This window comes from Pseudoselenomonas ruminantium (assembly GCF_900113715.1).
Taxonomy (GTDB): Bacteria; Bacillota; Negativicutes; order Selenomonadales; family Selenomonadaceae; genus Selenomonas_A; species Selenomonas_A caprae.
Genome location: NZ_FOQK01000005.1, coordinates 1 through 57,671 on the forward strand (window position 1 = coordinate 1; position 57,671 = coordinate 57,671).

Below are 57,671 nucleotides of genomic sequence, written 5' to 3' on the forward strand. Positions count from 1 at the left end.
GGACTACCTTACATTTAAATTCTGCACTATATTTTGCCATAAAAAGACCCCCATAAGTTAGATTCCTTGGTCTAACTTATGGGGGTCTCTACAGTCAGTACGGACTTTATTTCCGATGCGTGTCAGTCTTATCTTTTCGATTTTTCGTCGTTGGTCATCAGTTATCGCAAGGGAATGTTGCTCTTGCTTACCAGCCGCGCGGCGTTGTTGATGCCGATTTCTTCGAGCAGCTTGACGTAGGCTGTGCGGATCACTTCGGCATATTGGCTGGGCCCGATGATGATCTCTTCCAGTGCTTCCTGCAGCGGCAGGCCCGGATAGTCATCGCCTGGGCCACATATCGGCAGCTTATAGATGATCTGTGGGATTCCGTCGATGACTTCGATGTCATAGGCCAGCCGTCCCTGTGAAGATTCCTTGTAGATGAACCGCCACTCGCGTTCCTCGACAAAGCCCGGGTTCTTGATGGAAAACAACGAGGTCATCAGCATGTCGACGAAATAGTTCAAGACTTGTGTGGATGGATGCTCCTGGAGTGTTGCCAGACTGCGTTCGATATTTTCGAGCATCCAGTCAAAGCCAGCCGAGAATTGCTCCTGGGTCAGGTATTCCACCGGTGACAGCAGGAGCGGCAGTGGTTCGAGGGGGCGGAATATGGCGTTGGGATTGAGAACGAAGGCTACACCTGTCTTACGTCCGTAGGCCCGCCACATTGACAGCCGCCCCCTGCCCTTCTCTGCTGGTGCATGTTCAGAGACGCAGGCCAGATAGGTATGGGTGATGTATTGCTGTTCGTTGCGGTTCAGGTCACTGAGCAGGGATTCCAGCATATTGCTGCCCCAGTGCAGCTGCTGGCTGATGGCCTGGATCCGCTGGCGCCGTGCTGCGGAGCTGTAAATGGTATGGTTGAGCAGCTGGATGCCGTAGTCGATTTCACGGTAGTCGTTCATGCAGGCCGCCGCCCGCATCCAGAGATGACGCCCTTTGAGGATGTTGATGCCCGTGGTCGCACTGGTATAGTAGGCAAAATGCATGTTTTCCAGCTTGGTCTCCTCCAGCCGCCGTGCATAGATGGGCTGGAAGATCTTCAGATATTCGCCACGGTCATAGGCTTCGGCTGTGCGGATGCGGCTGTCAGCAGTGTTTGCCTCGGTGGCGATGCCGTTTTCCTCGCAGGCAGCCAGCGCTTTCTCCAGCGGCATGGGACGGCCGAAATAGAAGCCCTGCATCTTCTCGCAGCCGATCTTGGTCAAGAAATCGGCTTGCTCTTTTGTCTCCACGCCCTCTGCGATGGTGTGGATGCCGACTTTCTTCGCCATGCAGACCGCGGATTCGATGATTGTCTTGGCGCGTGGCGAAAACGGTGCTAGGAACCGCATATCGATCTTCAAGGCTTCGAACTGATGGTTCTTCAGCACATTCAGGGAGGAACTGCCCTCGCCGAAGTCATCGAGCCATACCAAGTAACCAGCTGCTTGAAAGCGCTTCAAAGAGGATTCGATGCGCTTGTCCTGGGCAAAGATGTTTTCTGTGACTTCGATGCGCAGCAGTTCACGGGGCAGCTGATACTGGTCCATCGCCGCTTCTACCAGGGCAAAGAAATCCCCGGCCAAAAAGTCAAGCCGCGACAGGTTCAGGGAAATTGGCAATTGCGGCTGGTTCTGCTGCTGCCTGCTGGCAAGCGTTTGGCAGACCTCTTTGACTACGGCCAGATCAAGTTTGTGCGTCTGGTTGGTGGCTTCCAGCACACCGAGAAAAACGCTGGGCGTGATCGTGCCGTAGATGGGATCTGTCCAGCGGGCCAGAGCTTCAAAGGCACAGATTTTTCCCGTCAGGCTGCGGATGATTGGCTGGTAATGGACGGTGATCTCATGCCTTTCGATCGCCTCGTCGATATGCTCCGCCAGATAGCATTCCAGCGAGGTCTTGCCTGCAAGCTTTGCGTTTGCTGTATCCATAATCCATCGACTTCTTTCTCTTGCAGATTATCAGCGAGAATGGTATCGTTTCTCATGGCCGCGGATAGCGTGGAGTCATAGGAATTCGTCCTGCTCGATGTTGGCACTGCCGCATACGGGACAGCTGATGGCGTAGTCATCGGCCAGCCAGCGATAGCCGCAGTCTTCACAGACATAATTGTTGTAGACGTAGTTGTTTTCGTCATCGTAGTAACGCTCATCATCATCGTCGTCATCAAACATGATGTCCCCTCCTCCTTTGCACAATACCCCCATGGAATCGGCAGGGTGCGAGTTCATGGGGGTACTTTTGTTTCCAGAAAAGATTATGCTTGTAGCTTGCCAGCCGTGGCACCGTAGATGGCAAATTCGTTTTTGCCGTCGAGTCCCAGGACTTCGTTGAGCTTGTCGTCCTCGTAGGCGCCCAGTGCGCAGACGCCTATCTTGACCGTCTGGGCCGCAAGATATAGGTTCTGGCAGACGTGGCCAGCATCGAGGAACAGATAGCGGTAGGCGCGGCTGCCAAAGAGATAGGTCATGCGTTCAGGCACGGCGCTCCAGACAAAGGTAACCGCATTGTTCTTGGCCATATTCTGGGCCCGGAAGCAGGCGCAGAAGGCTTCGCCCATTTCCTCTGCCGTCCGTAGCGGCAACAGGGCGTGCTCAAAGGCCAGATAGCGATAAAGCCCTGGCTTTATGCCCTTGACGTTCTGGATGAAAAGATACGTCTCGAAGGCATGGCGGGCACCGGCTGACGGCACATTGCGCTTGCTGGCGCCCTTGGGCAGCCCCATCTTGACGCCCTGGGTGCACCAGAGCAGATAGGAAAGCTCCTTTATCGTCAGCGGCACCTGGCTGTACTGGCGCACCGAAGCCCGCAGCTCGATGACCTCCAGGAAGTTGACGGGCATATCGGGGAGCAATTCCGGCTCCGGCAGCGGAATGATCTTCGTGCCAGGGGACACGGCTTTTTCCGGTGCTGGCGGTTCGGCACCTTCCATTTTGGGGACGCTGGGATTCTTGGCCATGGTGGTTGCGGCCAGGAACTCCTGCGCGATTGGATATTCTTTCATAGGGTAATCCTCGCTTACATATCCGGACGGACGCCGGTCTTGCCTGTGAACTGGTGATAGTTTCCACCCTTGCGGCGGCTCATAAGCTCATCTAAGAGCTGATCTGGCGTGAGCTTGTGATAGGCCAGCAGCACCAGGCAGTGATACCAGAGGTCGCCCATCTCGTAGAGGACTTCCTTCGGCGCCTGATTCTTCGAGGCAATGACTGTCTCCACGGCTTCCTCGCCGACTTTCTTGAGGATCTTATCCTGTCCTTTATCGAAGAGATAATTTGTATAGGAGCCTTCCACGGGATTGAGCTTGCGGTCCTGGATGACGTTGTAGAGGTCATTCAAGACCGTAGCCAGCGATACCTGCGGCTCCGGCGGCACGACAGCCACGCCCTTTTCCTCCTCGCCCACGAGCTTGCGCCCGCTGAAGCAGGTATAGGTGCCCGTATGGCAGGCCACACCCGTTTGATGGACCCGCACCAGCAGCGTGTCGCCATCACAGTCGTAGGAGATTTCTCGCACCTTCTGCTTGTTGCCAGACTCTTCGCCCTTGTTCCAGAGTTTCTGGCGGCTGCGGCTGAAGAACCAGGTATACCCTGTTTCAATCGTTTTCTTGAGGGATTCCTCATTCATATAGGCCATCATGAGAACCTGACCGTTCTCCTCCTGGATGATGGCCGGTACCAGACCTTTTTCGTCAAATTTTACCATGGAAATATCAATGTTTTTGTCCATCAGAATCTTACCTCCACGCCACGAGATTTCAGATAATCCTTGACCTGCCGCACCGTGAACTGGCCATAGTGGAACACCGAAGCTGCCAGAACCGCATCCGCCTTGCCCAGCGTCAGCACATCGTAGAAGTGCTCGAGCTTGCCAGCACCGCCCGAAGCGATGACGGGCACATCGACGGCCTCCGAGACTGCCCGCGTCAGCGGGATATCATACCCATCCTTCGTGCCATCGGCATCCATGCTCGTGAGCAGGATTTCGCCAGCACCGAGGGCCACGGCCTTCTTGACCCATTCGATGCAGTCAAGACCCGTCGGCGTGCGGCCGCCATTGATGAAGACTTCCCATTTGTCCTCGCCTGTGCGGCGGGCATCCACCGCCAGCACGACACACTGGCTGCCGAACTTTTCGGCACCTTCGCGGATGAGCTCAGGATCCTTGATGGCAGCTGTGTTAAGAGAGGTCTTGTCCGCTCCAGCCTTCAGCATGCGGCGCATATCGGCAGCCGAACGGATGCCGCCGCCCACCGTGAAAGGGATGAAGACCTGGGAGGCGCAGTCCTTAGCTACCTGCACCATGGTATTGCGTTCTTCGTTGGAGGCCGTGATGTCGAGGAAGACCAGCTCATCGGCACGCTCTTCGTCATAGCGTGCCGCCAGCTCCACCGGATCGCCTGCATCCCGCAGGCCTACAAAATTGGTTCCCTTGACCACCCGGCCATTCTTGACGTCAAGACAAGGAATTATCCGTTTCGTATACATTTTAATCCTCCTTGGCGGCAATTTCAATAGCCTGCTGTAAATCCAGGGTACCCATATAGATCGATTTGCCGACAATCACGCCCTCGATGCCGTCCTTTTCATAGGGCTTGAGGGCTTCGATATCCGCCGTTGACTTGACGCCCCCCGAGGCGACGATATTCACGCCGCTTTCCCGGGCCAGCTTGGCCGTAGCCTCCACGTTGACACCTTCCAGCGTACCATCGCGGGAAATATCCGTATAGATGATGGTCTTGACTCCAGCTTTCTTCATTTCCTTGGCCAGCGTCGTGACATCCACATCCCCGGAAACGCCCCAGCCATCGACGGCCACAATGCCATCTTTGGCATCGATGCCGACCACGATGCGGTCGCCATATTTGGCGCAGGCCTCCTTGACGAGGGCAGGATTCTTGACCGCCACCGATCCGAGGATGACGCGGCGCACGCCCAGTGCCAGCACTTCGTCGATATTCTCCATCGTGCGGATGCCGCCACCGAGTTCCACCGGGATGTCCACCGCGGCGAGGATCTCTTTCACGGTCTCAAGATTGCGGGATGCACCAGCCAGCGCGCCGTCAAGATCGACAAGATGCAGGAACTGCGCCCCCTGACTTTCCCACTTCTGGGCCATTTCAGCAGGTTTATCGGAAAAGACAGTCTCCTGCGCAAAATCGCCCTTGAACAGGCGCACGCATTTACCGTCGCGGATATCGATTGCAGGGAAAATCAGCATGGTTACAACTCCTTTTAGCCTTCTACGAAATTCTTGAGGATCTGCAGGCCAACGTCGCCTGACTTCTCGGGATGGAACTGGGTGGCCTGGATGCCGCCGCTGGCGACGGCCGCGGTAAGCTTCCCGCCATACTCGGTCCAGGCCGTGACGACCGACGGATTGTCAGGCACCGCATGGTAGCTGTGGACGAAATAGACATAGGGATTAGCCGCAAGTCCCGCAAAGAGGTCAAGGGGCCGGCGCGGTCTCACGACAGACAGGCTGTTCCAGCCCATATGCGGCACCTTCAGCTCCGGTGCCTGGATCTTCCTGACCATTCCCTGCAGGAAGCCCAGGCCGCGGACACCTGGCGACTCCTCGCTGCCCTCGAAGAGGATCTGTAAGCCGACGCAGATGCCAAGCAGCGGCTTGCCGCTGTCGACGCACTGGCGGATGGCAGGGATGAGCCCCGAGTCCGTGAGTTTCTTCATGCACTCGCCAAAGGCACCTACGCCTGGCAAGACGAGCTTATCGGCCTGAAGGATGTCCTCTGCCCTGCTGGTTACCTTGACGTCAGCCCCCAGGGCGGCAAAGGCCTTCTCAACACTATATAAATTACCTGCTCCATAGTCGATTATCGCAATCATCGCTGGCCCTCCTCTTTACAGCATGCCCTTCGTGGATGGGATGCCCTCGACACGTGGGTCGTCTTCTACCGCCTGGCGGATGGCATGGCCTAGGGCCTTGAAGACAGCCTCGACCTTGTGATGGGAATTCGTGCCATAAAGGACCTTGACATGCAGCGTGATGCCTGCATTAAAGGCAAAGGCCCGCAGGAATTCTTCGGTAAGTTCCGAATCGTAGCCACCGATCATCGGTGCCATCGGCCCGCCGTCATAGACAAGGAATGGCCGCCCGCTGATATCGAGGGAGACGAAAGCCAGGGATTCATCCATCGGCAGATAGAAGGTGCCGTAGCGGCGGATGCCCTTCTTATCGCCAATGGCCTGCTTGAAGGCCTGTCCGAGTGCGATGCCGATATCTTCTACCGAGTGGTGCCCGTCGACCTCAAGGTCACCGTCACAGGCCAGCGTCAGGTCGAGCAGGCCGTGGGAAGCCATGAGGTTCAGCATGTGATCGAAGAAACCGATGCCCGAATCGATGACGCCATTGCCACGGCCGTCAAGATTCAGCACGAGCTTGATGGCTGTTTCCGCCGTTTTGCGTTCTACAGATGCTGTACGCATACTCATGCCCTGCCCTCCACAAACTGCCGGATGGCATCAAGCCACTGGTCATTCTCTTCGCGCAGGCCCATCGAGATGCGCAGGCAGTTCTTGAGCCCCGGCGCATCGCCGAAGCAGCGCACACCGATGCCCTTGCTCTCCAGATATTCGTTGAGCTTTGCTGCCTTGGCATACCGGATCAGCACGAAATTCGTCTCTGACGGATAGACGGTGACGCCAGGCAGCTTGTCGAGCTCGGCGCTCATGCGCTTGCGCTCGGCGATCATCATCTGGATGCGCGGCACATATTCATGGCGCATCTGGTAGACGATGTCAGCCGTGGCCAGCGACAGGACGTTCATATGGTACGGCATGTACGCTTTCTCGATCATCGTGACGATGGCCGTGCTGGCGAGCATGTAGCCGACACGGGCCGAGGCCAGGCCGTAGGCCTTCGAGAAGGTGCGGGCCACGATGAGGTTGGGATGGCTGCTGAGCAGGCCGACTGCTGTGCGGCCATAAAACTCGATATAAGCCTCATCGATGAGCAGTGCGCAGTTGCCATGGATGTTGTCGGCGATGTATTCGATATCGCTGACCGAATAGCCCGTTCCCGTGGGATTGTTCGGGTTGCAGATAACGGCCAGGGCGGCTTTTTCCTCATTGACCGTATTGACGAATTTCTCGATGTCGAGGGAGAAATCCTCCTCGAGGGCTACCGGGATGCCCGTAGCCTGCGCGGCCTTGGCATAGATGCGGTACATCGAGAAGGAAGGTTCCGGATAGACGATCTTCTTGGCCTTCGTACCGCCAAAGCAGTAGAACAGCTTTTCAATGATCTCACTGGAGCCGCTGCCCAGCAGGACGTTCTCCTTCTGCAGCTTGTGGTTGTCGGCGATCTGCTCGCGCAGGGCATCGTATTCCTCATTCGGATAGCGGTTGAATGCGACGCGGGAGAGACGCCCCATCAGGCGGTCTTCCACCATCGGCGGCAGGTTCATATTGCACTCGTTGGCATTGACCTTGATCTGCCAGTCGCGCTCCACCACATCATAGGATGGCATATCCTTCAAACCAGTACGGTATTTCAACATAATTCTTTATTTCCTCCTCAAACGGATTGCATTCGCATGAGCTTGCAGGCCTTCGTTTTCGGCCAGGCGGATGATATCCTCGCTGACTGCCTGCAAAGCTGGCTGTGTATACGAGATGATGCTCGTGCGCTTCATGAAAGTTTCGACATTCAGTACGCTGTAATAGCGGGCCGTGCCGCCAGTCGGCAGCACATGGTTCGGGCCGGCGAAATAATCGCCGAGGGGCTCGGGCGAGTAGGCGCCAAGGAATACAGCGCCCGCATGACGCACATAGGGAAGCAGCTGGAACGGGTCTGCCGTCAGCAGTTCCATATGCTCAGGAGCTGAGACATTGGCAAAGCGGATGGCCTGCCGCATGTCGTCGGCTACCACGATAAGACCGTTGCGTGCAATCGAAGCCTGGGCAATCTCGCGGCGCGGCAGCTCTAAAAGCTGCTTTTCGACCTCGGCTTCCACCTTGGCTGCAAGTTCTGCGTCGTCGGTAATCACGATGCTGGAAGCCAGCGGGTCATGCTCCGCCTGGCTAAGCATATCGGCAGCAGTATAGACGGGATCTGCCGTCTTGTCGGCGACAATGAGGATTTCGCTTGGGCCTGCGAGCATGTCGATATCGACATTGCCGTAGACTTCCTTTTTGGCCAACGTGACAAAGATATTGCCCGGGCCGGTAATCTTATCGACACGCGGGATGGTCTCCGTGCCAAAGGCCATGGCAGCGATTGCCTGCGCCCCGCCAATCTTATAGATTTTCTTCACGCCGGCAGCCCGGGCGGCAATCAGCACATAGGGATTGATCTGCCCGTTCTTGGGCGGCACCATCATGATGATCTCACGGACACCAGCCACGACAGCCGGTACGGCGTTCATGATGACCGAGGACGGGTAAGCTGCCGTGCCTCCCGGTACATAGATGCCCACCCGGTCGAGGGGAATCACCGACTGGCCCAGCAGCGAGCCGTGCTCACGATAGGTCATCCACGAATTTGGCTTCTGCTCCTGATGATACCGGCGGACGTTTTCGGCGGCCTTGTGCAGGGATTCGACGACAGCCGGATCGGCAGCAGCCTCTGCCGCTGCGAACTCTTCCTCGGTGACGAGGAAGCTCTCCGGCGTAAGCTCGACGCGGTCGATAAGCTTCGTGTAATGGATGACTGCCTTGTCGCCGTCCCTGCGGACATCGCCGACAATCTGGCGCACAAGCTCAGCCGCACTCATATCACGGCCGAAGAGCTTTTTATTGCTCTCGCGGATCTTCGGACTAAGCTCTACTTCATCAAAGGCAGCCTTCGTGAGCATGCGCTCGACTTCCAGCTCCCCAACCTCACTTGCTTTTACGATTCTCATTTTGCAGCCTCGCTTTCCAGTATCTTACGCAAATCACTGACCATGGTATGGATGCGGTCGAATTTCATCTTGAAGCTCACGCGGTTGGCGATAAGCCGGGCCGTTGCCTCCTGGATGGATACGATCTCCTCGAGATCGTTCTCCTTGAGGGTCGTTCCCGTCTCGACGATATCGACGATGCTCTCCGACAGGCCGACGATCGGGCCGAGCTCGATCGAGCCATTGAGCTTGATGTATTCCATCTGCATGCCGTGGCGGTTGAAGAACTGCTCGGCGATATGCGGGAACTTCGTCGCGACGCGGGTGTGATTGTAGTCCGTCAGCTTGGCGCGCTTGGCAGACTTTGGCACGGCCATCATCAGATGGCAGCGGCCAAAGCCGAGATCCAGGAGCTCGTAGACATCCTTGCCGGATTCGAGCAGGACATCCTTGCCGATGACGCCGATATCGGCGGCACCATACTCTACATAGGTCGGTACGTCGGCCGTCTTGGAGACGATGAACTTTATTTTCTTCTCCTCATTGGTGATGACGAGCTTGCGCGATTTATCGGATAGGCCTTCTGCCGTATAGCCAATCTTTGCCAAAAGTTCTGCCGACAGGCCAAACAATTTCCCCTTAGGCAGGGCAATTGTCAGGTAATCCATATTGTTTGACTGCATAGTTGACCTCCTGGATGATTCTTTATCTCGTTAAAGTAATAACATGTAACAATACTAACATGTAAAGTTGTAAACGTCAAGCCAAGGTGTTAATTTCTTTCGTCCGCCTCACGCAGCAGGCAGAGCTCCGGAGCATCACCGGCAGCTGGCGGCTGATGATGCCTGGCGATGAGCGCCGCTTCGCCGGTCAGGCCGATGGCGCGCAGCTTGGCGGCGCCGATCTCCGCATGATGGTAGTAGACGTAGATGGCATGGCCAGGCTTTGACCAAAGCCCCTGCCCCCCAGGGCAGGCGAGCTTCTCAGCCAGCCGGGGCAGGAAACGGTCCATGAGCACCGTGAAGACCTTGCCCCAGACGTCAAGATCCCCCCTGACGCGGCCGACATCGTGCAGCAAGGCGCAGCGCAGCAGCATGGACCGGTCAACGGTCAGATCTGACATGTCAGCCAGTGCCAGCGCCGTGCGGGCCACATGGAGTGCATGGTACTGATCGGCAGGATGCATCGCATAGAACAGCGGCTGCGCAGCTGCTGGGATTGACTTGTCAACCCAGGCCCGGTCAGCGGGCGTGATGGCTGCCGTCATGGCGCGGCAGAATTGGCGGATCCGCTGCCTCATGCGAGGTATACCAGCTCGCGGTAGCCCTTGGCCTGCTTCGCCGTCTCGGCTTCGGCCTGGGTCTGTGCCGACAGGGACAGCTCGACGGTTTTGCCGGTGCGGCGCAGTGTTTCAGCTTTTTCTACCGCCATGGCCTCCTTGCCCGCCGCATAGGCCAGATAGATGTCGCGGGCGCGCATCGGGCGTTCGATGCCCTGGCGCTCCAGAGCGAGCAGGATGCGCTCGATGCCGCTGGCAAAGCCCGTGGCCGGGCAGGCATTGCCGAAGTCGGCCAGCAGGTGGTCATAGCGGCCGCCACCGCAAAGCGGGAAGCCCAGCCCCGGCGTATAGGCCTCGAATACCATCCCCGTGTAGTAGCTGAAGTCACGGATGATGCCCAGATCGAAGCGGACGTACTGCTCGACACCATAGGCCTTGAGCAGCCGATAGATTTCACAGAGATTGTCCAGGGCCCGGCGGCTCTGCTCGTTGAGTGCGAGATCGTAGGCCTTCTTTATCATGTCCTCACCGCCGCTGAGCACGGGCAGCTTCTTGAGCACAGACTTCGCCGTTGCGGGCAGGTCGAGGGCGTCCACCGTGTTGCCGAGAGCTACGAGGTCACGCTGCTCCATGGCCAGCTTGAGCTTCTCCTTGACATCAGCGGCGAGATGATACTGCTCCATGATGCCGCTGATGAATTCCACCTGCCCGAGGCAGATCTGGAATTCCGTGAGCCCTGCGCGCAGCAGACCCTGGATGGCCAGCGCGATGATCTCCGCATCGGCAAAGGGGCTCGTGCTGCCCATAAGCTCGACGCCAGCCTGATGGAATTCGCATTGGCGCCCCATCTGCGTCTGCTCATAGCGGAACACACTGCTGATGTACGACAGCTTCATGGGCAGCGGATATTCCTGCAGGCGGCTGCTGACAAGCCGGGCAATCGGCGTCGTCATTTCATGGCGCAGCGCCAAGGTGCGGTTGTCCTTGTCAAAGAGCTTGAACAGATGGGCTTCACTGCTGCGGCTGCTGCCGAGGGTCAGGTTGTCGAGATACTCGATCGTCGGCGTGACGACCTCATCGTAGCCCCATTCCGCAAAGAGCTCGGCGAGCTTCGTCTCGATTGCCCGCTTGCTGGCCGCTTCACTCGGCAGGAAGTCACGGGTACCGTAAGGGATTTCCAATACATTCTTGTCTTTTTCCATCGGTTCTTCGCTCCTTTGATTTTCGGATTGTCGTTTTATTCAGGCTGCTCTGGCAGGCGCTCGAGTACCGTCTTGTAGCCATCAGCACCGTAGTTGAGACAGCGCTTGACGCGGCTGATCGTCGCCGTGCTGGCACCAGTCTGCTCGACGATGTCGTCATACGTATGGCCGGCCTTGAGCATCCTGGCCACTTCGAGCCGCTGCGACATGGATTTGAGCTCACTGATCGTGCAGATATCCTCAAAGAATTGATAGCATTCATCCATGTTTTTCAGCGCGAGCACTGCCTGACATAGCTGGTCATTGAGCTTGTCCTTCAGTTTCGGATTAACCATAATCCTGTATCCTCCTCCAGTTGTTCTTTCCGTCTTTATTCCTTTAGTTTGTGAAATTACCTGTCATTATAGCACAGCCTGCCGCAAAAGAAAAGCCCTTTGGCACGATTAGTCGTGCCAAAGGGCTCAGATTGTAAATTACCACAACTGTCTGTCCATCTGAAAAGGATTTTTAGCCATCGATTGCAAACTTTATCGTTGCTTCCAGTCCCGGTTTCAGCGTAAACGGCAAATCTGCGGGAAGTGATATACGTACCGTCAAGCGGCCATCACCGCCAGCAGAATCTGACTTGTCAGCTTCATCCTCGGAAGGCGTTGACGGGTCAACGATATCCTGCACTGTCCCCTGCAGTTTGTGGCCATCGAGTTCGTATTCGGCAAACTGGCCGAGACGGATAGCAGCTGCCTGCTCGGGCGTCACGCGTGCCTCGATCCAGGCGCTGCCTGCATCCATGATGTTCGCGATGGCCTGGTCCGCTTTGACGGCTGTATCAGCGGCTGCTGTATCCGTAAGGATGACCGTACCTGCTGCCGGTGCCAGGATCTCTGTCGACTGCTGATCCTGCTGGGCATTAGCCAGTGCTGCTTCTGCCTGTTTGACCTGCGCCTCGGCCTGCTTGAGGATTTCGGGGCTTACGGGCACTGTCGTGGTCTGCGCCGGTGCCGTATAGGCCGGCCGGCTGCTTGCCGATTGTGCGGCTGCCTGCGCTGCTGCATAGGCGGCCGCAGCTTCATCGCGCTTGACAGCACTGATAGCGCCCATGCTATAGAGCTCATTCATGCGCTGCATGCGGCTATAGGCCTGCGCCGCACGCTGCTGGGCACCGGTATCGACCTGCGGTACAGCCGCAGGCGCAGCCGGCGTCGTCATCGTCGTGCCCTTCTTGAGCTGCTCGAGGCTTTGTTTGCTGAGCTCAAGGTTCTGCTGCAGCTGCTGGATGTCTGCGTCCGTGATATTCGTCTCGACACGGGCAATCACATCGCCGGCTTCGACATGATCGCCATCACTTACTACGACTTCCGTGATCTTGCCGGCCGAGCGGGCCTTCACGGGTACCAGCGTACTGGCTACCTTAGCATCATAGACCGTCAGGGTCTTGTTGTGATGCTGATACCAATAGACGCCGCCACCAGCCAGGAGCGCCAGCAGCACTAGACCAAGCGCGCCGAAGCGAAGGATGTTCTTGACTTTGCTTGTGATGTCTTTTTCCATGCGGGATACCTCCCTACTATATAGTCACCAAGATAGAACGACTCCCTCTTTCCAGAGGGAGTCTGTTCCTTTATCTATGGAACGATCAGCCGAGCTGGCTTTCGATCATAGCAAATGCTTTATCGAGTGCCTGCGGGATCGCATTGGCGTCTTTACCACCAGCCTGAGCCATGTCCGGACGGCCGCCGCCGCCACCACCGACAACGGCAGCTGCTTCTTTGATGACCTTGCCGGCATGGATGCCCTTGCCAACAGCAGCCTTATCGGCTTTGACGACGAGGTTGACCTTGCCATCGTTAGCGCAAGCCAGCACGACAACGCACGGCGACTCGAGCTTCGAGCACGTCATATCCGCAACGTCGCGGAGCTCATCCATGCCAGCAGCATTCGATTTGCCGCAAGCAACCGCAACGCCATTCACGGTCTTCATGCCGCCGAGCAGATCTGCAGCATCAGCCTGCTCACGCATAGCAGCGACTTCCGCGAGCTCTTTCTGCATAGCCTTGACCTCAGCCTGTACCTTCTCGATCTGAGCCGGGACATCTTCCTCCTTGGCCTTGAGCTTGGCAGCAGCCTCGGCGAGGACTGCCATCTTGCCCTGGACATAGTCAAGGGCAGCCTGGCCCGTGATAGCCTCGATGCGGCGTACGCCCGATGCGACACCGGACTCGCTGACGATCTTGAACATGCCGATCTGGCCGACGTTCTTGACATGGGAACCGCCGCAGAGCTCCATCGAGAAGCCCGGGACTTTGACGACGCGGACAACATCGCCGTATTTCTCGGAGAACAGGGCCATAGCACCAGCGGCCTTCGCCTCTTCGATGCCCATATGGCTGATCTCGACATCCGTGCCCTTGAGGATCTCGAGGTTTACGAGTTCCTCGACGTCAGCGAGCTGCTGAGCCGTCACCGGCTCGAAGTTCGTGAAGTCAAAGCGCAGGCGCTCCGGCGTAACGGAGGAGCCTGCCTGGCTTACCTGGTCGCCGACAACCTGCTTGAGGGCAGCCTGCAGCAGATGGGTAGCCGTATGGTTGCGGGCCGAAGCCAGTTTCTTCGTCTGGTCGACTTCAATCTTGACCGTCTCGCCGACCTTGAGCTGGCCTTCCTCAACATAGGCAACATGGTATACCGTGCCATCCGGCAGCTTCTTGGCATTGACAGCCTTGATGCGGCCGAACTCGCTGACCAGCATACCCTCGTCGCCGACCTGTCCGCCGCCTTCGGCGTAGAACGGCGTCTTGTCGAGGATGATGCCAGCCTCTTCGCCGTCCGTGATCTCATCGACGAGCACGCCGTCTTTCCAGATAGCGACGACTTTGCCTTCTTTGGCCGTCTCGTCTACCGTCAGCTTGCTGACATCGATGCTCGAAAGGTCTGGAACCTCGACGCGCGTGTTCTCGGCACGTGCGTTGCGCGCACGCGTGCGCTGCTCTTCCATGGCCTTCTCGAAGCCCTCCTTGTCGAGGTCGAGCTCGTTCTCGTGCAGGATCTCCTCGGTGAGTTCCCACGGGAAGCCGAAGGTATCGTAAAGCTTGAAGACAACCTGGCCATCGAGCTCCTTCTTGCCAGCCTTCTTGACCGTCTCGATCTCGCCGTTCAGGAGCTCCATGCCCTGATTGAGGGTAGCAGCAAAGCGGTCTTCCTCGATGCTGATGACCTTCTTGATGTAGTCAGCCTTGTTGATGAGCTCCTCGAAATCCTTGGCGCCACGGTAGATGTTGACAGCAGCGTCAACGGCACCCTCGAGGAACTTGTCCTTGATGCCGAGCATGCGGCCATGACGGATAGCACGGCGCAGGATGCGGCGCAGGACATAGCCACGGCCCTCGTTGGACGGCAGGATGCCATCCATGATCATGATAGCCATGGAACGGGCATGGTCAGCGATGACCTTCAGCGAGATATCCTTCTCGTCATCCTCGCCGTATTTGACGCCAGCAACGTTGGCAGCATATTCGATGATCGGATAGAGCAGGTCTGTCTCGAAGTTCGTCTTCTTGTTCTGGACAACGGAGGCGATACGCTCAAGGCCGCAGCCCGTATCGATGTTCTTATGCGCGAGGTTGGCATAAGAACCATCTTCTTGCTTGTCATACTGCGTGAATACGAGGTTCCAGATCTCAAGATAACGGTCGCAGTCGCAGCCTACTGCGCAGTCCGGCGAACCGCAGCCGCGCTCCTCGCCGAGGTCGATGTAGATCTCGGAGTCCGGGCCGCACGGGCCAGGGCCGATTTCCCAGAAGTTATCTTCCATCTTGACGATATGATCCTGGGGGAAGCCCGGCTGGGATTTCCAGATCTCGATAGCCTCATCATCATCCGGATAAACCGTTACCCAGAGTTTCTCCTTCGGCAGCTCGACGACTTCCGTCAGGAACTCCCAAGCCCAGGGGATAGCCTCACCCTTGAAGTAATCGCCGAACGAGAAGTTGCCCAGCATCTCGAAGAACGTCTGATGACGCGCCGTGCGGCCGACGTTCTCGATATCGCCGGTACGGACGCAGCGCTGGCTCGTCGTGACGCGCGTGCGAGGCGGCTTCATCTTGCCCGTGAAGAACGGCTTCAGCGGCGCCATGCCTGCACCGATCAGCAGGAGCGTCGGGTCATCTTTCGGGATCAGAGAGAAACTCGGCAGGCGCAGATGGCCTTTTTTCTCGGAAAAGAACTGCAGATATGCTTCGCGCAGTTCGTTACCACTCATATACTTCAAAAAAATCTACCCCCATATAGGTATTTTCAGCAGTGACTTTATCACTGTTGTGTTTATAGAACATCTAGTTGATTATTTTACCATATTTTTCCACGCTTGTGAAACGTTTTATTACAGGTTTACGATTTGCCTTACGAAAGGCTGGCCGCCGCTTCCTGTGCCTGTTCCGTCGTCATGAGGATCTCACGCGGCTTGCTGCCGACATTCGGGCCGACGATATGGAGCTCCTCCATCGTGTCGATGAGCCGGGCCGCGCGCGTGTAGCCGATGCGGAACCGGCGCTGGATGCTCGAAGTCGAAGCCTGCCCTGTCGACATGACGAGATTGACCGCATCCATCAAGAGTTCATCGGTTTTCGGCGCATTGCTGCGGCCGCCATTTTCCTCGGCCTGCTCGGCAGCCAGCGCCTGCTCGGTGAACGCGACGATTTCCTCGTTGGTCTCCATCTCCTGCCCCTGCGAACGGATGAAGTTCAAGAGGTTTTCGACTTCATCATCGCTGATGAACGCCCCCTGTACACGGCGCGGCTTGGCTGCCCCTACCGGATAGAAGAGCATATCGCCCTTGCCCAGCAGTTTTTCAGCACCGCTGCGATCAAGGATCGTACGCGAGTCAATCTGGCTCGACACGGCAAAGGAAATACGCGAAGGAATGTTGGCCTTGATGATGCCCGTGATGACATCTACCGACGGACGCTGGGTTGCGAGCACCATATGGATGCCCGCCGCACGGGCCTTCTGGGCCAGGCGGCAGATGGCATCTTCCACATCGTGGGGCGCGACCATCATGAGGTCCGCCAGCTCGTCGATGATGATGACGATGGCCGGCATCTTGTCCTCTGGGAATTTCTTATTATAGGTATCCATATTGCGGACGTTGTGCTCGGCAAAGCTTGCATAGCGCTTCTCCATCTCCTGCACCGACCAGTTCAGCACCGAGGCCGCCTTCTTCGGATCCGTGACGACTGGCACCATCAGATGCGGGATGCCGTTATAGCCCGAAAGCTCGACCATCTTCGGGTCGACGAGGATGAACTTGACCTCATCGGGCTTGGCCTTGAACAGCACGCTCGTGATCAGCGTGTTGATGCAGACGGACTTACCGGAACCCGTGGCACCGGCGACGAGCAGATGCGGCATTTTCGCCAGGTCAGCAAAGATAGCCTGGCCGCCGATATCCATGCCAAGACCTACGGTCAAGCGGGATTTCGCATCGGCAAATTTCGGGCTTTCGAGCACCTCACGGAGCTCGACGCCCTCCAGCTCCTTGTTCGGCACCTCGATGCCGATGGCAGATTTGCCTGGTATCTGCTCGATGCGCACCGAGGAGGCTGCCAGACGCAGGGCGATATCGTCAGCCAGATTCGTGATCTTGCTGACCTTGACGCCGGCTGCCGGCTCAAGCTCATAACGCGTGACGGCCGGACCGTGGCAGGCATTGATGATGGTTGCCTTGACCTTGAAGTCCGCCAGCGTCTGCTGCAGCGTGCGCGCGTTGTCCTCGATCTCGATCTCAAGCGCAGCATTCTTTTTCTTCGCGTGCTTGGACAGGAGCTCCGTGACCTTCGGCATCTCGTAGGGTCTGGCAGGCGGCGGGGCCGCTTCGCTTGCCTTCGCCGCAGCTTCCGAGCCATCGAGCAGGGCCGCGGCCGGACGGATCGGCGCGATCTCGCCGTATTCAGGCATCGGCGTTGGGTTCTTGCGCATGGGCTTGGGCGACGGTGCGACGACCGGCTCTGTATGCGGCACGGTCACAGGATTTTGCGGGATGTCCGGTTCCTCCTCCTGGCTGCGCCCGTATTCAATCGTGAATTTTGGCACCGGCGGTTCCTCGCTTGCCGGCTCTGGCTCTGGTTCAGCGATAACCGGTTCCGGTCTTTCCGTTTTATCCGGCGCAAGCTCAGCGGGCATTTCGTCTTCCGTCTGGGCAAAATGCGGATCGCGCTCCTGATTGTAGAACGAATTCTTGACCTTTTCCTTGACGGCATCGACGACGCGCTCTTCGACGCGGCCGCTGACATCGGCCACCTTCTCATAGGCGACCGAGACTGCTTCGCCGGCAGCACTAGCCCCCTTGGCTGCCGTCTGCTGGGTCCTCATAAGCCCCGCAGCCAGCGACCACGTCGTCGAGAGCAGGATAGAGCCGATCGTGCCTGCGCCGAGCAGGATGATCGAACCATCGACGCCGAAGAACTTGCGCAGGACAAACAGCAGGCCGCCGCCCATAAGGCCGCCGCCCCGCGGCAGGCTGTCCGGCAGGATTTCTGCGCCAACAGGAATGACAAAATGATGCCAGATGGCAAGCACGGACAAAAACAGCAGCCCCAGCCCAAAGAACCGTGGCGAATAGACCAGCCCATGATGCTTGGCCATATACTGATAGCCGATCAGCAGGATGACCAACGATATGACAACGGCGCCAATGCCGAACAGATAATGCAGGCATTTGGCAAAATACACCCCGACAAAGCCGACATTCAATCCGAACAGACCGCAGAGGGAGATGAGGCTCACCGCCACAAAGGCCAATCCTGCCAGTTCGTACTTACGGCCCGGATTGGCCGGCTTCACCTCGGCCTTTGCCGCCGTCTTGCGCCGCCGCGTCGTTTTCCGTTCCGTCGTCTTCTTTTTCAAGGGATCACCTCTTTCTCACAAACCTCAAACATGACGCAAAATGGATGCCTCCCCCGCAGGAAAGGCATCCTTTGCGATCAAACCATACTCATTTCGTCAAATGATCGGCACAGCGCTGAGCCTCGAACAGGATGCGCTCCTCATCGAGCGTCTTGAGCTCATGCTTCTCCATCAGCACCTTGCCATCGCAGATGACCGTATCCGCCGAGCTCGAATTTGCCGAGTAGACGAGCAGGGAAACCGGGTTGTTGCGCGGGCACCAAGCCGCACTGTTCATGTCGAACAGCGTGATGTCGGCCTTGCATCCCTTCTCCAGGCGGCCGATGTCGGGGATGCCGACGGCCTGGCCGCCGAACTCCGTGCCCATCTGCAGGGCCTGGAAGGCCGGAACAGCTACCGGATCTAAGCGGTGCACCTTGTGCAGCATCGCTGCCAGGTTCACTTCCTCGAGCATGTCGAGGTTGTTGTTCGACGAGGCACCATCGGTGCCGAGCGCTACGCAGACGCCCTCGTCGAGCAGGCGCGTTACCGGAGCGACGCCGCTGGCCAGCTTCATGTTGCTGCCAGGATTGTGCGCCACGCGGATGCCATATTTCTTGATGATCTCGATATCGTTGTCATCGAGATGGACGCAATGGGCAGCCAGTGTTCCCTTGCCTTCGAAGATACCCGTCTCAGCGACCCAGTCGAACGGACGCCGGCCATATTCCTTGAGGGAGCCATTGACTTCATCGAGCGTCTCATGCATATGGATGTGGATTTCGGCGCCGAGCTCCTGCGCCTTGGCAGCAACCTTCTTGAGGAATGCCGGCGGGCAGGTATACGGCGCATGCGGGCCGAACATGACCGTGATGCGGCCATCGGCTGCACCATGGAAATTGCGGTAAAGCTCCGCATTCTCTTCGAGCTTCTTCTCCCCATCCGGGGCAACACCGATGATGCCGCGCGACAGCACGCCGCGCAGTCCGGCATCCATGGCCGCCTCAGCCACGCGCTCCATCCAGGGCCCGTACATGTCGGCAAACGTCGTCGTACCCGTGCGGATCATCTCGAGCATGGCCAGCATAGCACCCCAATAGATATCGTCAGACGTCATCTTGGCCTCAGCCGGCCAGACCTCGTTGTTGAGCCAGTCCATGAGAGCCATGTCATCGGCATAGCTGCGCAGCAGCGTCATCGACGTGTGCGTATGCGCATTGACAAAGCCAGGCACAGCCAAATGATCCGTGCCGTCGATGACCTTGCCCGGACGGAAATCCTCGGGAACATCGCCTATCCCCGCGATGCGGTTGTTGTCGATCATGATATTCGTTACTGGCGTCGTGCCGTCCGGCATTACCGCGCAAACGTTTTTGATCAGTGTTTTCATGTTACTCTTCCTTCCCTTACTTGTATGTTATTCGAGATTCAGATAAGCACGCTGCTCCGGCGTCAGCACGTCAATGCCTACGCCGAGGGCCTTGAGCTTGATCTCCGCAATCTTCGTATTGATCTCTTCGGGCATCAGATAGACGTCCGGTTTCATTTCCCGGCCTTGGTTCAGCAGATGCAGTGCCGAGAAGAACTGTACACCAAACGAGAGATCCATGATTTCAGCCGGATGGCCGTCACCGGCTGCGAGGTTGACCAGGCGGCCTTCCGCCAGCAGGTAGAGCTTGCGGCCATCGGCCATTTTGAATTCTTCGATGTTGTTGCGTACCGTACGGCGCGATACCGAGCAGCCCGCAAGCTCAGGGATATTGATTTCGCAGTCGAAATGACCCGAGTTAGCCATCATGGCGCCATTCTTCATGACTTTGAAATGGCGTTCGCAGATGACATCCTTATCGCCCGTCAGCGTCAGGAAGATGTCGCCGATCTTGGCAGCCTCATCCATCGGCATGACGCGGAAGCCATCAAATACCGCCTCGATGGCCTTGATGGGATCGACTTCCGTGATGATGACGTTGGCCCCAAGGCCGCGGGCGCGCAGCGCACCGCCTTTGCCACACCAGCCATAGCCGGCGATGACGACATTCTTGCCAGCGATGACGAGATTCGTCGTGCGCATGATGCCGTCCCAGGTGCTCTGGCCCGTGCCATAGCGGTTGTCAAACAGGAATTTCATATAGGCATCGTTCGCCGCGATCATCGGGAACTCCAGCTTGCCCTCTTTGGCAAGCCCCCGCAGGCGGTGGACGCCTGTCGTCGTCTCCTCGGAACCGCCGATGATATTCGGCAGCAGTTCACGGCGCTTCGTGTGCAGCAGATGAACGAGGTCGCCGCCGTCATCGATGATGATGTCCGGCTTGATATCAAGAGCCCTGTCGATGAACGTGAAGTATTCCTCTTCGGTGCAGCCATGCCAGGCAAAGACATTGAGGCCATCCTCGACAAGCGCTGCCGCGATGTCGTCCTGCGTCGACAGCGGATTGCTGCCCGTGATGGCAACTTCTGCCCCTGCATGTTTGAAGATCTCCGCCATGTAAGCGGTCTTCGCCTCAAGGTGCAGCGTGATGACCATCTTCTTGCCGGCAAAGGGCTTCGATTTCGAAAACTCTTCATCAATTGCCGCCATAACCGGCATGAAATTCTTTACCCACTCGATCTTGTCATGCCCCGAAGGTGCCAGCTTGATATCACGGATCATAGATTCCATAAGAAATACCTCCCTGCTTGCAGCGAACAAATCTAATTTATTTTATCACGAAAACGTGTTTGCTGCCACCTTATTTTTCCAGGCGCTTGTCAAGCTCCACGTAGTCCGTGATGTCGATAATGAGCGGTGTCACCGAAATATAGCCTGACTCGGTGGCATAGATGTCGGTCGCACTGCCCTTGTCCGAGTCGTAGATCTCGCCTGCCATCGTATAGAAGACGCGCCCGTCCTTTTCCTGCTGCTTGATGGCAAGGCCGCCGCCTCGTCATAGGACAGCCGGCTGTCGACATCGAGGGACAAGGCCACCGAGGAGATATCGTGCAGATAGCCCTCCATGGCCGCACCGACCGTCCCCGAATAAAGCACATCGGTAGCCAGGTTCGCGCCATGGTTGATGCCCGACACGACAAGATCCGGCTGGGCCTCGCCATCGTGCGCCATACCGCTCTGCTGATACATCGGCGCCGAGACAATGACCTCGTGCTCCTTATAGAGTGCCTTGACCAGTGCCTCGATGCCCTTTGCCTCAATCCCATCATCGTTCGACAAAAGAATACGCATACGATCCCTCCATAGCTGAAAATACATACAAAAAAGGCCGCCCAAACTTGGACAGCCCTAAATCTCAATGGTGACCCACCACGGAATCGAACCGTGAACCTACTGATTAAGAGTCAGTTGCTCTGCCAGTTGAGCTAGTGAGTCAGCTTTTCTTCAAGAGCCTTGCGGCTCCGTCCCTCAAGAACAGGTATTATATTAACACTATGTTTTTTCATTGTCAACATTTTTTTGAAAATTTTTGGCATCACCAGCCTGCCCCCGCAAAAACAGTGCTTGTGTTCTATTTTGTTCTATGGTATCGTGATAGAGAGAAAGTAAGTTCGTCAACTATCCTTTGAAGGAGGTGAGCCGGCGTTATGGCGCTGTCATCTGTTTTTGCCGCAATCGATCTGAAATCTTTTTATGCCTCCGTCGAATGCCACGACAAGGGACTCAATCCGCTGACGACCAATCTCGTCGTCGCCGATGCCAGCCGCACGAGCAAGACCATTTGCCTTGCGGTATCGCCAGCGCTCAAAAGTTATGGCATTCCGGGCCGGGCAAGGCTCTTTGAAGTCAACGAAAAGGTAAAGCAGGCCAACCAGCTGCGGCTGGCAGCAGCCCCGCACCATCGCTTTACGGGAAAATCGGCTGATGCCGCTGTGCTTGCCACACATCCCGAGCTGGCCATCGATTTTGTCATAGCTACGCCGCGCATGGCCCGTTATATGGAAATCAGCACGCAGATCTACAAGATTTATCTGCAATTCATTGCCCCTGAGGACATCCATGTCTACTCCATCGATGAAGTATTCATCGATCTGACGCATTACCTGCGCATCTACCGATGCTCGGCGCAGGAGCTGACACGCCGCATGATCCATGCGGTCTATCAAGCTACGCATATCACTGCCACCGCCGGCATTGCCCCGAACCTGTACCTCAGCAAGGTGGCCATGGATATCGTCGCCAAGCATATGGCCCCTGACGCTTACGGCGTCCGCATCGCTGTGCTTGATGAGCAAAGCTACCGGCAGACGCTCTGGCAGCATCGGCCGCTGACGGATTTCTGGCGCGTCGGCCGCGGCTATGCCAAGAAGCTCGAGCAGCATGGGCTCTGCACCATGGGCGATATCGCCCGCTGCTCCCTCGGCAAGGCCACGGACTTCCATAACGAGGAGCTGCTCTACCGCCTGTTCGGCGTCAATGCCGAGCTGTTGATCGATCATGCCTGGGGCTATGAACCCTGCACCATGGCCGCCATCAAGGCTTATAAGCCTGCAGCCACCAGCATCGGCTCCGGCCAGGTGCTCCAAAATCCTTATCCCTATGACAAAGCCGTCCTCGTGGCCTGGGAAATGACAGATCTGCTGGCCCTCGAACTCGTCGACAAGAAATTGCTGGCCGGCCAGCTCATCCTCGATATCGGCTACGACATCGAAAACACGCGCCAGAACTACCACGGCCCCCTGCACCGCGACCACTACGGCCGCATGGTGCCAAAGCCTGCCCACGGCAGCAGGCATTTTGCTACGCCGACCGCCTCCTCCTCGCTGCTGCTCAAAACCGTCCGGGAGCTCTTTGCTGCCATTGCCGATAAGGACCTGCTGGTACGCCGTCTGACCATCACCTTCGGCGACACGGTCCCGCAGGCAGAATATCAAGCCGCGCCGCCCCCAGCTGAGCTTGACTTGTTCGCCGGACCAGAAGAGTCCGGAATTGACAAGTCAAATGCCAAAGAGACCTCCATCCAGCAGACCATCCTCGCCCTCAAGAAACGCTTCGGCAAGAATGCCATCCTAAAGGGCGCCAACCTGCAGGAAGGAGCCACAGCCATCAGCCGCAACAATCAGATTGGAGGCCACCGCGCATGAAGGAAGAACAGCCGAATAAATACGGCGATATCATCAACCTGCCACGTCCTGCGTCCAAGCGTCATCCGTCGATGCCGCTAGCGAAGCGGGCCGCGCAATTTTCGCCGTTTGCGGCGCTGACCGGCTACGAGGACGCCGTGCGCGAAAGCGCCCGCATCACGCTGCCGCCGCCAAACCTTGCCGATGACGAACAGGAGCTGCTGGACCGCAGTCTCCAGCAGGTGATGGCCGCCCCCTCGCCGAAGGCGGCCATCACTTATTTTGTGGCCGATGCATACAAAGACGGCGGCCGCTATGAAACGCGGACCGCCGTCATCAAACGTCTCGACCATGCCCATCAGCAGCTGGTGCTGCAAGATGGCACACGCATCGACCTTATCCATATTGTCCGCATCCAGCCCCTTTGAGCTGGATGTTTTTTTAACGATAATCGAGATCGCGATTGCCGTTGCGGACTGCCTCCGATACCGGCAGGCTCGCCTCATAGCGGCGGATGATGACCGTTGTCGTCATGACACCTGCCAACAGGATGATTGCCGCCAGCAGGATAACGCGCATCGTCGAGTTATCCGAATCGCCGTCGCCATCGAACAGACCGCCAAGACCTTCCTGCACCGTATCGAGGGCCGGGCCAAAGCTCTGGATGGCGTTATAGGTGTTGTACGCCTGGGCAAACGTGTTCCAGCCGGCCACACCGATGTTCATCAGCGATTTTTCCCGCGCAAAGTTTATCCAGGACTGGATCGTGATGATGATGCCCGAGCCGATGGCCGGCACGATGATCATCAGATAGATGAGACTGGACAATACGCCGAGCATGCTGGCGGGCAGATACCCCGTCGATACGGCGATATACGAAACGACAACCGCATAGACGAAGGTAAAGCCAACCGCTGACTGGATGGCACCGCACCAGGCCAGCAGGCGGACCCAGCCGCCAACTGCCTTGGACTCTGCCCAGATCTGCCCGACGTTGCGGGCATTCAAAAAGCTGATGACCAGGTTCAAGATCATGATACCAATCAACATAGCCATAGTATTCCTCCTTTATCCATAATAATGACAAGTGCTTTTCATTATTACACACATATATTATACCGTGATTATAAAATCTTTTCCAGCTTGGCCTTGAATGAGATTTCCCGCGGCGTATCGATATCGGCAAACTTTATCACATAGGCTCCCTTATCGGTATTCACCGCCAGGATTTCTCCATCCCCCATGATGCGGTGCAGAACCCTGTCGCCCTTGGCAAAGGCTGCCTTTTTCGGCGCATTGGCCGCAGCCATGCGCCGGTCCATATCCCGGATATAAGCCTGGGCATCCTGGCGCGTGAGCGCAGGAACAGGCTGTGCGTATTCCAGCAGGCCATCGTCAAGCTCCAGCAGGAACCGGGACGGATAGCGCAGGGACGCATCAAAGTTGAGCCCTGACGCCGCGGACAGATAGAGCCGCTTCTGGGCACGGGTCACGGCGACGAATGCCAGCCGCCGTTCCTCCTCCATCGCCGGCTGGGTCCGCGTCTTCCGCGAGGGGAAGATGCCCTCGTTCAGGCCGCAGAGGAACACATAGGGAAACTCCAGGCCCTTGGCCGCATGCACGGTCATCAGCTTCACCTTGTCTCCCGTTTCTGCCGTATCGCTGTTGGTCAGCAGAGCCACCCGCGAAAGATAATCCTCCAGCATCGCTTCTTCGCCGCAGGATGTCTCATACTCATAGATGGCCTGCTTGAGCTCGGCCAGATTATCGAGCCGCTCCTGGCTGCCCTCGGTGCGCAGCATGGCCTCATAGCCGCTCGCATCCAGCAGCGCCGCCAGCACCTCCGATACCGGACGGCCGCTGTACGAAGCCGAAAACTCCTCCACCAGCTCCACCAAGGCCTTGGCCTTAGTCCGCTGGAAAAGCTCCTGGTCGAGGCTTTGCCGCAGGGCCTCATAGAGACTGCACCCGTTCTGCGCCGCGTATTCCTGCAGGAAGGCCATGCGCCGCTCCCCCAGGTTGCGCTTGGGAACGTTGGCAACGCGCAGGAATGACAAGTCATCCCGGTACGCGATCAGCCGCAGATAGGACAGGGCATCCTTGATTTCCTTGCGGTCAAAGAAATGGATGCCGCTGTAGAGCGTATAAGGAAGCTCCGCCCGCAAAAAGACTTCTTCGAGCGGCCGCGACAGATAATGCGCACGGTAGAGCACGGCCATCTGGCGATATGGTACGCCCTGTTCGTGAAGCTTTGCAATCTCCTGGGCAATCCACTTGGCTTCTTCCTCGGGCGAATCGTTGCTGGCGCACAGCACGCTTTGCCCAGCGGGCAGCACTGGCCGGAGATTCTTCTCGATGCGGTTGCGGTTATGGGCGATGAGGTCATTGGCCACGGCCAGGATCTCCGGCGTCGAGCGATAGTTTTCCATCATGTAGATGGTCTTAGCCGGTGAAAATTCCTGATCGAAATCCAGCAGATAGCGGATATTGGCCCCGCGCCAGGTATAGATGGTCTGGTCGGGATCGCCGACCACGAAGAGATTCTTATGATAGCCGCAAAGTATCTTCATGAGGCGGTACTGGAGCTCATCGATATCCTGGAACTCATCGATCATGATGTACTCGAGCCGCTGCTGCCATTTGAGCCGCAGTTCTTCCTTCTGCTCGAAGATATAGAGCGTGAACTTGATGAGATCGTTATAGTCCAGGCCAAAGCATTTCTTTTCCTGATACAGATAACCATAGAAGATAATATCGGCTGGCTCCACGGCCCGGTCATACTTTTCCTTGATGCCGTCAAGCGACAGGGCGATCATATCCTCGTAATACTTGGGCTCCGTGAAGATTTTGCGTATCTCAATCATATCCCTCGCCTTGGCAAAGGTCATATCCCGCAGGGACAAGTGACGCTCCTCATAGATAATCTTGAGCATCGCATCGATATCGCTGTTATCAAGCACCAGAAAGCTTTTGGGATACTGCACCGCATAGCTGTCCTCCTGCAGCACCGATACGCAGAAGCCATGGAATGTATTGATATAGCCCGTATCGTTATCGCCCGTCAGCAGGTGGATACGCTTGCGCATCTCCGTTGCCGACTTGTTGGTGAAGGTCACACAGAGGATATTGCCCGGCATGATGCCGATCTCATTGACCAGATAGGCAAACCGCTGGCTGAGCGCCCGGGTCTTGCCCGAACCGGCGCCAGCCAGCACCCGTACATAGCCTTCCGTCTCCGTAACCGCCTCCCGCTGCGCCCTATTGAGCCCCGCCAAGATCTCCAGTTCCTCTTCTGCCATAGCCAACCTCCCAAGTCTTTACATCATCCAGCAATACTGCCGTATCTATATAGTAGTTTGGCATGGTTTGCGCTACTTTTCAATAGTCTTCCGATAATAACGGCAAAGATTACCAGCTTTTACATAGCTCCATATCAAAGGGAACTTTCCGGTAGGGACTATCTTCTGCCATCAAAAGCTGCTTAAAAGCCTGTTCCCGCTGTTCATAGTCTTCGCCTGTATCCCCCATATAAGTGCTGTAGGAACGAAGATACGCCTTGCCGAAATCCTCCCAGCTGCGCGTCACGTTTTGCAGCCGCTTCCCTGCCGTCAGGATTACATTCAAGGTTTCCCGCAGGGTAAGATACCCGGCCAGATATCCCCAGCCGGCATTCTGTATCGTGCGCTGCAGCTGCCACAAAAGATTCTGTCCAGCCATATCCATGATTGTCTCAATAAGCTCCGGGCGGCTATTGATTTCCCAGGAATCCCGCATAATTTGCCGTCCATACTCGCGTCCCATCGGGTCGCTGGCAGGCATCCCGCCGAGCTCCTGTATCTCAACACCATTTGCCATATGGACGATCGCGCAATCCGCAATGATCCACTGGCGGAGCTTTTCGTCTACGCCATCCCAAAACAAATCATCTGCCGGCCGCCGGATGCGTTTGTCATCTTCCAGCTGCCACTCCCGCAGCTGCTTCATAACGGGGCCCTCGAGATGCTCCCGGAATGCATCCTCGTCTTCCCGCAGCATATTCAGCCCGAAGTGACAAACCTCCTGCCGGATCAGCCAGGCAAAAAACTTATACGCATCCTCATGGTAGACGGCAAAGCGATAAACCTCCTCGCCATCTTCGTTCATCTGCACGTTCAGATATTCAACGCCATCGCCCTCAAACTGGGCATAAAATCCGCCCACGTCAAGAGCAGCATAAACCTTGTCATATCCCGTCATGGTCATTTTATTATCTGGCTGCAAGGTAATCGTACCATAATGGTCCCGCTTCCATAACCGGCTGAAAAATCCTTTTGGCGACAAAAACTTCGCCTTGATTGTAAAACTTTCCATGCTATCGCCCTTTCCTGTCTAAATGTATCAAGCTGTTACAGGCATTCACTCCACTCACTGGTATCATAGATATGGTCGAGCTCTTCCTGGGCAGGCTGGTAGCCTTCCTCGGCCGTACGGCGCAGCAGCTTGCGATACGACGTGAAATTCCCCTCATCTTTGTAGAAATGCGCCAGATTCCAGGCGCCTTCCGCAAATCCTTCGCCAGCAGCCTCGCGCACCAAATCCCGTGCACAGATGTAGTTTGCCTGCTTATCCTTAGCAAGTAAAGCATTGGCCAGCATTACCCGACCCTCATTTTGCCACTCGTTCTCGTCATTTTTTTCATAAGCGACCCGTTCCAGCACAGCAATGGCTGTGTCCAAATCATGCCACTCGCCCTCTGCATCGCGGCACAAATGTGCTCTGGCCAGCATCGTTTCGTAATCCCCCATCGCTATGGCCTTTTCGTAACAGGCAACGCCTTTTTCATAATCGACGATTGCCCCAATGCCCCAAAGATAGCAGATGCCCATCTCTAACCAGGCTTTGGCATAGCCCATATCCGCCGCCTTTTGCAGATAGCGCAAAATCGCGAGTTTATCGCCCTGCGGATTTTCTTTATGCAGTTTACCCAGCGAATACCAGGCCATGGCTACATCTTCTGGATCGGATGTCAGCGTAGCTTTGAGGAACCAGGTAGATGCTGTTTTGAGATTCTGGCAATTGATGACGCCCAGAAGATTCATCGCATATCCACAGCCTAAATCAGCCGCTGCGGTCAGCGCCTTAATCCGCCCCTCCGTATCCTCGCGTTCTTCACATTCTTGCGCGATTTGCAGATACTCGTTCCACTGCTTATTCTTCGCTACCTCTTCATCGGCCTGCCAATCCTCACCGTGCAGACCTTGTCCATCGGCCCAGGCGGTCAGCACCGCCAGTGCACTTGAAAGTTCCTTTACCTGTTTATGGACAGCCCTGCCATCGATGGCAGCCAGCAGATAATAGCCATCCTGTTCGTGATAGGCCTCCAGATAATTCTCGCCTGCCTGCTGCGAGTTCAGGGCGACACTGCGGTATTTATCTTTAGCCAGCATAGCCAGCGCTGCTTGCAGCTCCGCATTGTTATAATGACTAAAGACCAGGCCATATTTCTGTCGCCATTCCGTACACAGACGCCACTGCCGCCTGCCATCTGCCGCAGCTATGCGGGCTTCCTGCTGATCACGGATGGTTTCTGCCTCCGCCAATGCCGCTGGCCGTGAATTCGTGGCAGCAGAGTTCTTCCAATTCCTGACTTCGGCTTCGTTTTCGGTTTCCCAGGACATTTTTTCCAGCATGACTTTAAAGCCTTCATACTCTGTGGCTTCCCTGCGATATTTTTCCGCCAGTTCTTCATTTTGGGCAACCGATCCATAGCCATGAGCATATACTTCTGCCATAAGATATTGGAGCAAAGCACGCTTATACCTGGGCAGCACTGGTTTCTGCTCCTCCCGCAGCATTTCCTCCCGTATGCTGCGCGCTGCTAGATTCCGATCCATAGACGTGCCCCGCCCATAGAGCTTGCAGTAACAAATAAGGGGCATCAACACATCGTAATCGTAAAACCCATGAAACTGTACCATGCGATTCATTGCTTTTTCGCACCATTCATAAGCCTTGACATAATCACGCGCAAAGAAATCGCCCCAGAAATAGGTATCTGCCACTTGATACATGGACACGACATGGCCTTGCACGGCCAATGGCAGGAAATATTCCTCGAAGGCCTTCCGCGAATCTTCTTTCACGCCCAAGCCATGACGATACATATAGCCCAGCGAATACAGAGCGCTGTCCAGCTCGGCAGCAGCGGCTTTCTCATAATACCCCAGCGCCTCAGCATATTTTTCCTGATTAAAAAGATCCTCACCGCGACTATAGAGCGCATGGGGAACCCCTGCGCGGCAAAAGCCGTCTTCCAGCCGCCGGAACTTGGCAATCTTTTCCGGATTGCCATCTCCCCGATACATATCACGCACACAGGTTTTATACAGGTCAAGTCCATAGGCTAGACCGCTATCGACAGCAGCCTCGATAAAAGGAAGGGCCTGTTTTAGCCGCTCTCGCTGCCCGTCGTTCTCGCCCAGCAATAGGGAAACACCACCAAACTTATATGCTGCCCCCAGCAGGTAAGCTACCATTGGTTCAGCGGCAGCATAGGCGCGGATTTCTTCCAGCACGGCCGCAGGCGTTCCCCAATGCGCCAGCATTGCCGCATGTTCTATCGGGGTAAGGCCACGATGCTCAATAGCACAAAGCACGCCAGCCGCACTGCCGCCCTCGATGCTTTTCTGCAGGCATCTGTGCACTTCATCCGTATCTTCGGCTATCGGAAAACCGCTGTTTTCCCAACTCTCTCCTATCCCCATGTAGGTACGGGCCAAAAGTGCCCAAGCATCCGCATCGCCTGCCGCTGCCGCCTGCTGCAGCATTTTCTGTCCGCGCTTCGCACTTTCCGCATCATAATGCTGCCAAATAAGGTCTATCGCTTCCCGCACCAGCGGCTGAAATTTTTTTACTATCATCATGTACGCCTCTCTTCAGAATCCAACAATTCAAAGCTATGTTACCAGGACTTTACCAGCGCCATATCAAAAGGCACCGTATAAGGTGTGTCCTTCGCATTCCTCAACTTTTGGAAGGCTTTGCGCCTATCCTCGCCACCTGACTCGCAGTCCATATAGTTCGCATAATCCCGCGCATATGCATTAGCCAGCCCCTCCCAGCTGCGCGTAACCTTTTGCAGACGCTGCCCGGCAACAATCGATACATTCAACGATTCGCGCAAAGTCAGATAACCTGCCACATAGCCACTGCCTGCCAGCTGTAATACACGCAATAACTGCCAAGCCAGCTTATCATCGATCATATCTTGAATCGTCTCGATCAAATCCCGCCGAGAATAAATATCCCAGGCCAGCATCATCATATCCCTGATTACGAATTTGCCTAACCGGCTGCCGGGAACAAAACCACCAAGCTCATGGACATCCATATGAAAGACTTGACGATTAACCGCACAAGCAGCACAAATCCACTTCTTCAAATCCGGATCCACCTGTTCCCAGGATAAATCATCTTCTGGCAGGGAATATTCTTTTGCAAGCTTTTTCCGCTCCACCAAAACAAGTATGCGTCGTATAAACGTGTATAATAATAGTTTTCCTATTCGCATCATAGTCCATCCACCTCAAATCCTTTGTACATTTATGCATGTACAGGTATACCTTGCTCTGTCTTAGCTTTTGTCTTTTCCTTCCAGACGGAGGATATCTCTTCTTTCCGTGTTCTTGGCACAAGCTCGCACGCCATCCATTTTTCTGTTTTTATGCCTTTGCCCGTGCACCACCGCTGAAGACACGCCAAGGCGCGTTCTCTTTCCGTTGTCTCCCTGAAATATTCCTGTCCGTTCACGTTCGCATAAAGCTGGAACTTCTTCGCTTGGCAGCGCACCAGCAAGCGATCGTCACTATCCATTTTATCCAGCATAAGCCGCCGGTACACACCGCAGGCCACGAGATTCAAAGCATTCTCGAGTTCTTCCTCCTCGTACCTTACGAAATTCGCCCCGCCTTCTGACGGCAGCTGGATGCATAACCGCCAGGGCTGCAGCTTTTCCCGGCCTTGCAATCTAGCTTTTTGCATCCGATCCTCTTGCCAGACGCGGATATTTTCCACATCCGTCAATTCCGTTTTCTCATCTTCGTACCGGCCAAAAATAGCCCAGGCAAACCGGCAGCCAAACCCTTCCGAACTTTTATCCCATTTAAAATCTCCCAGCCAGCGATCAAAACCTGCATAAGATTTGGCTTGCTCATGATAGGTTCGGGCTAAGGATTTATCGACATCATAATTGCCAGAACCATTCGCATATATGTCTCCTTTTAAGTGATAAAGTAAAGCTAATTTGTATTCTGGCAGCACAGATCCCTCTTCTTCTACCCGCCTGATTTCCTCCATGATTGTACGGACAGCCATTTCCCGGTCGATTACTGTCCCCCAGCCATAATATTTGCAATAGCACATCAATGGCAGCACTAAGTCATAATTGAAACCACTTGCTTGGAAAGGATTCTTGCCGGCCAGTTCGACATATTTATCCAGAACCTTTTCACACCAGCTGTATGCCTGAGCAAAATCTTTCTCACCCAAATCTCCCCAGAAATATATCTCCGCTGCCTGTATCATAGAGGGAAGATGTCCGTCTTCTGCTAAAGAGAGAAAATACTCCTTTAAAGCGCATTCTGCTGACTGCTCTACCCCCAGGCCAAACCGATACATATAGCCCATGCTGAAACGTGACATCTCATGCCCTGCTGCAGCCGCCTGCTCATAGCACGTATAAGCCTGCTCATATTCGCCCCGAGCATAGTGCAGCTCACCACGGTTATATAGCATATGGGGCACTCCCGCCTGACAGAATTTCTCCATCATAGCCGAAGCTTGTTCCTGTTTATCCCTTTCCCCCGTGCGCTCATAAATAATATCTGCACACGACTTAAAGTTATCCAGCCCCAAAGCAAGTCCCATCTCCAGTGACCGCTCCAGATAGGGCAGCGCCATTCGTGTCCGCCCCCAATTGTCATCCATATCCCAATCGTCCAACAAGCCGAACACCGCACCACTGAGATAGCAATTCCCAAGCAATTCTGCTGCGATGGCTTCTCCGCCTTCCTCAGCATAAGAGACAGCCTCTTCCAAGACGGATTTACCAGAACCCCAATGCTCCAAGATCGCTGCGCGTTCCGAGGGATAAAGCCCCCTTCGCTCAATCGCACATAAAACACCTACAGCGCTTCCCCCTAGGATGCTCCAGCGAACACATTCATCCGCTTCATCAAGGTCTTCAGGCAGCCTGCTGGTTTCCCAAACAGCCAAATTGGCCGCTCCCAAATACGTACGGGATAAGAGCCCCCAAGCGTCCGCGTCGCCAGCAGCGGCTGCCCGGCGCAACATTTTCTGTCCGCGCTTCGCACTTTCCGCATCATAATGCTGCCAGATAAGGTCTATCGCTTCCCGCACTGCTGGTTGAAATGTCTTTGCCATTTTTTAGCCACCTTTTATAAATTAATTTTGAACGCCTAAAACAAGGCAATGTCATCCTTCATCGTTCCCTCAAGGCCTAATATACCGAAATGCAAATCCCAGAATACCCGGAGGGAAAAATCCAACGGCAGGAACAAGCGGCAAAACATCTGCCACTCTTTTTCGCGATCCTGTTCGTGGGGCTCATCTAAATATACATAGAGCTCCTGCGGGGAGAACCGGCTTTGATATAGGATTCCTTTTGGGAAGAACCGCCGGAAGGCGTGGCTGAACCCCAATAAACTCGAACCACATTTCATGGTATGCAAAAGTTCTTCTGCTACCGCCAGCTGTTTTTCCTGCGGAAACTTTTGCAGCAAGGCAGCTGCATCCTCGCCAAAAATCCCCGCCAATAGTTCCTGGCGCAATTTCCGCACATAGCACTCCTGCCGGGTGATGCCATGGTGTAAATCCACTTCGCAAAGGATATGCAGCAAGCAATCAAACGCTTTTTGAATGAATTCTTCTTTGTCCTTTTCCAGCATATACCGCACATCCGGATGCAGCAGGTATTGAAAGATGGCACTGAACCGGTACAAGGCATTTACAGGGATTGGCTCAGGCCCTGCTTCTTTGCGATTCAGATAGTCAAAGGCCAGCTCATAATAAGGACTGCCATCTTTTGCCGGCGTATAGGTTATATCTGCCTTTGACATTCCTTGTTCCTTTGCTCGGATCGTGGCATCCCAAATGAAATTCATCTCAAACCAGCCTCCCTGCACAGTTGTATTCGGGGAAATAGTGCTGCAAATTGGTAACCAGGAAACTTAAGACATCCAGATTCCGATAGTCTTCCTGTTTTGCCTGGAAATCAAGTTCCAGCGTATATTCCCGGCTCCCCGTACGGAATTCATAGCCGATGAATTCATCGGTGCAATAGGTCGCAGCCTGCCCCGCAGCCTGCCGCAGCCGCAAATCCTGCAAGGAAAAATCCCGCATGCAGGCAAAAGACCACAGGAAGCGCTCAACCTCTGCTCGTGTCTTGACACGCTGTCCATAGGCCGCCATCAGATTGCGGGCAAAGCTCTGGTCATGCTGGTTGCCATACACCCGATACCCATATTTTTCCGCGCTGCGCACAGGATAGAACCGCAGCAGCGGCCAAGACTCGCGCTCCCGCTGGTCGCAGGTAATGATAAGGTCTCCGCCCTGCCAGCGTACGCTCCGGACCGCAGCATCCGACTGGTCGAGCAGATACTGTCCCCCAGCGGGGAATTGATGGGCATACAGCCGGTGTTCATAGGCTATCCGATCCATGCAGGCCTCCGGATAAGCGCTGGTCAGCGCCTGATAAGGCTGGATATTCCACAGGGGAACCATCTTTTCCTGGATAATGTCACGGAACTCTGCGTAATCCAGCATGATACGTTCAATAGTCTGTTCTCCAGTCCAGCCTTCTACCGAAGTGATCCAGACTTCGGCGAATTTATAAAGATAAGGTGCCAGAATACTGCGCCAAGGCAGCGCATTGAGATTCGTCACGCCATAGAGTGCCTCGATCTGCTGCAAGTAACGGCGGCAAGGCCGCAATTCAAACGTAGCTGCTACATCGTTGAAGCCGCTTTTGACTACTCCTGAAAATCTGTGCCGCTCGCGTATGAGTTTTTGCAAGGTGGCCGTTTCGCCCGCAAAAAAAACAGGGAACAAAGCATAGCTTTCTCCCTGTTGCAAATGATCCAGCACGTCGGCAGCAGGAATCTCCGGCTCTAAAAGATCGGCAGCATCCAACGGATAAAGCTCCTTATCCGTCTGGTCATAATCCTCGCGCCGGCAAAGGCCGGTCATGACATCCGGTACTTCTGCCGGACGGGAAACCTCCGCCAGCATTCGCTGTTCCAGCCCATGATATTCTGCATACATATGCCGATAAAGCTCCGAAAACATATCGCCGATGATATCCCGGAATAATTCCCGATTCTGTAAATCATCGATTTTCATGGCCTGCTGCTTTACATAACCTGCCAAATCAAACTCATCTGTAAAAATACCCATCACGATTCTCCCTAGTCCACAAATACTTCCCGGCGGCGGCGACGTTCCCGGCGGCACTCCCTGAGCCCTGCCGGCCGGATTTCAGCCAGTACGCGGGTAAGGCCGGCAAAGAGGCTTTCATTGTCCCATTCCTGCTCCGCCTGCTCGAGCCGCTGGCTGATATAAAAGCCAATACTATCCACGGACAAAGGCTGGCCATTTAAAGCCGACATACAGAACTGCCGATCAAGATCTGTCAGGGAAAACTTTGCCGCTTCCTTGGCAAAAGCCTTGGTGATATCTGGCGATAACGTACTCTGCCCAATGGCTGCATACGGCACATAAATCGTATGGACCGTATCGAACTCTGTCGTCCGGTCAAAGAAATCCGTATAATCGACGCGCAGTATCGAACCGCGCTTCAGCTTGAAACGGCAAAGCTCCATTTCGTTATTCGATAGCGTCAGATTATTCGTCAGGGCCGCTTCCAGTGGATAAACCAAAGTCCCCCGTTGATCGATTGGCGATGCGAAAACCAATTTGAGAATCATGTATTCATCGGTAGGCTGATACGCAACCGTCATGGGTTCGCACAGGTAGTAGATAAAACCTGCCTGCTTTATCAACCCCGGCTGTACCGTAATCGTCTCCTTGGTCGTCATCATCCGGCAGCCGCTGATGATACCATCGCTATAATCCTGATACAGCAAAGGCAGACCGGCAAAAGCCCGGTCGCGTACATCGCTGAGCATGGACTGCCTCAATATATGCAAGGACTCAAACTGCGGAATCCGCTGCTGATTATTCCCCATACCATCACTCTCCTACAATTACACTCTCGCCACCGAAAGTGATCTGTTTTTCCGTTAGCTTCACATGCGAATTGCCGCATTGCAGCAGAATCTGCTTATCCGCCGTAATCTGGACCTTTTCCTCGGCCTCGATTTGCACGCATTTATCCGAGGAAATATGCACAGGCTGCGAAGATACAATGCCTATCCCGTTATCCTGGGATAAATCAATAAAGATATTCTGATGATTGCAAATCATCGAAATCCCATCATCGGTCAATAAAAGTTCCTTGCCGCCAGGGGCGCGGAAACTCTTATTCCGCGTGCTTGCCGGCGGCGATGTATTGACTGCACTGGCGGCAAAAGCCTCCTCCTCATGATTGGAGGGACACAGTATCCGCACGAAATCCCCGACCTCCGGCATCACATACCAGCCACTGCCATCACTACTCGAATAGGCCGTAGAATACGGGAACCATGTCGTGCTGCTGCTGTCATACGCAGGGTCAATCTGAAAAAAGAATGCCTGGATCGTATCCCGCTTGACGGCCTTGACCTGCGCTGTCAGGACACGTCCTGCGCAGTGATTGTTGCGCACCAACGGAGCGACAAAGCCCTGCCGGCCAGTAAGTTCGTAAGACATATGCATAAGACCATCTATCAGCTTGGCGTGGATAGTCCGCACATAATACTCCTTACCATTCACACATACCTTATCGCCAAGGTATGCATAATCATAGGAATCGACCTGCAGGCCGCTAAAATCCTGTGCCGTGGCCGTATGCCCCGCGGTCATATCATTTTCTGTCACTTCGCGGAAACGGCCATTATCTGCTAAGTAGCGAATAGCCGCCGTAGAAAGCTCTATAGCCTTTTTCCCCTGCGGCACCCCAAAGGATACCAGCGGCTTTTCAGCCACCAGGCTTGAAAAGACCGGCACATTGAAGCGGGATGCCATACGCTGGGAGAACTCCCAATTCGTCTCATCCATTTGCAGGATGAACGCGCCAATCGGCTGGTCGCTAACATTGACTACCACTTTACCCGTGCCATTATAGGCATCGTTTAAAATTTCCCCATAGCTTTTCGCTAGATTCTGATACGTCTTATTTTGCCGCCGGACATCCAATAAGCAGCTGGAATCCGCTAGTTCTGCGGACAATTCACCATACCCGCCATTCGTATCCACACGAATCTGCGTGATATAGCCGCGAAACAGCACCACTTCCTGATTTTGCACCCGAGCCTTTATCGCAATCAGACGATCCGTCTCACGCTCCATAAAGCGCTTCAATACAGGAATTTCGCCCGCAGCAGTCAAAGCTGCCCTCCCATGTTCGTTTGGCTTATGCACAATCTCCAAAGTCAAAAGCCTCTGCAGCGGAATCCCTTCCACCCATACATTCTCATGAATCAAGCCCATCCTTCCACCTCCACTGGTTCAAAGCAGATGCCCAAGGGAGCACGCCGCAAAATACTTTCTGCCGCTGCCAGGGAAAACAGCCAGGTCACTTTATCCCGCTGCCGCTGGCAACGGATGCGCTGTCCCGCAGCTGCTATCGGCAGAAAAGGAACCCAATAGTGCAGCGGCTTAGCCTCGGCAGATTCCGGCACGGGCATAAGCGTCACCTGGCAAAATTCCATTTCCGGTGCCAGCCACTTAAATAACAGCTGAAACCTGTCCCCCACCATAAACGTCGGTGCAAACAGGAAATCACAATACTCCATGCCGGCCTGAGGCTGGTAGGCAGCCAACTTATGGGACAAGCGCCGGAACGATTTTTCCTCCATGAAATAAGGATACGCGCGATACGAAAGCCCCACCGGTCTCACCGGGGCTGTAAGTGCCGCATCCTCCACCAGCCGAAACCAATCTGTTTCCACCAACCGTATCATCTCCCAAAGGACAGCCAGCCCGAATCAGCCAGCTGGCAATCCGAAAACTTAACTCCATCATTGACACAATCCATCAATACACAGCCACGCCAGTCACATTGCTGCATATGAACCCCCTGGAACAGGCAGTTTTCCCAAAGCGGCTGGGCATAAATCTCATCCTCGTCAGCGCTGCTGGCAGTGACTTGCGTAAAGGTACAATCGGCAAATGTACAATTACGCCAAATACTTCCCGCCAGTTTCACCGACGAGAAATCGACATGATGAAAGCGGCAATCCTGAAAAACTGCATCCCGCAGATCAAGTTCCCGTAGCGTAGCTGGCTCAAATAGACACGCCGTAAATCGGCTCAACTGCAGATCCTTCCGCTCTAGTACATGCTGGCGATATATCTTCCTGTCGAAATGGTGTAACGATAAGTCCTTTTCCTCCGTTGCCACTAAATCCACCGTTGGCAAAACTGCATAGATAGGCTTTTGCGCATCGTAATACATCCCCAGCGACAGATAAAAAGGTACCTTGATAACCAGGCCTTTCAGCAGTTCCTCCCAATCTATATCTGCCAGCCAGCTCTTCATCCGGCAGGCGAGAAGAAATGCCAGCCGCTCCAATGTTGCAGCATAAAGTGTCCGTATCATCGTCTTGCGCAATGTCCGTCGCTGATAGTACGCCTCATCCTCTGCCTGGCACGTAAACGTCCGCCAACGAGAAAAAAAGAGGTCTGCTGGTATACGATACCGGTAGAACGGCCTGCCGTAAAACCACGCCTCGTCGTAAAAATCCACCAGCAGCATTGGTTTTCCTGTATGAATCGACGTCAACGGCAGCGAAATACTGATATTGGCACAAGCCACCATCTCCTCATCCTGTACCTGAGCTGCGCCCGCCACCGCTTCACGTAGTCTCCCCTGCAGGAATCGGGATATCTCAGCAAACCGATTATCCCAATCAGCCAGCGAACCCCGTAAGAAATCCTCTTCCACAATGGGAAAACGCTTTTCCTTATACACCGCTAACGTTTGAATCATCTACCAACACTCCAGGCTGCACAAAACATATCATTCTTTCAGCAGTACGCATCCGTTATACCATTACAATCTTGGAGATTGCTTAAAATTTCATTGTACAAATAACTAAGATTTAGTTATTTTTTTATAATATACTTCCTCTATTTTACTTGTAAAAATCTTTTCAGCTCGTCGTAGCTATAAACCATAAGTTATTTTCTTATGGTCTTTTGGGCAGTCATTCTACAATTATAATTATCTTTGCCGAATATGCCCCCCCTTGCCACCCTGCCTATCATTAAGCGAGTATGCCTCGGAAGCCGCACGGGACAAGGCTTTGAGAAAAAGAGAAGGGGGTGCATTTGCACCCCCTCGGTGGGGATTTTGCACCCCCTTTGCTAATATACTGTCGAGTAGACGATATGCTTTCACATGCGCCCCTCACAGAACTGAACGTGCGGTTTTCCCGCATTCAGCTCTTCAAATAATCTTCGGCTCCAAATTACCAAACCTTTCTCAGCATGACCGAGGCAGAAACATCCTTGTCGTGGCTGCCCTTTTGCAGCTGAAGATCGCCGCCGAGAATCCAGCCCTTGGCAAATTCGTTTTCACCGCCGACCGACAGGACGAAATGCGTCTTGTCCTGATTATTTTTCATCGTATAGACCTGATTCCCGTCGCCCTCATAGCTGAAACTCAGTTCGGGATTCGCTCCTGTGAACGCATGCTTGACGCCAAGCCTTGCCGCATAATGACCGCACGAAAATTGCCGCTTGAACTCCACGCCAAGCTGTCCGGCAAAATAATTGTTCCGCTTTGCTCTCATCTGCCGGTCAAAAATCCCCGCTCCCGTTTCTGCATACGAATTTTGCTTCATCGTGGAATACTGCAGATTGATGAACGGCGAAACATGCCAGATTTTATTCGGCTGCAGATTGTGCTTGTACTCGCCGCCGATCTCAAAAATATTGGAATCGTATTTTGCATCCGTCGCAAGCCCGATCGCAGAAAGATTTCCGCGCATCTTGTTCCGGATTTTCCCGCCGTCGATGTAAATGAATGCATCATCGGCATTTCTGTGATAGCCGCCGTAAACGCCAAAGCGTGTGTCATAGATATTGCCGCTGGAATTCCTCGCTCCCATGCCCGTCGCATCATAACTGACAAAAAATCCTGCGCGCCAGTTTTCGCTGACCGCCCTGTCATAGCCGCCGCTGATTGCCTGTCCGTGATAGTTCGCGCCGCCTTTCAGCTCGCCCCAGTTCTTCGTGAATTTGACCCAGAAATTGTTATCGACCGGCGCGGGAAGTTCCGCCTTCATCGGCATTGTCAAATGATTTTCGTCATCACCGTCGGAAAGATGGTTCACAGGCATATTCAAATCAACGTTGAAATCCTGCATGGAAAAAGCAGTTGCCAGCCGGTCGGAAATCACGCGATTGGCAACGGTGCTTGTTTGCGCCGCGCTCATCATCTGCGCAGCGTCCGCATTTCCGATTTGGTCAAACGCAGTTTTGGCGCTTTCCGCGTCCAAACTGTAGAGCCTCCGCAGTTCCTCTTTCCTGCCGTCATGTTTCAGATTTGCGGTCATATGGCTCAGAGCATGATACGTCTGTGCCTGTTCGGAAGTCATTTCGCCGAGATTGTTTTCCGCTTTCGCCGTAACCGATATTTGATTGCCGGAAATATTCCCCGTCGCGCTGAGCATTCCGGAAATAGGAACAGCCGTCGAAGCATTTTTCAAGTCTCCCGTAATGGTGTCCGCCGTCAAAACTTCCATGGTTTCGTCCGGCAAAATATTGGTGGCCGCCACAGTCGAGCCTTCCACATTTACCGTTCCGTTCACAACGATATTGCCGAGCTCACCGCCGGCATAGCCGCTCAATGTGCCATCGGAAACCAGATTGCCGTTGATCGTCATGGACTTGTCGCCGGATGCCGAACCGATTGTGCCGTGATTGTAGAATTTCCCCGTCGTATCGTCCGAGAAACCTTCCGCCATTTTTTCAGTCATGTTCTTAACCGTAAACGTTCCGCCGAAAAGGCCTGCGTCTTTTGCCACAGTTACATTAACCACATCTGCCGAACCGCCGTAAACGAGATTTCCATTGACGTTTATTTTCATATTGTCCATGCCGTCAATATCGCCGTCATACTTCATCGTATTGTTGAAATTCAGTTTCGTCACCAGGTCGGGAATGTATTTGGTGTAAAGGTATTTGCCGCCTTTATATTGCAGCTTCAAGCCATCCAGTTTTGTAAACGTGTGATCTCTAAGTTCTACGCCATTAACCGGTGTTTCATAATCAAACATTCCGGTCTCAGGGCTGAAATGCTTCCATTGGGACATGATATTCCCCTTGATCTCTGCGCCGTCATTTATGTTAATCGTGTCCACGAAAGCCGATGAGTCGATATATATCGCATTTCCCCCATTTGCGGAGTTGGCAAGGATCTTCCCGGAGATATTGACCGTATTTACCATAGGGGCGTTCAGGTCGCCATTTTCCAAATCTGTAAAACTCCACACATCATTGTCATTGTTGAATTCCGTAAACCCAAGATTTTTTGCAGCTATAATTTTGTTGCCAAGGTTCCATCTTACATATCGCATAAAGGATCCGCGATATTCTCTATTTGACCCCAGCGCATTTGCGCCGAAATCAAAACTCAGGGCATTTCCGCTTTTACCTGTGGCCGTAACCGTGCCTGCGATATTCACATTATGATTCTTCCCGTAGGCAATCAATACACCGTCGTTATAATTGCCGTCCGCATGGATTTCCGTACCTTTTGCCACCGTAAGGGTATTATGGATACCGTCAACACGGACACCCACAGCGCCTTCACCGTCAGCAAAAATATTGCCGGCCTGGGTGATATTGTTATGGGAACCGTAAACGTGCAAGCCCACACCCAGGGTAGAATGATTATAGCCATCAACGTATGCGCCATTTTTCCGCGCAGAATATCCCTGGGTATTGGTAAGCGTCAAGCCGTCAGCATAAATCGAGCGCCCATAGAAATTTTTCCGGTCAATGGTGTAGCCCATATCCTGAAGAGCCGCCAGCTCTACCTCCATAAAATTCACATAGCTTCTGTAATTCTGGTGGCTCATCATGCTTCTAGCCAATTCCAGATGACTGAGTTCAGGCCGCCCCGTTTCCCACAAATTTATCGGAATGCCGCTGATCTGCTGACCGTCAGCCCGCGTAAAGGTTTTGCCGCCCAAGGCCTCGGTAACATTTTCGCCTGCAAAATAAGCGTAAACCTTGCCGGAGTTTCTTGCCTCCTGCGAAGCATCGACTACAAAAACATCTTCCGCACTGAGCAGCGATTTTTTGTCGGGATGTTCTTCCAAATATGCCGCCAAAGAGGAAATACTCCCTTGCGAGGACAGAATTGCGGCATGTGGCTTTGCCTGTCTGCCATATTGGTCATAAAGATGTGCCGCATAATTTTTTTCATCAAAGTCGTCAAAATAGAATATTGAATCCTGCCCCGCAAAGTTTATGGACAATTTGTTTGTACTGGCCCCTATTCCCAAACTGTGACCGATTTCGTGAAACATAACCGCCGCAATATCAACGCCGAGAATGTTTTGCGGCGTGGGGCTGGCATAATATTCCGGCTTCACAAAACCATAGCCGCCGTCATCTACCGGGCTCGTGCCTACATATTGCCCAATGCCCACCAGACCAACGGCCATATCATCCGTTGTAAGTACTTTTTGGGTTGGTGAATCATACGGTACGTCTTCCAGATTATTAAATTGCTTAACCCTTTGACCGCTCTGGAAAAGTTCCTTGAATAGATCAGGATTTCTTGTTTCCTTTCCGTTCCTTGTGGACAGAGATATTGCGCCGGCATTTGCTAAATTGTTCGTGCCGACAAAATATTGCACAGGCTCAGAAAGATTGGCACCCGGCCCTAAAATTTCTGCCCACCAGCGGAAGGCATCATTCAGGCGGGTTTTAATCGCGCTCGTTAAATCATAATTGAGCGCGTGTATCGTAAAGCCATTAATTGTTTCGCCATCCTGAAAAAATGAGGCTCTTCTTGCCGTGTAGTCGCTTTGACCATAATATTTTACGTTAAACACCGTCTTGCCGTCCCAGTCAATATTAAACGGCTCCACAGCCTCAGCAGGCTGCGGCAGGACAGCCTCGCTGACACAGATGCCTGCTGCCACGGCATAGAGGATTGCTTTTTTCTTCCTTGCTGATAAAAGTTTTTTCATTGTCTTCGCTCCTTGAAACGCCCTTTTGCTTTTCCCCGTTATATGGAATAAGCCCTGCTGACGCTTTCCAAGCGCCAACAGGACTATTTTCCAAATTTCACAACACCCAATTTAGTCGTTCCCTTTACCCCGGCCTTCTTCAGCAGATTTGCTACCTCGTTTGAATTATCATACAAACTTTTTTATATTTTCTACACTTTCCTGCTGATTCCTGCAAACCTCGAAATTTTTTTAGTTGCCGTACTTACAGATGTGTTCCCCCGTCCTATCCCGGAACACCACCGTCATGCCGATATGGTTTTGTTGATGCACTAGGAAACATTGCGCGGCTTTCAAATGGTATTCCTTGTATTGCAACGAATCTTCCATGTTCTGCACCATATCTATCAATCAACAAATCTGGTTGCAAAGACACCTTTCTTTTATTGACAAAACCATCTCTAGATGTCCACCATTTTTTCCATCTTTTTTGTCCACCATTTATTGTAGAATTTTTCTACTACACTGGCCACATTGGATTTTAACTTTGTATAATTTCTTTGTATAGAATTTGCCATAAGTTTTTCTATATCTTCTTGCGAAAAACCATTAATTATATTTTCATCAGGCTTTATTATTAATTTATCATATCCACTCGGATCATAATAATCCACTGGGTTATTCGCACAGTAGGCATATAGGTTAATCCCATCTCCGTGATATTCGTCTTCCTGCGTAAATCTGGCAATGGCGGGATTGTAGAATCTTGCCCGCAGATAGTATTGCTGGGTTATCGGGTCTAGCTGCTGGCCGATGTATTGGTAGCGGTTGGGGATTTGTTCTGCTTTTTCGTTTCCTTCCATTTCGCAGCGCAGGCCTTCGGCATTGTAGCGATAGGTTTCCCCCCGACCGTTGACGGTTTGACTTGTCAACCGGTTGTTGACATCGTAGATATACCGTTCCTCGATGTCTTTGGCCATCCTTGTCAGGCGGTTGCCGGCGTTATCGTAGGTGAATCGTTCCGTATCAGTTGGATATTCCGCCTGCTGCAGGCGGTTGAGCTTGTCGTAGGTGTAGAGCGTTTGACCTGTCAGCTCGTTTTTCTCGATTCTTTGGCCGTTGCCGTCGTAGCGGTAGGTGTTCTGCGCGAGGATTTTGTCGGGCGTGGCTACCGTCAAACTTACGATATTCTTGTCCGCATCGTAGGCGATATCCTGCCACATGCCGTTGGCATGGGTGATTTTCTGAATGGCTCCATCGGCGTCACGAGCAAAGCTGACAATTGACTGGTCAAATTCGTTGCATATATCAACTAGTTGATTTGACTTGTCAAATCGGTAGTTGACTTGTCGGCCGGTGATGTCGGTCTGACTGATTTTACGTCCCAGCTCGCCATAGCGATAGGCCAAGAGCTTTCTACAGCTTTGAAGCAAATTTAGCCATTACTTCCCTCTTCCATTTTTTTAATATCATTTAATACATCATCAATCGTTGCAGGATATTTGTACCGTCCCAAGAAAACCATTGGCCACTCTTCTTTTAAACCAAAAGTTTTTTTACTTTTTTCTCCAAACAAACTTTTACTTTTTACATTAATGTATATATCGATAAAATATCCACATTCTGTTTCCTCTTTAGTTGGTATATTACTAACCACATGGTCTAAGCCCAAATATCCAAATTGTTCTTTTCTGGATTTCTCCTCCCATCTTTTACTGCTTTCACATATATCTTCATCTGTACATTTTATATCTTTTATATCAATTATTGTTTCTTCATTTATTATTTTTTCCGTTTTACACATATTATTATATATAATAGATGAAAATTCTATATCCGAATATGTGATATCCAAATATACATATACTCCACCAACTATACAAAAATCATTAGGGAAGACAAACGGGTCTCCCCCTTCACATATATATTTTTTTATTCGCTTATATCTTTTGTAAATCATTCCCACGCTCCCTTTATCCAGCATTAACGGTGAATATTTCTTTTCCATCTCCGTTATAACAATTTCAATTGCATTTGATAATTCTTTAATTTTTTTACGCTTTTTATCCATTTATTTCATAACCTCTCTATCGTTTACAATCCAATCTTTTGGCCATCTTCCAACAATCATAATTTGATCTGCATCTCCCGGATAACATCTGCCATCTATTCTACTTACTTGTGGTCCAACTTTACCTATATTTAATTTGGTTCCTTTAGGTATTTTGATAGTAACTTCCCTTTCAATACTATTATGCCATTCTGGCAATAATGCTAACGATTTTCTTGTTTCTGCTTGTGTAATTGCCGGTTTAGTTGTAGTAAAGCGCCCTAACGGACCTGCTTTATCTCCATATGTTCTATACAAGAATAAGTCTTCATTAGTTATTACACTATAATATTATCCATCTAAAAAACTATTAACATCCTGTTCATTTAATGTCCTATCCTTTTCTATTATTGTCACAGCATCATCGTAGTGATAGTTTTCCACCCGACCGTTGACGATTTGACTTGTCAACCGGTTGTTGACATCGTAGATGTACTGCGCCTCGATGTCTTTGGCCGTCCGGGTCAGCCGATTCCCCGCTCGGTCGTAGGTGAACCGCTCTGTATAGGTTGGATATTCTGCCTGCTGCAGTCGATTGAGGCTGTCATAGGTGTAGAGCGTTTGACCTGTCGGCCGGTGATATCTGTCTGGCTTATCTTGCGGCCCAGCTCATCATAGCGATAAGAAAGAAGCGTTCTGCCACTGGCTTTCTTGGCGAGCAGCAGGCCGTCACGATCATAGCTATAGCGTTATGCATTACCACTAATGATAGTGGCGGCCAACTGAACGTTTCGCACATATTCAGATGAATGCTGTGTTGCACTTACATTGAAAATCTGTCGCTGTTTTCTCTGGAATAACGCAGAAAAGTCGATAAGCGGAGTATTGGCAAATTATTCTATATTTCGTGCGATGAATTGCAGGATTTGCAGTATATAGATGCGCTGATTATGTTTTTTAAAAAACTTGTATCCATGATAACGGAAAAATGGCTTTTCCTCGAAAAAGAACTAAATGCCATGCTGGATTCCTTCTTGAAAACTGTCTGAATTATGGCATCAATGCCTGGAACGGTGTGTATGAAGTTGCTGTTTCAGCAGTCAATTCCCTATGTTGCGCTTGATAAAATGCTTGTTTCGTATGTGCAAAATTTCAGTAAATTATTTTTTTATCCTTTCTTCTACTTTTTTTATGTCATTTAGAATATCTTTTTCATTTGAAGGATATTTATAACATCCCAAACTAACTTCAGGCCATTTTGTTTTTATGTTAATTCTCTCTCTTCCTCTCACTCCATATAAACTTTTACTGTTTATATCATAAAAAATTTCCTCAAAATATCCAGCCTCAGAATCCTCTTTATCTGGAATATCACTAACCACTGTATTTAGCCCTAAATATCCATGATTTTCTTTTCTAAATAGTTTTTCATATTTTCTTTCTTCTGCTTCTATTTCTTCGAGAGTTATTCTTCGCTCCACACTTCTTCTATTTTCTTTTATATATACATCTATCATTTTTTCTGTATCAAACATATAATCTAACATCACATTAGATTTTCGTTGATCATTAGTATAATGATCAATATATGCTCGCCCTCCTCCGATAATGATAAAATCATCTGAAGGTTCTACCGGATTACCTCCTTCCAATAAAAATTTTTTTGCTTTTTTATAGCGCTTATAAATTAAGCCAATAATCCCGTTAATTTCTTTTTCTGTATAGCTTTTTTCTATTTCCGATATAACTCTATTAATTAAATATAAAATTTCCTCTTTTTTAATTTTCTTACTCATCCTATTCATCACCTTAAATTATCCTTTTTTCAATCACCCAGGATGGCATAACATGATCCATAATCTTTATTTGATCAGCGCCACCGATATATACTCTACCATTTTCCTCCTGTGGAGCAACTTTACCTATATTTAACCTTGTACCTTTTGGTATGCATATCTTAACTTCTTTTTGTATAGTATTCCCCCAACTCGGTAACAAAGCCAAACTTTCCCTTGCTGATTCTTTTGTTGCAACAGGATTTGTAGTAACAAAAGAACCTAGCATATTAGCATTACCACCGTATGCTCTATATACTGTTATTGGCCTATCAGTTACTACTGTACGAAATTTTCCATCCAAGAAGCTTTCTACATCTTGTTTCCTTAATGTTGTATCTTTCTCGATTAAAGTCACAGCATCATCAATAGCTGTTGTATACTTTTCTAATTGTAGATCTACAGCCTCTTCTTCCGTATATCCTAACCTTTTAAACAGCTCTTTTTTCTCTGTACAATATCCACTCGGATCATAATAATCCACTGGATTATTCGCACAATAAGCATATAGATTCAGCCCATACCCGTGATATTCATCTTCCTGCGTGAATCTGGCGATGGCGGGATTATAGAATCTTGCCCGCAGGTAATACTGCTGGGTTATTGGGTCTAGCTGCTGACCGGTGTATTGGTAGCGGTTCGGGATTTTTTCTTCCGCTTCTATTGTATTACCGAATGCATCATAAGTGTAGCGATTCTATATTTTTCCTTGTTCGTCCGTGATGAATATGGTACTTCCCTGTTCATCGCTGGCGTAGTGGTACCAGGTTTTCTCAGGTTCGGATTCCCTTGCCCATAGGTCGCTGGTGCGGATTAATCTTGTGATATTGCCATCTGTTTCCTCGGTTATCACTTCCTTGTTTTCGTTGAAGATGAACTGCACGAGTTTGCCGTTTTCTTCCATTTCGTAGCGCAGGCCTTCGGCATCGTAATTACTTATATTTCACTATCCATTCTATAAAATATTCACACGCTTTACTTTCATCATCAAAAACTTTCCTATCATTTTTTCTACCACGTTCTCCATAATATACTTCCCACTCGTTTTTATCGCTAATTTTTCCTATATAAAATTGATCCGATGGAAGTTTTAATGTTAATGTATACATATAATCAGGCACCTCCAATGCTTGTAATTTTTTTCATTTCTTCTATGTTCATTTATAAATCAACACCCTTTTTAGTGAACCATCATTTAAAAGTTGTTCTACACTTTTAGGCAAAAGAAATTGAATACCACCTCCAGGCTTATTAAACCAAGGTGCAAATCCCCCAGCTTTTACATCTATTGGTTTTACAACTTCAAAAATAGAATATGGGGTTTTTGCCGTTCTGGGATATAATGCACGATTTTCAAACGGAATTCCCTGAGGCGAAACAAATTTTCCTCTATCCGCACCAAACCGATCCAATACTAACCTAGGATGTAAACAAACAACCTTCTTATTTATAACCCCGTCCTCCTTAGGCCACCATATACTGCCATCACGTTTTATCCAGCCCTTATTATAAATTTTTTCAACCACACTAGCCATATTAGCTTTTAACGCTGCACATTTCCTTTGCATACCATTGGCCATAAGTTTTTCTATATCTTCACGGGAAAAACCATTCAATTCATTTCTATCGGGTTTTATAATTAACTTATCATACCCACTCGGGTCATAATACTCCACCGGATTATTCGCGCAGTACGCGTAGAGATTCAGCCCATCGCCGTGATATTTATCTTCCTGCGTAAATCTTGCGATTGCGGGATTATAAAATCTTGCGCGCAGGTAATACTGCTGGGGTATTGGGTCTAGCTGCTGGCCGGTATATTGGTAGCGGTTGGAGATTTGTTCCGCTTTTTCGTTTCCTTCCACTTCGCAGCGCAGGCCTTCGGCATCGTAGCGGTTTATCTGGACATCGCCCGCTTTTGTCGTTACCTTGCTGGTTATGCGGAAGGCGTCATATTCGTAGGTGTTCTTAGCGTCTTGAAGCAAATTGCCAGCGTTATCGTAGCGATAGGTTTCCACTTGGCCGTTGACGGTTTGACTTGTCAACCGGTTGTTGACATCGTAGATATACTGTTCCTCGATGTCTTTGGCCGTCCTTGTCAGGCGGTTGCCGGCGTTATCGTAGGTGAATCGTTCCGTATCGGTTGGATATTCCGCCTGCTGCAGGCGGTTGAGCTTGGCGTAGGTGTAGAGCGTTGACCTGTCAGCTCGTTTTTCTCGCTGCGCTGGCCGTTGCCGCCGTAACGATAGCTGTTCTGCGCCAGTATCTTGTCCGGCGTGGCTACCGTCAAGCTGGTGATGTTTTTGTCAGCATCATAGGCATTATCCTGCCACATTCCATTGGCATGGGTAATCTTTTTGACTGCGCCGTCTTTGTCATAGGTATAGCGGTAGTCCATGCCATTGGATATAGCGGCGATCAGCTGGCCGTTCGGCGAATACTCATAGACATTACGCAAGTCTCCGGCTTTACGCTCGATAAGACTACCATAGACATTCCATGTATATTCATTGGTTATGTCGTTACGGTCTTGGAATTTTGACAGATTTCCGTCAACGCCATAGAGATACTGTTCCTGACTGCCATCCGGGTAAGTTATGGATTTCAGATGGTTGTTGTCATCATAGACATAGATGCGCTTGTTGCCATTGCCGTCCACAGCTTCGGTAATGTTACCCGCGAAGTCGTAGGCGTAGTTTTCTTTTGCCCCGTCAGCTTTGCGGATTTCGGTGATGCGGCCCCAGTTGTCCAGTACATAACTGGTTTTGTTGCCGTCACATATCCCGTAACACCAAACCGTGGCAAGGAATTTGCCAGGCATGCAGAATTCACTGAAAACCTTGGCGGATTGCCATTCTACTTTCCACAGCCACACCATCCTTTGGCAGAGATGAACAAACGAGAACATCCATGGCTTGCTAAGAGAGTACCTGCCCAAAGATGGCGTTGCAATCGGCTTGACAATCCGTCATTATCGATTATTATAAAGTCCCATAGATTGTGCTATTTCATTTAAGCTGTATATAAGATATTCACATGCATCATTTTCATTTGTAAAAATATGCCTATCAATTTTTACACCACGTTCACCATAATACACCTCCCATTTCCCCTTAACTTTTCCAATATAATATTTATCTGCAGGGTCAATATCATCTATTGTATACAAATAATCCGGGATACCATCTTCATTTAATTTTTCTATCATCATGTTAATATTCATAAAAAACTCTCCTTCCTCAAACAGCTATTTATAACCTGGTTATTGACATTGCAAACAGACTATCCCTCGATGTGCTGGCCGTTGCCGTCGCAATCATAACTGTAACGGTAATCCATGCCACCAGATTTATGTATAAACCTAATCGATTTATATCAAATTCTTTTTCTCATTTTATCAATTATCGCTCCGAGTTATCTTGGAATTATCTAAAAGAAAATCTATTCCATAATCTTTTTTAAACAATTCTCCTAACTGCAAAATTTTCAAATATAAATTCTCGTTTGATGAAGACCATTTATGACATTTTATTAAGCTTTCTTTTCTCCTTATGATTGTTTCTCTTACTTTAGTAGTTAAAAGCTGTTCATTTAATTTAAAAGGCGCTTTATTTACCCTACTTGATTTGTTTTTATATAAATTGTAAAACCAAATCAAAATAACCAAATATATTTCATCATCCTTATCTTTTTCACACATTTGACAAAGAGTTCTTTCTACTTCATCTTTAACTTCAATATAACCCTTTTGATATAACGGATATATCCCTTTATCAAATATGCTATCCCAATCTTGAGGTATCCCAGGTGCATCTCCAAACATATCCGATACAACTATTCTCCACTTTCCTCTCCCCTCTAACAATTTTATCAAATTACCTCTAGCTATTGTTTGTTTTACTAGTTCTTCAAAATCATTTATTTTCATATTGCATCACTGCCTTACAATAATCTCACCGTTAAGACCATCTACTATTACATCAAATTTATATTCACATCTCTCTATTCACTTGACTCTGGTCCATTACCGTTTTTAACTCATCCACAACAGTATTTTTTAATTCTACTTTTTCAGTTTCACTAATTTCAATATTTAATTCTTCAATTATATCTTCACACTCTCCCATCATTTCTACAATATCGCCTTCTCTTTCTTTCCTGATATCAACATATGCTTTTACTCCCCCTACCAAAAGTGTTAATTTGTATACTTCATCTCTATTGAATTTCAAAATATTATCTGCTTTACAATAACGCAAATATATTAATCCTAACACACCACGTCTTAATTCGTCTTTTGAATATTTATTGTTTAATTTTACAATTGTTTTTTCTACTAACATTTCCAAACTTTTTATATTCTTCATTAGATACATCCTCCTCATATATCATTTCAACAGTTCTCGTTCACCAACTATCCATTCATCTGCAGGCCAGTCTTTAGCCAAAAGTTATTCGTAGGTGTTCCTGGCGTCTTGGAGCAAATTGCCAGCGTTATCGTAGCGATAGTTTTCCACCTGACCGTTGACGATTTGACTTGTCAACCGATTGTTGATGTCGTAGATATACTGCTCCTCGATGTCCTTGGCCGTCCTTGTCAGACGGTTACCGGCGTTATCGTAGGTAAACCGTTCCGTATAGGCCGGATATTCGGCCTGTTCCAGACGGTTCAGGCTGTCATAGGTGTAGAGCGTCTTACCCGCCAGCTCATTTTTCTCGATTCTTTGGCCGTTGCCGTCATAGCGGTAGGTGTTTTGCGCGAGGATTTTGTCGGGCGTGGCTACCATCAAACTAACAATATTCTTGTCCGCATCGTAGGCGATATCCTGCCACATGCCGTTGGCATGGATGATTTTCTGAATGGCACCATCGGCGTCACGGGCAAAACTGACAATTGACTGGTCAAATTCATTGCATATATCAACCAGTTGATTTGACTTGTCAAATCGGTAGTTGACCTGTCGGCCGGTGATGTCGATCTGACTGATTTTACGTCCCAGATCATCATAGCGATAAGAAAGAAGCGTTCTGCCACTGGCTTTCTTGGCGAGCAGCAGGCCGTCGCGGTCATAGCTGTAACGGTAATCCATGCCGTTAGCTATCGCGGCAGTCAATCGACCCTTTGGGCATATTAGTAGGTATTACACAAATCACCTTTTTTCGCTCTATACGTGCTGTGTTGCACCTAACTTGCCTCCGTCTCCACACTACTTCTCGCCAATCCAATATTCCTGTACCCATTATTTTACAATATAAGAATTTATAATCTTACCAGTTCTTATATCTATATCATAGCCAACACCTATAAAATTAGCTGCAGTTATAAATTGATTGTGAAGGCTCATTCCCTCATATGGCATATTAATTTTATTTTTGTATTTTTCAGTAACACTTTCTACTTGCCATATTATATTATTATTTTTATCAACACAATATATATTATTTATTGGTTCATCTTTCGATACAGGATCTAATAATATTATCTTCTTATCTTCATAATATATTGTTTCTAAAATTTTATAATTATTAAAACCACTCATCTTAATCCCCCGCTAATAATCAACGCTTACAATTTTCTCTCATTTTTAAATACTCCAATTCTTTTTCCAATAGTATCGAATTGAACTCCGCCTCCTCTCCCCCATCCATCTAACGGATTAACTATGCCAACTCGCAGACATTCTCCTTTAGGTATTTCTACATCACAAGTGAAAACCGGCTCTTTAGGTAATGCAAATTTTTCCTTTATTTGTTTAGGATTAAGCCCCTCCACATCTTCTCTTCTCATCATCCAGCCGCCTTTCATTTGAGATGTATTTTTATCATACACTCTAGCAAAAGTTGTGTTCTCTTCCAATTGAATCTCATGCACATCAGTTCCCGGCTTATATGGAGGAAGATAATCTGGGTCTTTACTTTTAAACCATTGATTAGCCTCTTCTGCTTTATATGTTCTAATTATCTTGGAATGTTCAGGCATACTCTTTAAAACATTTGCCTCATTTTCCAAATTTGAATATACATCGTTTTTCCGATTTGCACTATTACAATACCCACTCGGGTCATAATACCCCACCGGATTATTCGCGCAGTACGCGTAGAGATTCAGCCCATCCCCATGATATTCGTCTTCCTGCGTAAATCTGGCGATGGCGGGATTGTAGAATCTTGCCCGCAGGTAGTATTGCTGGGTTATCGGGTCTAGCTGCTGGCCGGTGTATTGGTAGCGGTTGGGAATTTGTTCTGCTTTTTCTACGGTGTTGCCGAAGGCGTCGTAGGTGTAGCGGTTCTTTACTTCGCCATTCTTTCCCGTGATGAATACGGTACTTCCCTGTTCGTCGCTGGCGTAGTGGTACCAGGTTTTCTCCGGTTCGGATTCCCTTGCCCATAGGTCGCTGGTGCGGATTAATTTTGTGATATTGCCGTCTGTTTCTTCGGTTATCACTTCCTTGTTCTCGTTGAAGATGAACTGCACGAGTTTGCCGTTTTCTTCCATTTCGCAGCGCAGGCCTTCGGCATCGTAGCGATTTATCTGGACATCGCCTGCTTTTGTCGTTACTTTGCTGGTCCTGCGGAAGGCGTCATATTCGTAGGTGTTGTTGGCGTCTTGGAGCAGGTTGCCAGCGTTATCGTAGCGATAGGTTTCCACTTGGCCGTTGACGATTTGACTTGTCAACCGGTTGTTGATGTCGTAGATATACTGTTCCTCGATGTCTTTTGCCGTCCGGGTCAGCCGATTCCCTGCTCGGTCGTAGGTGAACCGCTCTGTATATGTCGGATATTCTGCCTGCTACAGTCGATTGAGGCTGTCATAGGTGTAGAGCGTTTGACCTGTCCGCTCATTTTTCTCGATTCTTTGGCCATTGCCGTCGTAGCGGTAGGTGTTCTTGGCGAGAATCTTATCCGGCGTGGCTATCGTCAGGCTCGTTATATTCTTATCCGCGTCATAAGTGATATCCTGCCACATGCCGTTGGCGTGAGTTATCTTTTGGATGGCACCATCAGCATCGCGGGTAAATTTGACAATTGACTGGTCAATTTCGTTGCATATATCAACTAAGTAATTTGACTTGTCAAACTTATAGCTAACCTGTCTGCCTGTAATATCAGTCTGGCTTATCTTACGGCCCAGCTCATCGTAGGTATAGGCCAAAAGCGTTTTGCCGCTGGCTTTCTTATTGAGCAGCAGGCCGTCTTTGTCGTAGGTGTAGCGGTAGTCCATGCCGCCTGCGATGGCCGCTATAAGCTGCCCATTGGGCGCATATTCGTAGCTATTACGCAGATTGCCTGCCTTGCGCTCGATAAGACTGCCGTAGACATTCCACTGGTACGTATTCGTTATACCATTGCGGTCTTGGGATTGGATTAAATTTCCATCGGCAGTATAAAGATACTGCTCCTGCGCTCCATCTGGATAGGTTATGGATTTTAGCTGGTTGTTACTATCGTATTCGTAGGTACGTTTATTGCCATTGCCATCGACGGCTTCGGTAATGTTGCCCGCAAAGTCATAGGAATAGTTTTCTTTTGACCCGTCAGCTTTGCGGATTTCCGTGATACGGCCCCAGCTGTCGAGGACGTAGCTCGTTTCGTTGCCGTTGCCATCAACGATGCCTGTGATATTGCCCTGGGCATCGTAGTGATAGGCCTGGCTGGCGCCACCATTGGTTGCGATCTTTGTCTGCCAGCCAGCAGCCGTATAGGCGTAGGCTGCGCCACTGCCGGCGGCAGTCTCTACCTTGATACGGCGGCCCGCGCGGTCATAGGCAACAGTTTCGAGCACCTGATCGTCAGTCCCGATGACTGTGGTCAGACGGCCAGCGCTGTCGTATCGATACCGATAGGTCATCCCCTGCGGCAGCCGGCGCTCGGTCACATTGCCCTCGTGATCATAGACAAGCTCTTGTCTGCGCCCTTCGCTGGTGACGGCTTGCGTCCGCTGGTTCAACAGGTTGTAGGTAAATGATTGCGCCCGTCCGCAGTCATCGGCAATGCGCAGGATATTGCCGGCTTTGTCGTAGGTGAAGCACGTGGTATTCTTCTGTCCCGACGCATGGTCGATGACACATTCTGCCACCAGCCGGTCTGCTGCATCATAGCCGCGCTGGATTTTACTGCCGTCGGGCAGCTGGATCTCCGTGATGTTGCCATTGGCATCGTAGGTATAGTGGGTATGCGACCACCAATTGCCCTTGCGTTTTTTGTTGAGCTCCTCTGCGCGGTCGATGAGACGGCCGGTTTTATCATAGCGATACGCAATCCGCTGGATTTCTTTGGCATTGATCTTACGTTCCTCACTGGTTCGTTTGCCGATGCTGTTGTAGGTGTATTTGACCTCTGCCCCTAGATTATCCGTTACGCGTATCAGCCGGTTCTGCTTATCATAATCTTGGCGGATGGTACGTGTCAGTCCGCTGGCACTAGTCTCGCTTTGCAGCGTAAGCCAGGTCTTTTCCTCGATGATATTGCCATGGATATCATAGGTCCATCGCCGCAGGCTATATTGGATAGCGCCATCTTTTTCTGCGACCGCCCTGCGTTCTTCAAGCTTATTGCCGGCCAAGTCGTATTTATAGGTTGTCGCATAAACCATGCCGTCACGGCTGGCTTCGAGCTGGCCAGCATCCTGATGATAGCTGCAGCGGCCTTTGGCATCATAGCGGGAGACTTCGAGCAGGTCGCCAGCTTCGTTCTTCACCGTGGTGCGGCGATTGCCTGCATCATACGTATAGCTCATACCTGCGCCATCGTCCGTGGACGCATCATAGTGATTCGGTGTTACCCGCTTGCAGAGATTTCCCTCGGCATCATAGAAGCGCCGCTCCACACCACCATCGGGATAATGGATGCGGATTTTGTGTCCATCGGTGTCGTAGTCGTAAAGGGTGCCCTCGCCCTCTCCGGTTTCGGGGTCATAGGCCTCCGGATGGACTTCCTTGATAAGATTCCCTTCTGCATCATAGGTGCGGGCATAGACGATTCCCTCGGGCGCCGTTTCCAGGATACAGTGATCCATCGAGTCATAGATATAGCGGCTGACCTGCTGGTCAGCGCCCTTATCCTGTTCCTTGGGCGTGATATGCTTCTGCAAATTGCCCATGAGGTCATACTGCCAGCTTTCCATATGCCCCAGCGCATCGGTATCGCAGGCCCGGTAGTCCATGACATCATAGCCAAAGCTGCGCTCACCGAATTCGCTTTGGATGCACATAAGGCGGCAGACCTTATCGTACTCATAGTTGAACCAGCCGCCCTCCGGCAGCATCATACTGCTCGGGACCGGCAGCGTTCCTTCATAGCTATAGGTTGTTTCACACCCATTTACCGCCTGGGTCAGGACGCGGCCCCGAAAGTCATACTGCCAGCTTTCCTTTTTCCACTTTCCTTCGCCCAGCTTCGTCTCGCGGGCGATCAGCCAGCCATGCTTGTCATAGCGGTAGCGCACACAGCCACCCTCGCTATCCGTTTCCTCCTGCAGGCGTCCCTGCCCGTCATAGGCAAGCTGACGTGTCAATCCGCTGGGCAGTTCCTCGCGCAGCAGCTGGGAAGCTTCGTTGTATGTCCGCTTGGTTTCCCGTCCGAGCCGGTCCTTTTCATAGATTACATTCTCCCGCTCATCATAGGCCTTTTCCGCCGTCGTGTCATCCGGATAGAAGGTTTTTTCCACCAAATGCTGCCGATTCCAATGATAGGTCACCCGTTTGCCGCTATGCTGGTCGGTTACGGTCGTCTGACGGTTCTGATCATCGTAGAATAAAAGATATTCCGCACCATTTTTCATCTGCTGATGCAGCACCCGGCCCTCACGGTCGTAATCATTCTGCAGATAACAGATGCCATTCAGATCGGTAACTGTACGAATCCAGCCTTCCGACGTATAGGTATACTTTGCCTGGCCGCCATTGGGATAGGTCACGCAGGTCAGCAGGTCATCCTCATATTCATAGCAGATGGTGCGGCCTATCCCGTCGGTAATCTGCGCGATTTTGTCTTCCGCATAAAGGAAGGATAATTCCTGTCCATCCGCCAAGCGCACAGTCTGGATTTGCCTGCCGTGATACTCGATATGGATCTTGGCCTTTTGGCACAAAACCATATCTGTGAGCTGGCCGGATTTGTTATAAAAATACGTTTTCTGCTGGTGGCGATTTTCCAGCTGATAGCCGGTTTCGTTTTCCGCTAGCGTGATTCCCTGATCGCCGCCACGTTCATTTTGCCAGCTGCCATCTGCCTGCTGCGCAAACTTCTCCAGATGCATATCAGCACACAGGATGCGCACCTGCTTTCCCCGCCGCTCCAGAGCACTCCCCACGTTGATAAGCCAGCGGCGGCCGAGGTGCTGCCCGTGATTCTCATAGATGGATTCATACGTACGCGTCAGCAGGAAGTCCTCCACGAAATCCTTCTGACGGTAATCGGTCACGGTCATACAAAAACTGCCGGTCACAGCATCTATCGGATCGGCCACCGACGTTTTCCCATTGGCTCCATTTTGCGTGCCGGATACTGCCGGTGTCGTATTCTTCGCCTTTTCCGGGGCACCATTCAGCGCTGTCCTGTCCCGCATCTTATTGCCGCTGCTTTTCCGCCCGCAACTCATGACAACATTTTTCGGCAGATTTCCCATTTTGCTTCTGAGCCATGGCCTTGCCTTGGCCCCTTGGATAATGGCCTTGTCGATTTTCTCCAGCGACACATGGTCTGAGGCAAATTTTTTCAGCGCGCCCCAGGCCTTATCGATTTTGGTTCTTGCTGCCAACCGTGCTGCCTTTAAGCCATTACTGGCGCTGCGGATAGCCTCAGCTCCTCTTTTCGTTCTGGCAAAAATATTGCCAGCCACAGGCAGCATGGCTAAGGCCGTATCAATTGCCGCATCCTTTTTATTCCCTGCCTCCAAGTCTTCGCCAATAATCTTCAAGGATAAGAGCACAGACGCGACAGGCCCCACTGGCGTAAAGCAAGCCACCAGCAAAGCGGCATCGATGGCCAGACTCAGATTATTCATTTCGATATCTTCTGTTGTCCGTTCCTGCGGATATTGGTTATGGATATAGCCCTCGCCAGCCACGAGCGGAGCCTTTAATGCGACCGTATTCGTCGCACCATCGAGACAAAGCCAGTTCCCGCCGACCTTTAGCGTCATTGCTTGCCCCGCCTCGACATTTATC

51 protein-coding genes, 1 tRNA gene and 2 pseudogenes (1 of these 54 running past the window's edge) are annotated in these 57,671 nt (G+C 51.6%); 3 read left to right on the top strand and 51 right to left on the bottom strand.

The window, feature by feature from the left end; translation table 11 throughout:
* Positions 1–161: 161 nt before the first annotated feature.
* The 21 genes from BM181_RS03570 to BM181_RS03665 form a co-directional block, all read right to left on the bottom strand.
* Positions 162–1,958, bottom strand: a complete 1,797-nt coding sequence (locus BM181_RS03570) for an EAL domain-containing protein (protein WP_075442454.1) — start codon at positions 1,956–1,958, stop codon at positions 162–164.
* 75 nt (positions 1,959–2,033) lie between these two features.
* Positions 2,034–2,201: a hydrogenase maturation nickel metallochaperone HypA gene (locus BM181_RS15060; protein WP_143092097.1), complete on the bottom strand. Its 168-nt coding sequence runs from the start codon at positions 2,199–2,201 to the stop codon at positions 2,034–2,036.
* Positions 2,202–2,284: 83 nt separating this feature from the next.
* The gene (locus tag BM181_RS03575; RefSeq protein ID WP_075442455.1) at positions 2,285–3,031 is read right to left on the bottom strand and encodes a SagB/ThcOx family dehydrogenase; all 747 of its coding nucleotides are present in this window, start codon (positions 3,029–3,031) and stop codon (positions 2,285–2,287) included.
* A gap of 14 nt (positions 3,032–3,045) precedes the next feature.
* The gene (gene hisIE / locus BM181_RS03580; protein WP_075442456.1) at positions 3,046–3,756 is read right to left on the bottom strand and encodes a bifunctional phosphoribosyl-AMP cyclohydrolase/phosphoribosyl-ATP diphosphatase HisIE; all 711 of its coding nucleotides are present in this window, start codon (positions 3,754–3,756) and stop codon (positions 3,046–3,048) included.
* On the bottom strand, positions 3,756–4,514 hold the full coding sequence (hisF, locus tag BM181_RS03585; RefSeq protein WP_075442457.1) for an imidazole glycerol phosphate synthase subunit HisF: 759 nt from the start codon (positions 4,512–4,514) through the stop codon (positions 3,756–3,758). Before hisF ends, hisIE begins: the two co-directional genes overlap by 1 nt.
* 1 nt (position 4,515) lies before the next feature.
* Positions 4,516–5,247, bottom strand: a complete 732-nt coding sequence (hisA, locus tag BM181_RS03590) for a 1-(5-phosphoribosyl)-5-[(5-phosphoribosylamino)methylideneamino]imidazole-4-carboxamide isomerase (RefSeq protein WP_075442458.1) — start codon at positions 5,245–5,247, stop codon at positions 4,516–4,518.
* A 14-nt stretch (positions 5,248–5,261) separates the two neighbouring features.
* Entirely contained in the window at positions 5,262–5,873 is a 612-nt protein-coding gene (gene hisH / locus BM181_RS03595) for an imidazole glycerol phosphate synthase subunit HisH (protein ID WP_075442459.1), read from the bottom strand.
* A 15-nt stretch (positions 5,874–5,888) separates the two neighbouring features.
* A complete protein-coding gene (gene hisB, locus BM181_RS03600) occupies positions 5,889–6,479 on the bottom strand; it encodes an imidazoleglycerol-phosphate dehydratase HisB (RefSeq protein ID WP_075442460.1) in 591 nt (196 codons plus the stop codon).
* Positions 6,476–7,546 carry a histidinol-phosphate transaminase gene (gene hisC, locus BM181_RS03605; protein ID WP_075442461.1) on the bottom strand — a complete coding sequence of 357 codons (1,071 nt, stop codon included), beginning with the start codon at positions 7,544–7,546 and terminating at the stop codon, positions 6,476–6,478. Before hisC ends, hisB begins: the two co-directional genes overlap by 4 nt.
* A gap of 6 nt (positions 7,547–7,552) precedes the next feature.
* Positions 7,553–8,890: a histidinol dehydrogenase gene (hisD, locus tag BM181_RS03610; RefSeq protein WP_075442462.1), complete on the bottom strand. Its 1,338-nt coding sequence runs from the start codon at positions 8,888–8,890 to the stop codon at positions 7,553–7,555.
* The gene (gene hisG / locus BM181_RS03615; RefSeq protein ID WP_075442463.1) at positions 8,887–9,552 is read right to left on the bottom strand and encodes an ATP phosphoribosyltransferase; all 666 of its coding nucleotides are present in this window, start codon (positions 9,550–9,552) and stop codon (positions 8,887–8,889) included. Before hisG ends, hisD begins: the two co-directional genes overlap by 4 nt.
* Positions 9,553–9,641: 89 nt before the next feature.
* A complete protein-coding gene (locus BM181_RS03620; RefSeq protein ID WP_075442464.1) occupies positions 9,642–10,169 on the bottom strand; it encodes an HDIG domain-containing metalloprotein in 528 nt (175 codons plus the stop codon).
* Positions 10,166–11,350, bottom strand: coding sequence for an ATP phosphoribosyltransferase regulatory subunit (gene hisZ / locus BM181_RS03625; protein ID WP_075442465.1), 1,185 nt, complete (start codon positions 11,348–11,350; stop codon positions 10,166–10,168). The genes BM181_RS03620 and hisZ overlap by 4 nt, the downstream gene beginning before the upstream one ends.
* Positions 11,351–11,385: 35 nt before the next feature.
* Complete coding sequence (locus tag BM181_RS03630; protein ID WP_075442466.1) at positions 11,386–11,685, bottom strand: YerC/YecD family TrpR-related protein; 300 nt, start codon at positions 11,683–11,685, stop codon at positions 11,386–11,388.
* Positions 11,686–11,857: 172 nt separating this feature from the next.
* Positions 11,858–12,898, bottom strand: coding sequence for an HlyD family secretion protein (locus BM181_RS03635; RefSeq protein ID WP_075442467.1), 1,041 nt, complete (start codon positions 12,896–12,898; stop codon positions 11,858–11,860).
* 85 nt (positions 12,899–12,983) lie between these two features.
* Positions 12,984–15,602: an alanine--tRNA ligase gene (gene alaS / locus BM181_RS03640; protein ID WP_177207161.1), complete on the bottom strand. Its 2,619-nt coding sequence runs from the start codon at positions 15,600–15,602 to the stop codon at positions 12,984–12,986.
* 140 nt (positions 15,603–15,742) lie between these two features.
* Positions 15,743–18,244 carry an FtsK/SpoIIIE family DNA translocase gene (locus tag BM181_RS03645; protein ID WP_075442469.1) on the bottom strand — a complete coding sequence of 834 codons (2,502 nt, stop codon included), beginning with the start codon at positions 18,242–18,244 and terminating at the stop codon, positions 15,743–15,745.
* An 88-nt stretch (positions 18,245–18,332) separates the two neighbouring features.
* The gene (locus BM181_RS03650; protein WP_075442470.1) at positions 18,333–19,613 is read right to left on the bottom strand and encodes an amidohydrolase; all 1,281 of its coding nucleotides are present in this window, start codon (positions 19,611–19,613) and stop codon (positions 18,333–18,335) included.
* Positions 19,614–19,640: 27 nt separating this feature from the next.
* Positions 19,641–20,882: an adenosylhomocysteinase gene (locus BM181_RS03655; RefSeq protein WP_075442471.1), complete on the bottom strand. Its 1,242-nt coding sequence runs from the start codon at positions 20,880–20,882 to the stop codon at positions 19,641–19,643.
* Between the two features lie 129 nt (positions 20,883–21,011).
* A complete protein-coding gene (locus tag BM181_RS03660; RefSeq protein ID WP_075442472.1) occupies positions 21,012–21,443 on the bottom strand; it encodes a 5'/3'-nucleotidase SurE in 432 nt (143 codons plus the stop codon).
* Between the two features lie 68 nt (positions 21,444–21,511).
* Positions 21,512–21,587: transfer RNA gene (locus tag BM181_RS03665), tRNA-Lys, on the bottom strand.
* A 212-nt stretch (positions 21,588–21,799) separates the two neighbouring features.
* Between BM181_RS03665 and BM181_RS03670 the strand changes: the two genes are divergently transcribed.
* Positions 21,800–23,296 (top strand): Y-family DNA polymerase, encoded by a 1,497-nt coding sequence (locus tag BM181_RS03670; RefSeq protein WP_075442473.1) that lies wholly within the window; start codon positions 21,800–21,802, stop codon positions 23,294–23,296.
* On the top strand, positions 23,293–23,703 hold the full coding sequence (locus BM181_RS03675; RefSeq protein WP_075442474.1) for a hypothetical protein: 411 nt from the start codon (positions 23,293–23,295) through the stop codon (positions 23,701–23,703). Before BM181_RS03670 ends, BM181_RS03675 begins: the two co-directional genes overlap by 4 nt.
* A gap of 13 nt (positions 23,704–23,716) precedes the next feature.
* Here the strand turns inward: BM181_RS03675 and BM181_RS03680 are convergent, their stop codons facing one another.
* The 23 genes and pseudogenes from BM181_RS03680 to BM181_RS03785 all read right to left on the bottom strand — a co-directional run bounded on the left by BM181_RS03680 (position 23,717) and on the right by BM181_RS03785 (position 49,324).
* Complete coding sequence (locus BM181_RS03680; protein ID WP_075442475.1) at positions 23,717–24,331, bottom strand: hypothetical protein; 615 nt, start codon at positions 24,329–24,331, stop codon at positions 23,717–23,719.
* 68 nt (positions 24,332–24,399) lie between these two features.
* Complete coding sequence (locus BM181_RS03685; RefSeq protein WP_075442476.1) at positions 24,400–26,574, bottom strand: ATP-dependent helicase; 2,175 nt, start codon at positions 26,572–26,574, stop codon at positions 24,400–24,402.
* 109 nt (positions 26,575–26,683) lie between these two features.
* Positions 26,684–27,625, bottom strand: coding sequence for a DUF1266 domain-containing protein (locus BM181_RS14925; protein WP_082336149.1), 942 nt, complete (start codon positions 27,623–27,625; stop codon positions 26,684–26,686).
* 35 nt (positions 27,626–27,660) lie between these two features.
* Positions 27,661–30,177, bottom strand: a complete 2,517-nt coding sequence (locus tag BM181_RS03695; RefSeq protein ID WP_075442477.1) for a tetratricopeptide repeat protein — start codon at positions 30,175–30,177, stop codon at positions 27,661–27,663.
* 38 nt (positions 30,178–30,215) lie between these two features.
* Entirely contained in the window at positions 30,216–30,827 is a 612-nt protein-coding gene (locus BM181_RS03700) for a DUF1266 domain-containing protein (RefSeq protein ID WP_082336150.1), read from the bottom strand.
* Between the two features lie 29 nt (positions 30,828–30,856).
* A complete protein-coding gene (locus BM181_RS03705; RefSeq protein ID WP_075442479.1) occupies positions 30,857–32,695 on the bottom strand; it encodes a tetratricopeptide repeat protein in 1,839 nt (612 codons plus the stop codon).
* A gap of 35 nt (positions 32,696–32,730) precedes the next feature.
* The gene (locus BM181_RS03710; RefSeq protein ID WP_075442480.1) at positions 32,731–33,435 is read right to left on the bottom strand and encodes a hypothetical protein; all 705 of its coding nucleotides are present in this window, start codon (positions 33,433–33,435) and stop codon (positions 32,731–32,733) included.
* 1 nt (position 33,436) lies between these two features.
* On the bottom strand, positions 33,437–34,726 hold the full coding sequence (locus BM181_RS03715) for a hypothetical protein (RefSeq protein ID WP_075442481.1): 1,290 nt from the start codon (positions 34,724–34,726) through the stop codon (positions 33,437–33,439).
* 11 nt (positions 34,727–34,737) lie between these two features.
* The gene (locus BM181_RS03720) at positions 34,738–35,517 is read right to left on the bottom strand and encodes a hypothetical protein (protein ID WP_075442482.1); all 780 of its coding nucleotides are present in this window, start codon (positions 35,515–35,517) and stop codon (positions 34,738–34,740) included.
* A gap of 4 nt (positions 35,518–35,521) precedes the next feature.
* Complete coding sequence (locus BM181_RS03725; RefSeq protein WP_075442483.1) at positions 35,522–36,919, bottom strand: DUF2345 domain-containing protein; 1,398 nt, start codon at positions 36,917–36,919, stop codon at positions 35,522–35,524.
* Complete coding sequence (locus BM181_RS03730) at positions 36,910–37,380, bottom strand: hypothetical protein (RefSeq protein WP_143092098.1); 471 nt, start codon at positions 37,378–37,380, stop codon at positions 36,910–36,912. Before BM181_RS03730 ends, BM181_RS03725 begins: the two co-directional genes overlap by 10 nt.
* Before the next feature lie 8 nt (positions 37,381–37,388).
* On the bottom strand, positions 37,389–38,420 hold the full coding sequence (locus BM181_RS03735; protein ID WP_075442485.1) for a pentapeptide repeat-containing protein: 1,032 nt from the start codon (positions 38,418–38,420) through the stop codon (positions 37,389–37,391).
* A gap of 481 nt (positions 38,421–38,901) precedes the next feature.
* On the bottom strand, positions 38,902–42,639 hold the full coding sequence (locus BM181_RS03740; protein WP_075442486.1) for an autotransporter outer membrane beta-barrel domain-containing protein: 3,738 nt from the start codon (positions 42,637–42,639) through the stop codon (positions 38,902–38,904).
* A gap of 265 nt (positions 42,640–42,904) precedes the next feature.
* Complete coding sequence (locus BM181_RS15710) at positions 42,905–43,054, bottom strand: glycohydrolase toxin TNT-related protein (RefSeq protein ID WP_371263005.1); 150 nt, start codon at positions 43,052–43,054, stop codon at positions 42,905–42,907.
* 25 nt (positions 43,055–43,079) lie between these two features.
* Complete coding sequence (locus tag BM181_RS15480; protein ID WP_256211280.1) at positions 43,080–44,027, bottom strand: RHS repeat domain-containing protein; 948 nt, start codon at positions 44,025–44,027, stop codon at positions 43,080–43,082.
* A gap of 26 nt (positions 44,028–44,053) precedes the next feature.
* Complete coding sequence (locus tag BM181_RS03755; protein WP_075442488.1) at positions 44,054–44,689, bottom strand: hypothetical protein; 636 nt, start codon at positions 44,687–44,689, stop codon at positions 44,054–44,056.
* On the bottom strand, positions 44,690–44,986 hold the full coding sequence (locus BM181_RS15070) for a hypothetical protein (protein WP_143092099.1): 297 nt from the start codon (positions 44,984–44,986) through the stop codon (positions 44,690–44,692).
* An 842-nt stretch (positions 44,987–45,828) separates the two neighbouring features.
* Positions 45,829–46,464 (bottom strand): hypothetical protein, encoded by a 636-nt coding sequence (locus BM181_RS03765; RefSeq protein ID WP_075442489.1) that lies wholly within the window; start codon positions 46,462–46,464, stop codon positions 45,829–45,831.
* Between the two features lie 13 nt (positions 46,465–46,477).
* A pseudogene (locus BM181_RS15485) lies at positions 46,478–47,176 on the bottom strand (RHS repeat-associated core domain-containing protein); the annotation flags it as partial.
* Positions 47,177–47,200: 24 nt separating this feature from the next.
* Positions 47,201–47,407 carry a hypothetical protein gene (locus BM181_RS15405; RefSeq protein WP_075442491.1) on the bottom strand — a complete coding sequence of 69 codons (207 nt, stop codon included), beginning with the start codon at positions 47,405–47,407 and terminating at the stop codon, positions 47,201–47,203.
* A gap of 28 nt (positions 47,408–47,435) precedes the next feature.
* Positions 47,436–47,612, bottom strand: a complete 177-nt coding sequence (locus BM181_RS15235) for a hypothetical protein (RefSeq protein WP_177207155.1) — start codon at positions 47,610–47,612, stop codon at positions 47,436–47,438.
* Positions 47,613–47,660: 48 nt separating this feature from the next.
* A complete protein-coding gene (locus BM181_RS03780) occupies positions 47,661–48,548 on the bottom strand; it encodes a glycohydrolase toxin TNT-related protein (protein WP_075442492.1) in 888 nt (295 codons plus the stop codon).
* 53 nt (positions 48,549–48,601) lie between these two features.
* The gene (locus BM181_RS03785) at positions 48,602–49,324 is read right to left on the bottom strand and encodes an RHS repeat protein (protein WP_177207156.1); all 723 of its coding nucleotides are present in this window, start codon (positions 49,322–49,324) and stop codon (positions 48,602–48,604) included.
* Between BM181_RS03785 and BM181_RS15490 the strand changes: the two are divergent.
* A pseudogene (locus BM181_RS15490) lies at positions 49,289–49,394 on the top strand (IS30 family transposase); the annotation flags it as partial. The gene BM181_RS03785 and the pseudogene BM181_RS15490 overlap by 36 nt on opposite strands.
* Before the next feature lie 80 nt (positions 49,395–49,474).
* On the opposite strand, the gene BM181_RS03790 reads toward BM181_RS15490, so the two are convergent.
* The 7 genes from BM181_RS03790 to BM181_RS03820 form a co-directional block, all read right to left on the bottom strand.
* Positions 49,475–49,726: a hypothetical protein gene (locus BM181_RS03790; RefSeq protein WP_075442494.1), complete on the bottom strand. Its 252-nt coding sequence runs from the start codon at positions 49,724–49,726 to the stop codon at positions 49,475–49,477.
* A 174-nt stretch (positions 49,727–49,900) separates the two neighbouring features.
* Positions 49,901–50,431 (bottom strand): NAD glycohydrolase toxin immunity factor, encoded by a 531-nt coding sequence (ifs, locus tag BM181_RS03795; protein WP_075442495.1) that lies wholly within the window; start codon positions 50,429–50,431, stop codon positions 49,901–49,903.
* A gap of 64 nt (positions 50,432–50,495) precedes the next feature.
* Positions 50,496–50,870 carry a hypothetical protein gene (locus tag BM181_RS03800; protein ID WP_075442496.1) on the bottom strand — a complete coding sequence of 125 codons (375 nt, stop codon included), beginning with the start codon at positions 50,868–50,870 and terminating at the stop codon, positions 50,496–50,498.
* Positions 50,871–50,954: 84 nt separating this feature from the next.
* Positions 50,955–51,617 carry an RHS repeat domain-containing protein gene (locus tag BM181_RS03805; RefSeq protein WP_143092100.1) on the bottom strand — a complete coding sequence of 221 codons (663 nt, stop codon included), beginning with the start codon at positions 51,615–51,617 and terminating at the stop codon, positions 50,955–50,957.
* Positions 51,618–51,743: 126 nt separating this feature from the next.
* Positions 51,744–52,043 carry a DUF7957 family protein gene (locus tag BM181_RS03810; protein ID WP_075442498.1) on the bottom strand — a complete coding sequence of 100 codons (300 nt, stop codon included), beginning with the start codon at positions 52,041–52,043 and terminating at the stop codon, positions 51,744–51,746.
* Positions 52,044–52,069: 26 nt separating this feature from the next.
* Positions 52,070–53,179: an RHS repeat domain-containing protein gene (locus BM181_RS15495; RefSeq protein ID WP_075442499.1), complete on the bottom strand. Its 1,110-nt coding sequence runs from the start codon at positions 53,177–53,179 to the stop codon at positions 52,070–52,072.
* Between the two features lie 114 nt (positions 53,180–53,293).
* Positions 53,294–57,671: the 3' portion of a DUF6531 domain-containing protein gene (locus BM181_RS03820; RefSeq protein ID WP_075442500.1), read on the bottom strand. It continues 1,565 nt past the right edge of the window; the window shows 4,378 of its 5,943 coding nt (coding positions 1,566–5,943); the start codon falls outside the window, past its right edge; its stop codon occupies positions 53,294–53,296.

Coding starts and splice junctions, on each gene's coding strand:
- hisA (WP_075442458.1), bottom strand. CDS start 5,247: ATGCTGATTTTCCCTGCAATCGATATCCGCGACGGTAAATGCGTGCGC.
- BM181_RS15235 (WP_177207155.1), bottom strand. CDS start 47,612: ATGTATACATTAACATTAAAACTTCCATCGGATCAATTTTATATAGGA.
- hisIE (WP_075442456.1), bottom strand. CDS start 3,756: ATGGACAAAAACATTGATATTTCCATGGTAAAATTTGACGAAAAAGGT.
- hisF (WP_075442457.1), bottom strand. CDS start 4,514: ATGTATACGAAACGGATAATTCCTTGTCTTGACGTCAAGAATGGCCGG.
- BM181_RS15060 (WP_143092097.1), bottom strand. CDS start 2,201: ATGTTTGATGACGACGATGATGATGAGCGTTACTACGATGACGAAAAC.
- BM181_RS03620 (WP_075442464.1), bottom strand. CDS start 10,169: ATGAGGCAGCGGATCCGCCAATTCTGCCGCGCCATGACGGCAGCCATC.
- BM181_RS15405 (WP_075442491.1), bottom strand. CDS start 47,407: ATGGAAGAAAACGGCAAACTCGTGCAGTTCATCTTCAACGAAAACAAG.
- BM181_RS03670 (WP_075442473.1), top strand. CDS start 21,800: ATGGCGCTGTCATCTGTTTTTGCCGCAATCGATCTGAAATCTTTTTAT.
- hisC (WP_075442461.1), bottom strand. CDS start 7,546: ATGTTGAAATACCGTACTGGTTTGAAGGATATGCCATCCTATGATGTG.
- BM181_RS03705 (WP_075442479.1), bottom strand. CDS start 32,695: ATGGCAAAGACATTTCAACCAGCAGTGCGGGAAGCGATAGACCTTATC.
- BM181_RS03700 (WP_082336150.1), bottom strand. CDS start 30,827: ATGATGCGAATAGGAAAACTATTATTATACACGTTTATACGACGCATA.
- BM181_RS03810 (WP_075442498.1), bottom strand. CDS start 52,043: ATGAGTGGTTTTAATAATTATAAAATTTTAGAAACAATATATTATGAA.
- BM181_RS03725 (WP_075442483.1), bottom strand. CDS start 36,919: ATGGGCTTGATTCATGAGAATGTATGGGTGGAAGGGATTCCGCTGCAG.
- BM181_RS03785 (WP_177207156.1), bottom strand. CDS start 49,324: ATGCCTGGCAAATTCCTTGCCACGGTTTGGTGTTACGGGATATGTGAC.
- BM181_RS03630 (WP_075442466.1), bottom strand. CDS start 11,685: ATGGTTAATCCGAAACTGAAGGACAAGCTCAATGACCAGCTATGTCAG.
- BM181_RS14925 (WP_082336149.1), bottom strand. CDS start 27,625: ATGGAAAGTTTTACAATCAAGGCGAAGTTTTTGTCGCCAAAAGGATTT.
- BM181_RS03685 (WP_075442476.1), bottom strand. CDS start 26,574: ATGGCAGAAGAGGAACTGGAGATCTTGGCGGGGCTCAATAGGGCGCAG.
- BM181_RS03650 (WP_075442470.1), bottom strand. CDS start 19,613: ATGAAAACACTGATCAAAAACGTTTGCGCGGTAATGCCGGACGGCACG.
- hisB (WP_075442460.1), bottom strand. CDS start 6,479: ATGAGTATGCGTACAGCATCTGTAGAACGCAAAACGGCGGAAACAGCC.
- BM181_RS03715 (WP_075442481.1), bottom strand. CDS start 34,726: ATGGGTATTTTTACAGATGAGTTTGATTTGGCAGGTTATGTAAAGCAG.
- BM181_RS03575 (WP_075442455.1), bottom strand. CDS start 3,031: ATGAAAGAATATCCAATCGCGCAGGAGTTCCTGGCCGCAACCACCATG.
- alaS (WP_177207161.1), bottom strand. CDS start 15,602: ATGAGTGGTAACGAACTGCGCGAAGCATATCTGCAGTTCTTTTCCGAG.
- BM181_RS03735 (WP_075442485.1), bottom strand. CDS start 38,420: ATGATTCAAACGTTAGCGGTGTATAAGGAAAAGCGTTTTCCCATTGTG.
- BM181_RS03710 (WP_075442480.1), bottom strand. CDS start 33,435: ATGAATTTCATTTGGGATGCCACGATCCGAGCAAAGGAACAAGGAATG.
- BM181_RS03720 (WP_075442482.1), bottom strand. CDS start 35,517: ATGGGGAATAATCAGCAGCGGATTCCGCAGTTTGAGTCCTTGCATATA.
- BM181_RS03635 (WP_075442467.1), bottom strand. CDS start 12,898: ATGGAAAAAGACATCACAAGCAAAGTCAAGAACATCCTTCGCTTCGGC.
- BM181_RS03800 (WP_075442496.1), bottom strand. CDS start 50,870: ATGAAGAATATAAAAAGTTTGGAAATGTTAGTAGAAAAAACAATTGTA.
- BM181_RS03570 (WP_075442454.1), bottom strand. CDS start 1,958: ATGGATACAGCAAACGCAAAGCTTGCAGGCAAGACCTCGCTGGAATGC.
- BM181_RS03755 (WP_075442488.1), bottom strand. CDS start 44,689: ATGGATAAAAAGCGTAAAAAAATTAAAGAATTATCAAATGCAATTGAA.
- hisD (WP_075442462.1), bottom strand. CDS start 8,890: ATGAGAATCGTAAAAGCAAGTGAGGTTGGGGAGCTGGAAGTCGAGCGC.
- BM181_RS03695 (WP_075442477.1), bottom strand. CDS start 30,177: ATGATGATAGTAAAAAAATTTCAGCCGCTGGTGCGGGAAGCGATAGAC.
- BM181_RS03655 (WP_075442471.1), bottom strand. CDS start 20,882: ATGGAATCTATGATCCGTGATATCAAGCTGGCACCTTCGGGGCATGAC.
- BM181_RS03675 (WP_075442474.1), top strand. CDS start 23,293: ATGAAGGAAGAACAGCCGAATAAATACGGCGATATCATCAACCTGCCA.
- BM181_RS03765 (WP_075442489.1), bottom strand. CDS start 46,464: ATGAGTAAGAAAATTAAAAAAGAGGAAATTTTATATTTAATTAATAGA.
- hisZ (WP_075442465.1), bottom strand. CDS start 11,350: ATGGAAAAAGACAAGAATGTATTGGAAATCCCTTACGGTACCCGTGAC.
- hisH (WP_075442459.1), bottom strand. CDS start 5,873: ATGATTGCGATAATCGACTATGGAGCAGGTAATTTATATAGTGTTGAG.
- BM181_RS03660 (WP_075442472.1), bottom strand. CDS start 21,443: ATGCGTATTCTTTTGTCGAACGATGATGGGATTGAGGCAAAGGGCATC.
- BM181_RS03680 (WP_075442475.1), bottom strand. CDS start 24,331: ATGGCTATGTTGATTGGTATCATGATCTTGAACCTGGTCATCAGCTTT.
- BM181_RS03740 (WP_075442486.1), bottom strand. CDS start 42,639: ATGAAAAAACTTTTATCAGCAAGGAAGAAAAAAGCAATCCTCTATGCC.
- BM181_RS03790 (WP_075442494.1), bottom strand. CDS start 49,726: ATGAATATTAACATGATGATAGAAAAATTAAATGAAGATGGTATCCCG.
- hisG (WP_075442463.1), bottom strand. CDS start 9,552: ATGCAGTCAAACAATATGGATTACCTGACAATTGCCCTGCCTAAGGGG.
- ifs (WP_075442495.1), bottom strand. CDS start 50,431: ATGAAAATAAATGATTTTGAAGAACTAGTAAAACAAACAATAGCTAGA.